Genomic DNA, 56152 nt, shown 5'->3' with positions numbered 1-56152 from the left:
CATGATCACCGGTGCTGCTCAGATGGATGGTGCAATCCTTGTTGTTGCCGCCACTGACGGTCCGATGGCTCAGACCCGCGAGCATGTTCTGCTCGCCCGCCAGGTTGGTGTTCCCTACCTGCTGGTCGCGCTGAACAAGTCCGACATGGTTGATGACGAGGAACTGCTTGACCTCGTCGAAATGGAAGTTCGTGAGCTGCTCAGCTCGCAGGGCTTCGACGGCGATGAAGCACCCGTTGTGCGCGTCTCGGGCCTGAAGGCTCTGGAAGGCGACGCCGAGTGGGTCAAGTCCGTTGAGGAACTGATGGAAGCTGTAGACAACAGCGTTCCGGATCCGGTTCGCGACAAGGACAAGCCGTTCCTCATGCCTGTCGAGGACGTCTTCACGATCACCGGTCGTGGAACCGTTGTCACCGGCCGTGCGGAGCGCGGTACCCTCGCCATCAACTCCGAGGTCGAGATCGTCGGCATCCGCCCGATCCAGAAGACCACGGTCACTGGTATCGAGATGTTCCACAAGCAGCTCGACGAGGCATGGGCCGGCGAGAACTGTGGTCTGCTGCTGCGCGGTATCAAGCGCGAAGATGTAGAGCGTGGCCAGGTCATCGTGAAGCCGGGTTCGATCACCCCTCACACGGACTTCGAGGCGAACGTCTACATTCTGGCCAAGGATGAGGGCGGTCGTCACAACCCGTTCTACTCCAACTACCGTCCGCAGTTCTACTTCCGTACCACGGACGTGACCGGCGTCATCACCCTTCCCGAGGGCACTGAAATGGTCATGCCTGGCGACAACACTGAGATGACCGTCGAGCTCATCCAGCCGATCGCTATGGAAGAGGGCCTCGGCTTCGCTATCCGCGAAGGCGGCCGCACCGTTGGATCAGGTCGCGTTACCAAGATCATCAAGTAGTAGCTTCACCAGTACTGCTTAACAGAAAGCCCCGCTGCGTCATCGCAGCGGGGCTTTCGCATTCTTTGCACGTGAGGTTCATAGAGTGGTCCAATGCAGATCTATTCGGACTACCAGGTTCAGCGCGCGCCAGATCCTTGCCGACGTGCTGGCGGTCATTATTCTCGTGTTCGTTGTTCTTCTTGCCAGGGCGGCCGTGGTAGCTGTGACCGCCTTCGCCGAGTTTGGACGCGGCATGGAGGAAGCGGGGGGTGGGCTTCCGGAATACGATGGACGACGCGGCGGTCCGGATCGGCGGAGTGCCGATTATCGGTGAGCAGGTCAGCGCCCCGTTCCGGGAAGCTGCTGAAGCCGGGGCCTTCCTGGTCAGCGCCGGTCAGGATCAGCAGGGCGCAGTAGCGTTGGCGGCCTCAGTGGTGGGTTGGGAAACTGGCGCAGGGGAGACTCGGCAACAGTCTTTGCGCTGTCGGAACTAGCTGCCCGCCGGGTAGGAGTTAAGGGCAGATAGGGTGTGCACGGCGTGTCGGAGAGAGGCCGTAAGGCCTGATTCGCAATGTGTTGCATAATCTGGCAGACTGGGTGAGTTGTTCAAGCGCCTGTGCGCGCGGTTTGAGACTTAGTCCCGGTCAGGATAATGCCTGGCGCAGGGTCGTGTACGCCGCGGAAGCTGGCCCAAATATAACCCACCCCAATCGTGAATGCCGGGATCGCTGCGGACTTTTTTTGCAGAGGATGCGCGACACGCCCGAGCGCGGGGGTCGGAGCCTCGACAGGGTGAGGAACCCGGAATCGTCCGGATTCAGCTTGTTGGAGGAGCGTCAAAACAACGGGCGCATACGTACGTACGCACTTGAGAGCGTCACCGGTTCGGTGGTGTTCTTCATGAAGAGAGAGAGTCGAGACGCCATGGCGGGACAAAAAATCCGCATCCGGCTGAAGTCGTATGACCACGAGGTCATTGACGTTTCAGCTCGGAAGATCGTTGAGACGGTGACGCGCGCAGGCGCGACGGTGGTTGGCCCAGTGCCGCTGCCTACGGAGAAGAACGTTTACTGCGTTATCCGGTCGCCGCACAAGTACAAGGACAGCCGCGAGCACTTTGAGATGCGCACGCACAAGCGTCTGATCGACATCATTGACCCCACGCCCAAGGCAGTCGATTCGCTTATGCGCCTCGACCTGCCCGCGGACGTGAACATCGAGATCAAGCTGTAGGGGAGGGGAGATAACTATGTCTACTTCGCTTACGCGCCAGGTCAAGGGTCTCCTTGCCATCAAGCTCGGCATGACCCAGGTCTGGGACGAGAACAACCGCCTCGTACCCGTTACCGTCCTGCAGGCCGACTCCAACGTCATCACCCAGCTGCGTTCGGCTGACGTTGACGGCTACAGCGCTGTGCAGATCGGCTTCGGCCAGATCGACCCGCGCAAGGTAACCAAGCCGCTCGCCGGCCACTTCGAGAAGGCCGGCGTTACGCCGCGCCGTCACGTCGTTGAACTGCGTACCTCTGATGCGGACGGCTACTCGCTGGGCCAGGAACTCTCCGTTGAGCTGTTCGAAGCCGGCCAGCAGGTCGACGTCGTCGGCAAGACCAAGGGTAAGGGCTTCGCAGGCGTCATGAAGCGCCACGGGTTCTCCGGTGTCGGTGCCTCGCATGGTGCGCACAAGAACCACCGCAAGCCGGGTTCGATCGGTGGAGCATCCACCCCTAGCCGCGTCTTCCGTGGAATGAAAATGGCTGGCCGCATGGGCGCCGTTCGCCAGACCACACTGAACCTCACCGTTCATGCCGTGGACGCCGAGAAGTCGCTGCTGCTGATCAAGGGCGCTGTTCCCGGCGCCCGCGGACAGGTCGTACTCGTACGCACCGCCGTGAAGGGAGCATAGCTAAATGGCTACCAAGACCGCTGCGAAGAATACTTCGAGCACCGTGAATGTTGATCTCCCCGCTGAGATCTTCGACGTTCAGACCAACGTGCCGCTGCTGCACCAGGTCGTCGTTGCGCAGCTCGCTGCTGCCCGTCAGGGTACGCACAAGACCAAGACCCGCGCCGAGGTCAGCGGAGCCGGCCGCAAGCCGTTCAAGCAGAAGGGTACTGGCCGCGCACGCCAGGGCTCGATCCGCGCCCCGCACATGACCGGTGGTGGCGTTGTTCACGGACCCACGCCGCGTGACTACAGCCAGCGCACCCCGAAGAAGATGAAGGCCGCCGCACTGCGGGGCGCACTGTCTGATCGGGCACGCAACGGCCGTATCCACGTGATCGACTCGCTGGTTTCCGGTGACAAGCCGTCCACCAAGGGCGCGCTGTCGACGCTTCGGGGGATCTCCGAGCGAGCAAGCCTGCTGGTCGTCATCGAGCGTTCCAACGATGTTGCCGCCCTCTCGGTGCGCAACCTCGCCGAGGTTCACACGATCTACGTGGACCAGCTCAACACCTACGACGTGCTCGTGTCTGACGACGTGATCTTCACGAAGGCTGCCTACGAGGTTTTCGTTGGATCGCAGGCTGGCGCCGCGTCTGACACCACAACTGAGGAGGACGCCAAGTGAGTGGCTCCATCGCAAAGGATCCTCGCGACGTCGTCATCGCACCCGTCGTGTCGGAGAAGAGCTACGGACTGATCGACGAAGGCAAATACACCTTCCTGGTCGACCCGCGCTCCAACAAGACAGAGATCAAGCTGGCCGTGGAGAAGATTTTCTCCGTCAAGGTCGACTCGATCAACACCATCAACCGTGCAGGGAAGCGCAAGCGCACCCGCTTTGGATGGGGACAGCGCAAGGACACCAAGCGCGCGATCGTCACCCTCAAAGAAGGCACGATCGACATCTTCGGCGGTCCGCTCGGCTAGAGCGGAGACCACTTTAACGAGGAACTGAAAAATGGCAATCCGTAAATACAAGCCGACAACCCCGGGCCGTCGCGGCTCGAGCGTTGCCGACTTTGCAGAAATCACACGGTCGACGCCGGAGAAATCCCTGGTGCGTCCGCTCCCCAAAAAGGGCGGCCGTAACAACACCGGCAAGATCACCACCCGCCATAAGGGTGGTGGACACAAGCGTCAGTACCGTCTTATCGACTTCCGTCGCCATGACAAGGACGGCGTCAACGCCCGCGTCGCAGAGATCGAATATGATCCCAACCGCACCGCGCGCATTGCACTCCTGCACTACGTGGATGGCACGAAGCGCTACATCATCGCGCCGAACAAGCTCAAGCAGGGCGACTTCGTTGAGGCCGGCCCCGCTGCCGACATCAAGCCCGGCAATAACCTGCCGATGCGCAACATCCCCGTTGGTACGGTCATCCACGCTGTGGAACTGCGGCCCGGTGGCGGTGCGAAGATGGCACGCTCCGCTGGTGCTTCGGTCCAGCTGGTCGCCAAGGAGGGCCGCTTCGCGCAGCTTCGCCTGCCGTCCGGTGAAATCCGCAACGTCGATGTGCGCTGCCGCGCCACCATCGGCGAAGTCGGCAATGCCGAGCAGTCGAACATCAACTGGGGCAAGGCAGGCCGCATGCGCTGGAAGGGCGTTCGCCCGACCGTCCGCGGTGTTGCGATGAACCCTGTTGATCACCCGCACGGTGGTGGTGAAGGGAAGACCTCCGGTGGTCGTCACCCGGTCAACCCGAACGGTAAGGCCGAGGGCCGTACCCGCCGCCCCAACAAAGAAAGCGACTCGCTCATTGTGCGTCGCCGTCGTTCCGGCAAGAACAAGCGATAGGAGCCTGGAAACATGCCACGCAGCCTGAAGAAAGGCCCCTTCGTCGATCAGCACTTGTTCGTGAAGGTGGACCGAGAGAACGAGAAGGGCACCAAGAACGTCATCAAGACCTGGTCCCGCCGTTCGATGATCATCCCCGACATGCTCGGCCACACGATCGCCGTGCACGACGGGCGCAAGCACATTCCGGTGTTTGTCACCGAGTCGATGGTCGGGCACAAGCTCGGCGAATTCGCTCCCACGCGGACATTCCGCGGCCATGTGAAGGACGACCGCAAGGGCAAGCGCCGCTAAGGCGCCTGTTCCTACGGCTAAGACGAGAGAAGGAAAGCAATGGAAGCCAAGGCTATTGCGCGTCATCTGCGCGTAACGCCTATGAAGGCCCGGCGCGTCGTCAACCTTGTTCGTGGTAAGCAAGCGAATGAGGCTCTGGCAATCCTGAAGTTTGCCCCCCAGGCAGCTTCGGAGCCGGTATTCAAGGTAGTTCAGTCGGCAGTTGCCAACGCACGCGTCCTGGCGGACCGTGACGGCGTTGCATTCGACGAAGGCGACCTCATCATCAGCGAAGCATACGTCGATGAAGGCCCCACGATGAAGCGGTTCCAGCCGCGAGCCCAGGGCCGCGCGTTCCGCATCAACAAGCGGACCAGCCACGTCACAGTTGTTGTCGCTACCCCTGAGAAAGTGGAGGACCGCTAAGTGGGACAGAAAGTAAACCCGCACGGGTTCCGACTCGGCATCACCACTGACCACAGGTCACACTGGTTTGCTGACAGCAACAAGCCTGGCCAGCGCTACAAGGACTTCGTTCGCGAGGACATCAAGATCCGTCAGCTGATGTCGACTGGCATGGACCGCGCCGGCATCGCCAAGGTTGAGATTGAGCGCACCCGTGACCGCGTTCGTGTGGATATCCACACGGCCCGTCCCGGGATCGTCATCGGCCGCCGCGGCGCCGAGGCGGACCGCATCCGTGGCGAGCTCGAGAAGTTGACCGGTAAGCAGGTGCAGCTGAACATCCTCGAGGTGAAGAACCCCGAGGTCGAGGCGCAGCTGGTAGCGCAGGGAATCGCTGAGCAGCTTTCTTCCCGCGTGGCATTCCGCCGTGCAATGAAGAAGGCCATGCAGTCGGCGCAGCGCGCAGGTGCCAAGGGCATCCGTGTACAGTGCTCCGGCCGCCTCGGCGGCGCGGAGATGAGCCGTTCGGAGTTCTACCGCGAAGGCCGTGTGCCCCTGCACACCCTGCGCGCGAACATCGACTACGGCTTCTTCGAGGCCAAGACCACCTTCGGCCGTATCGGCGTGAAGGTCTGGATCTACAAGGGCGATGTCACCGCCAAGGAACTCGCTGCCCAGGCAGCTGCTGCGCCGTCGCGTGGACGTGGCGGAGACCGCCCCGGCCGCGGCCCGGCCGGCGCCGACCGTGGTGACCGCCGTCGTCGTAGTGCCGATCGCGGCAACTCCGGCCAGGGTGAGGCTAACGCCGCTCCCGCCGAGTCCGCACCGGCTGAGTCCGCTGCTGCAGCGGAAGGAGGACAGGCTTAAATGCTTATCCCACGTCGAGTAAAGTTCCGTAAGCAGCACCACCCGGGTCGCTCGGGCGCTGCTACCGGCGGCACGCAGGTCAGTTTCGGCGAGTGGGGTATCCAGGCTCTGAGCCCGGCATACGTCACGAACCGCCAGATTGAATCAGCGCGTATCGCAATGACCCGCCACATCAAGCGTGGCGGCAAGGTCTGGATCAACATCTACCCGGACCGTCCGTTGACCAAGAAGCCTGCCGAAACCCGTATGGGTTCCGGTAAGGGTTCCCCTGAGTGGTGGGTGGCCAACGTCAAGCCCGGCCGTGTTCTTTTCGAACTTTCCGGTGTCAATGAAGAGGTAGCTCGCGAGGCACTGCGCCTGGCGATCCACAAGCTGCCGTTGAAGGCACGTATCGTGCGTCGTGAGGGTGGTGAATAGTCATGGCACTCGGTTCAAAGGAACTGGCAACCGACCAGCTGGATGGGTTCGATAGGGACCGTCTGGTGGAAGAACTTGCCAAGGCTAAGGAAGAGCTGTTCAACCTGCGCTTCCAGTCGGCCACCGGTCAGCTTGAGAATCACGGACGCCTGCGCGCTGTGAAGCGGGACATCGCCCGCATCTACACCGTGCTGCGTGAGCGCGAACTGGGAATTCGGCCTGACGTCGTTGTCCCGGTAGAAGAAGCAAAGACCGAAAAGGCCGGCAAGAAATCCAAGAAGGCCTCCACGAAGGACGAAAAGTCCGTGGAAACACAGGCTTCTGAGGAGGATGCCAAATGAGTGAAGAGAAGAACGGTACCGTCGCGGCTGCGACCCGCGGTTACCGCAAGACCCGGCGCGGCTACGTCGTCTCCGACAAGATGGAGAAGACCATCGTTGTCGAGGTTGAAGACCGCGTGAAGCACGCCCTGTATGGCAAGGTCCTCCGTCGTACCTCGAAGGTTAAGGTGCACGATGAGCAGAACACCGCCGGCATCGGCGACATGGTTCTGATCAGTGAAACCCGCCCCCTGTCCGCCACCAAGCGGTGGCGTCTGGTGGAGATTCTCGAGAAGGCCAAGTAAAGGCTCATCAGTTCAGCGTGGCGGCCCCCCGTTTCTTCGGAAGCGGGGGGCCGCTGCGTATCGTGCGAACGGTGCCCTCCGTCTGCTGGTGAAGATGGGCCCGCGAAACGTGTTAGGATATTGAGTTTGTATGGCGCCGTCTGTGCTCAGTTCATGTGCACGGCATGATGCGCCGTCATGAAAACCTCGTAAACAATCGTGCTCCGGCATAGTACTTCCCTGCGCTCTGTGTGTCCTGGGAAGTAAATGTTTTGGGCACGGGCGTTTAGGCCTTCACTGGCAAAATCCAGGTAGGCCCAGAGACACCCCGATCAATCGTTCCGCAAGGCTCATTCCGTACGCAGTATTTCGGCCTGAGAACCAGCGCGACGCAAGGAGTAGATAGTGATTCAGCAGGAGTCGCGACTGAAGGTCGCCGACAACACGGGTGCTAAGGAAATTCTTACCATTCGTGTTCTCGGCGGATCCGGCCGTCGCTACGCAGGTATTGGTGACGTCATCGTCGCCACCGTAAAGGACGCAATCCCTGGCGGGAACGTCAAGAAGGGCGATGTGGTCAAGGCCGTCATCGTCCGCACCAAGAAGGAACGCCGCCGCGCGGATGGTTCCTACATCAAGTTCGACGAGAACGCAGCCGTAATCCTCAAGGGCGACGGCGACCCTCGCGGAACCCGTATCTTCGGCCCAGTCGGTCGCGAACTTCGCGACAAGCGCTTCATGAAGATCATCTCACTGGCCCCGGAGGTGCTGTAGTCATGGCTCAGACCCGATCGAAGTTGAAGATCAAGAAGGGCGATCTGGTTCAGGTCATCACCGGTTCCAAGCAGGACCGCGGCGGAGACCGCGGCAAGCAGGGCAAGGTTCTCAAGGTGTTCCCCGAGAGTAACCGCGTGCTGGTTGAGGGAATCAATCGGATCACGAAGCACACCAAGGTCGGACAGTCGCAGCGCGGCACCAAGACCGGTGGCATCGAGACTGTTGAAGCCTCCATCCACATCAGCAATGTTGCAGTCGTAGACCCGGAGACCAAGAAGCCCACCCGCGTCGGCTACCGCACCGAAACAGTGGAGCGGGATGGTCGTGAGCGCACGGTCCGTATCCGCGTCGCCAAGGCATCAGGGAAGGATCTCTAATGACTACTGAAGCCGTAGAAACCAAGACCGCCCCGCGCCTGAAGACCCGCTACGCGTCCGAGATCAAGTCGACGCTGCTTGAAGAGTTCAGCTACAGCAACGTCAACCAGGTTCCCCGGCTCGTCAAGGTCGTCGTGAACATGGGCGTCGGAGATGCTGCAAAGGACTCCAAGCTCATCGACGGTGCGGTCCGCGACCTCACCCAGATCACCGGTCAGAAGCCGCAGGTCACCAAGGCCCGCAAGTCGATCGCTCAGTTCAAGCTTCGCGAGGGTATGCCGATCGGCGCCCACGCGACCCTGCGCGGAGACCGCATGTGGGAATTCGTTGATCGCCTGGTATCCCTGGCGCTGCCCCGTATCCGCGACTTCCGCGGACTCAACGGCCGCCAGTTCGACGGCAACGGCAACTACACCTTCGGCCTCACGGAGCAGTCCATGTTCCACGAGATCGACCAGGACAAGATCGACCGTGTCCGCGGTATGGACATCACTGTTGTCACCACCGCCAAGACCGACGACGAAGGCCGCGCCCTGCTCAAGGCGCTCGGTTTCCCGTTCAAATCCGAAGACTAATTCAACTACGTTCCAGGTCCGCTCCCGCGGGCGCGTCAGCTCAGCTTGCACGCCACCGGAAACCGGAAACCGTTACGAGGAAGGGCTAGAGCCCAATGACAATGACAGATCCAGTTGCAGACATGCTCACGCGTCTCCGCAACGCCAACTCGGCATACCACGACACCGTGTCCATGCCATACAGCAAGCTGAAGGCACGTGTAGCCGACATCCTGAAGGCCGAAGGCTACATCGCCGGCTGGAAGGAAGAGGAAGCCGAAGTGGGCAAGAAGCTCACTATCGACCTCAAGTTCGGACCAGACCGTCAGCGTTCGATTGCGGGCATCCGGCGCATTTCGAAGCCGGGCCTGCGTGTATACGCAAAGTCCACCAACCTGCCGCACGTACTGGGCGGGCTGGGCATTGCCATCCTGTCCACGTCCTCCGGTCTTCTTACCGACCGTCAGGCAGCCAAGAAGGGTGTAGGTGGGGAAGTCCTCGCCTACGTCTGGTAGCGGGAAAGGGAAAGAGAAAAATGTCACGTATTGGACGTCTCCCCATCACCGTGCCTGCGGGCGTCGAGGTAAAGGTTGACGGCAGCCTCGTCTCAGTCAAGGGATCCAAGGGCGAACTGAGCCACACTGTGGCCAGCCCCATCCAGGTATCGCTTGATGAGAGCACGATCACCGTCTCCCGCCCGAATGACGAGCGCGAATCGCGGTCGCTGCACGGCCTGACCCGCACCCTGATCTCCAACATGATCATGGGTGTGACTGAGGGTTACAAGAAGAACCTCGAGATTGTCGGCACCGGTTACCGCGTGCAGGCGAAGGGTTCAGACCTGGAGTTCGCACTGGGCTACAGCCACCCCGTGGCTGTCAAGGCACCCGAGGGCATCACGCTCACCGTGGAAGGCCCCACCAAGCTCTCCGTCTCCGGCATCAACAAGCAGCAGGTCGGCGAAGTCGCTGCTAATATCCGCAAGCTGCGGCGCCCGGATCCCTATAAGGGTAAGGGCATCCGTTACGCCGGCGAGGTTATCCGCCGCAAGGTCGGAAAGGCTGGTAAGTAACCATGGCACTGAGCATCAACAAGAAGCGCAGCTCAAAGAGCAAGTCCGCACAGCGCGGACGCCGGCACCTTCGGGTCCGCAAGCGCATCACCGGTACCGCTGTTCGTCCGCGTCTGGTCGTCAACCGTTCCGCACGGCACGTATTCGTGCAGGTTGTGGACGACACGAAGGGCGTCACCGTTGCATCGGCATCGACCCTCGAGGCCGACCTTCGGGCGTTCGAAGGGGACAAGACCGCCAAAGCCAAGCGCGTTGGCGAACTGGTCGCTGAGCGGGCGAAGGCAGCCGGTATCGAGGCAGTCGTTTTCGACCGTGGTGGCAACAAGTACCACGGCCGGATTGCCGCAATCGCAGACGGCGCACGCGAAGGTGGGCTGGCACTGTGACCGAGCAAAACAACGCAAAGGAAGCTTCATTGAATACAGCAAAGGCTGACCAGCCTGCGACTGTTGCTCCCGCAGCCGAGTCCACTGAGACTGCGTCCAACACCGACGACCGCCGCGGCGGCCGTCGGGGTGAGCGCGGTGGCCGTGACGGTGGCCGTGGAGGTCGTGACGGTGGCCGTGGAGGCCGCGACGGCGGCCGGGGCGACGACAAGGACAAGTTCGTAGAACGGGTCGTGTCGATCAACCGTGTGGCCAAGGTCGTCAAGGGCGGCCGACGTTTCAGCTTCACCGCTCTCGTTGTTGTCGGTGACGGCAACGGGATGGTCGGCGTGGGCTACGGGAAGGCCAAGGAAGTACCTTCGGCTATCTCCAAGGCAGTCGAGGAAGCCAAGAAGTCCTTCTTCAAGGTTCCGCGCATCGGCGGCACCGTGCCACACCTGGTACAGGGTGAGGCCGCTGCCGGCGTCGTCCTCCTTCGCCCCGCGTCTCCCGGTACCGGCGTTATTGCCGGTGGTCCGGTGCGCGCGGTGCTTGAGTGCGTGGGTATCCACGACGTCCTGTCGAAGTCGCTGGGATCCTCCAACGCCATCAACATTGTTCACGCAACCGTTGACGCGCTGAAGCGGCTCGAAGAGCCCCAGGCTGTGGCTGCACGCCGCGGACTCCCGCTGGACGAGGTTGCCTCCACATCGATGCTGCGCGCTATGCAGGATCAGAAGGCAGGTGCGTAATGGCAACTCCGAAGCGTCTGGTTGCCAGCTCCGCAAAGCTGGAAATCACACAGATCAAGTCCGTCATCGGCGGTAAGCAGAACCAGCGGGACACCCTTCGCTCACTCGGCCTGAAGCGGATCGGACACACCGTTGTCCGCGATGCTGACGCCGTGACGGTCGGCATGGTCAACACGGTTCCGCACCTCGTGAAGGTTGAGGAGGCCAAATAATGGCAGAGAAGAAGACGGTGGAGGAATCCACCGAAAAGAAGCCGGCGCGCAAGAAGCCGGCCGCCAAGGCGGCGGCGACGCAGGAGAGCACCGAAAGTGCACCCCGCGTGCACTCGCTGAAGGTTCACCACCTTCGTCCCGCCCCGGGAGCAAAGACTGCCAGGACCCGCGTTGGTCGTGGTGAAGGCTCGAAGGGTAAGACCGCGGGTCGCGGTACCAAGGGCACCAAGGCGCGGTATCAGGTCAAGGCAGGCTTTGCCGGTGGCCAGCTTCCGCTGCACATGCGCCTGCCGAAGCTGCGCGGCTTCAAGAACCCGTTCCGTGTTGAATACCAGGTAGTCAACCTGGAGCGTCTGAACGAGCTCTACCCTGAAGGCGGAGAGGTGTCCGTGGACAGCCTGATCGCCAAGGGCGCAGTTCGCAAGAACCAGCTCGTGAAGGTTCTCGGAACCGGCGATCTTTCGGTCAAGGTGGACGTCAAGGTACATGCCGTATCGTCCAGCGCTGCCGAGAAGATCACCGCCGCCGGCGGCACGGTCTCCGCGCTCTAGTTTTCAGCCGTTGCTCCTCTGCCGCAGCCGGCAACTGCGCTGCGGTGGGGGAAGCCGACTGTGATCTAGCTCATGAAGCAACTAGACTCTTGGTGGGCCGGGATCTCCGGTCCACCAAGAGTTTGTTTCGTTTAACCGGCTTATCAAGGCCCCAGGTTCTTTTGTGCCTGGTTCCAACCGTTAGACTCGGTTGGTGTGAATTGCCCGTGAAGGGCCACTATGACTCAATCAGGAGGACGCTTGCTTAGCGCTATTGGCCGGGCTTTCCGGACGCCAGACTTGCGGCGCAAGCTGTTGTTCACGCTGGGGATCATCACCATCTTCCGCCTGGGGGCCTTTATCCCAGCACCTGGTGTCGATTACGGCAATGTTCAACAGTGCTTGTCGCTCGGCAATACAGAGGGCGGCCTCTACCAGTTCGTCAACCTCTTCAGCGGCGGCGCCCTGCTGCAGGTTTCAGTTTTCGCCCTCGGGATCATGCCGTATATCACGGCCAGCATTATCACGCAGTTGCTGCGCGTGGTCATTCCCCGCTTCCAGGAACTTCACCAGGAGGGCGCGCAGGGCCAGGCGAAGCTGACCCAGTACACCCGGTACCTTACGATCGCCCTCGGCCTTCTGAACGCTACGACGCTGGTGTCGCTTGCGCGTTCGGGAGCGCTGCTTGGCAATTGCCCTGTGCCGATCATTCCGGATGACAGCCTCATGACGATCATCCTGTTGATCATCACGCTGACCGCAGGTACCGGCCTCATCATGTGGATGGGCGAGCTGATCACCGAGAGGGGGGTCGGTAACGGCATGTCCCTGCTCATCTTCACGGCTATCGCCGCGGGCTTCCCGACGTCCTTGGGTGAGATTCTTCGCACCCAGGGCTGGAACGTGTTCCTTGGAGTGCTGGCTATCGGCATCCTTGTGGTCATGCTTGTGATCTTCGTGGAGCAGTCGCAACGGCGTATCCCGGTCCAGTATGCAAAGCGCATGGTCGGCCGCAGGACACTGGGCGGCAGCAGCACCTACATTCCGATTAAGGTGAACATGGCTGGCGTCATTCCGGTGATCTTCGCTTCGTCGATGTTGTATCTGCCCTCGCTCATCGCCCAGTTCAACACACCGACGGACGGAGAAACTCCGCCTCCTGAGTGGGTCAATTGGATCACCACGTACCTGACAACCGGCGACCACCCGCTGTACATGGCTCTCTATTTCGGCATGATCGTGTTCTTCACGTACTTCTACGTGGCGATCACCTTCAACCCGGAGGAAGTCTCCGAGAACATGAAGAAGTACGGCGGTTTCATCCCGGGCATCCGCGCGGGCCGGCCAACCGCCGAGTATCTGCAGTATGTGCTCTCCCGCATCACTTTGCCGGGCGCGCTCTATCTTGGTTTTGTGGCGCTCATTCCGCTGATCGCTCTGGTCGCCATCAACGCGAACCAGAACTTCCCGTTCGGCGGTACCTCCATCCTCATCATGGTGGGCGTAGGTCTTGAGACGGTGAAGCAGATCGATGCGCAGCTTCAGCAGCGCCATTACGAAGGGCTATTGCGATGACACGGATGCTCATTATCGGACCCCCTGGCTCTGGCAAGGGCACGCAGGCCTCCCGTATCTCGGAACGCCTCGGCGTGGTTGCTATCTCCACTGGTGACATCTTCCGCGAGAACGTCAAGAACGAAACACCACTGGGCGTTGAAGCCAAGAAGTACATGGACGCCGGTGACTTCGTTCCGGACAGTGTCACCAACAGCATGGTCCGCGCCCGCCTCACCGAAGACGACGTTCAGGACGGCTTCCTGCTCGACGGCTACCCCCGAACGGCTGCCCAGGTAACCGAGCTGGATGACATCCTGCAGGAGAATGACTTGACTCTGGATGTCGTACTGCAGCTCACGGCGGATGACGAGGAACTGGTTCGCCGCCTCCTTGGCCGTGCACGCCTGGACGGACGCACGGATGATAACGAGGTTGTCATCCGGCACCGGCTGGACCTCTACCACGAGCAAACCGAGGTGGTCGTCTCCCAGTACGAGGCACGCGGCATCGTGACGCGCGTGGACGGCATCGGTGCTATCGATGAAGTGACCGAGCGCGTCATGTCCGCGCTGAAGGTGACGCAGTAGCCGATGTTCCGTCAGCAGCGGGTTGAGTACAAGACCACCGAACAGATTCGGACCATGCGGGAAGCAGGCCTGATTCTCTCCAGTACATTGGACCAAACAGTTGCAGCGGCACGGGTAGGTGTGTCTACCCGCGAACTGGATACAGTGTTCGCCGGGGTTCTGGCGGAAGCCGGAGCCACCTCGAACTTCCTCGGCTACCACGGATTCCCAAACAGTATCTGCGCTTCCGTGAATCATGAGGTTGTGCACGGGATTCCAGGAGACTATGTGCTCCAGGACGGTGACATCATCTCGATCGACGGTGGCGCTGTGGTCCGCGGCTGGCACTCGGACTCAGCCCGCACTGTCATTGTGGGTACGCCGCGTCCTGAAGACCAGCGGCTGTCCACTGTGACCGAGAATGCGATGTGGCGTGGAATTGCCGCATTGGCCACCGGTAAGTACGTCGGTGATATCGGGTGCGCCGTCGATGATTACGTCTCCGCGGTGGAGGGCCCGCCACTTGGGATCCTGCAGGACTACGTGGGACATGGCATCGGTACGCAGATGCACCAGTCGCCGGATGTCCTGAATTACCGCACCAGTCACCGTGGCCCCAGAATCAAAACCGGCCTTTGTCTCGCGATCGAGCCGATGCTTGTTCAAGGTCGCCTGGAAACCGCTGTGCTGGGCGATGATTGGACAGTTGTCACGGTAGACGGCAAGCGTGCCTCCCAGTGGGAGCACACAGTCGCTGTGCACGACGGCGGGATCTGGGTTCTGAGCGCAGCAGACGGCGGCGCTGCGCGGCTGGCTGAGCTGGGCGTCGACGTCGCGCCTCTCGATTGACCGTCTGATCACTCGACGCTCGTCTTATCCAGTTGGCGGACGGGGCCGCGAGCAGTCGGGGACCGGACGATTTAACTTTGCGCGTCAGGTAGCGTAAAGTTGTCTGTTGGTTGTCTCTGCTTCTGCGCCCTTTTGCGTGCCATCACTTCGGACTGAATGTTCCAGTTGAATCTGCTGCGTTCACCGAAGCGTCGCGAGTCAGGTGTCTGCGGTGTTCCAGTTGAATCTGCTGCGTTCACCGAAGCGTCGCGAGTCAGGTGTCTGCGGATCCGACAATCAAAACCCCAAAGCCGTCCACTGCGCGAGCCGTGGACACCGAAGTTAGCGGAGGATATGGCCAAGAAAGACGGTGTCATTGAGATTGAAGGCACTGTGAACGAGGCTCTGCCCAACGCGATGTTCCGCGTTGAGCTGGCCAACGGACACATTGTCCTCGCCCACATCTCGGGAAAGATGCGTCAGCACTACATCCGAATCCTCCCCGAGGACCGGGTGGTAGTGGAGCTTAGTCCTTACGACCTCACCAGGGGTCGTATCGTCTACCGCTACAAGTAGACGTTTGTTTCAGGTCTTGGTGTCAAACCGGCACTAAGACAAAGCACAAACTGCAAGAACGCAAAGGAAAACCATGAAGGTCCAGCCGAGCGTGAAGCGGATTTGCGACAAGTGCCAGGTGGTTCGCCGCAAGGGCAACGTACTCGTAATCTGCGAAAACCCGCGCCACAAGCAGCGCCAGGGCTGAATCCTCCTTTGAGGGTCACCCACGCGTAGCAACACTTAGATAAAGCAGGGCAAGGTTCAGCACGGGACATAGTCCAGTTTGAACCCACACCCCCGGCACGGAGGCCGGGGACCGGAGCTTTCCGGAACGCCCTGCATCAGACCTCCGGTAATCCAAAGGAGAACCGCCACTATGGCACGTCTCGCAGGCGTAGACATTCCCCGCGAAAAGCGGGTAGTCATTGCGCTTACCTATATCTACGGCGTGGGCAAGACCCGTGCAGACCAGACGCTTGCTGAAACGGGTATCAACCCGGAAACGCGCGTCAAGGATCTCAGCGACGCTGAGCTTGTTCAGCTCCGCGACTACATCGAAGGCAACTACAAGGTCGAGGGTGATCTCCGCCGTGAAGTGGCCGCAGATATCCGCCGCAAGGTGGAGATCGGCAGCTACGAAGGCATCCGGCACCGCCGCGGCCTTCCCGTGCGTGGACAGCGCACCAAGACCAATGCGCGCACCCGCAAGGGACCGAAGCGCACCGTCGCAGGCAAGAAGAAGGCCGGCCGCTGATCCAGCGGCAGTCTTAGCCCCCTCAACTAAACCTTCGTAGGAGAAGTAATGCCCCCCAAGACTCGTGGAGCGGTTCGTAAGCCGCGTCGCAAGGACAAGAAGAATATCGCCTTTGGACAGGCGCATATCAAGAGCACCTTCAACAACACCATCGTCTCCATCACGGACCCCAGCGGAGCAGTAATCTCCTGGGCATCCGCCGGAGAGGTCGGATTCAAGGGCTCACGCAAGTCAACCCCGTATGCCGCGCAGACTGCTGCGGAAGCCGCTGCGAAGCGGGCACAGGAGCACGGCGTGCGCAAGGTCGATGTATTTGTGAAGGGCCCGGGCTCCGGACGCGAGACTGCGATCCGTTCACTTCAGGCCGCAGGCCTCGAGGTCGGCTCCATTCAGGACGTGACTCCGAGCGCCCACAACGGTTGCCGCCCCCCGAAGCGTCGCCGCGTCTAATAGGCTTCGCGGCTCCAGGTTGTTCCCCTCACGGGTGGCAGCCTGGAGCCGACTGTCGTTAGCTACTGAGCGCAGCTCGCTAGCTGTCCCTTTCCACCATTTGTGTTGCGTCATATAGCGGATGCTCCCTGAAAGGAAATGTAAGTGCTCATTGCACAGCGCCCCACCCTGACTGAAGAAGTAGTCGCTGACAACCGCTCGCGGTTCGTCATCGAACCGCTGGAGCCCGGTTTCGGCTACACCCTCGGCAACTCGCTGCGTCGCACGCTGCTGTCATCCATTCCCGGCGCTGCTGTCACCAGCATCCGGATTGACGGCGTCCTGCATGAATTCACCACTGTTCCCGGTGTGAAGGAAGATGTCACCGAGATCATCCTGAACATCAAGAACCTCGCGGTTTCCTCCGAGCATGACGAGCCCGTGGTTGCCTACCTGCGCAAGCAGGGACCCGGCGTCGTCACGGCAGCTGACATTGCCCCGCCTGCCGGTGTGGAGTTCCACAACCCGGACCTGCACATCGCCACCCTGAACTCGAAGGGGAAGTTCGAACTCGAACTGACCATCGAGCGTGGCCGCGGGTACGTTTCTGCCTCCCAGAACAAGTCCGGTGACTCCGAGATCGGACGCATCCCCGTTGACTCGATCTACTCGCCGGTCCTGAAGGTCACGTTCCGCGTGGAAGCCACTCGTGTTGAGCAGCGCACCGACTTCGACCGCTTGATTGTCGACGTCGAGACCAAGGACGCGATCGCCCCCCGCGATGCCGTTGCTTCGGCGGGCACCACCCTGGTTGAGCTCTTCGGCCTGGCCCGCGAGCTGAACACGGCTGCTGAAGGCATCGAGATCGGTCCGTCGCCGAGCGACGCCGCCCTTGCTGCCGACATGGCGCTTCCGATCGAGGATCTAGAACTCACCGTTCGTTCCTACAACTGCCTCAAGCGTGAGGGCATCCACACCGTGGGTGAACTCGTAGCCCGCTCAGAGGCAGACCTGATGGACATCCGTAACTTCGGTGCGAAGTCCATCGATGAGGTCAAGGCGAAGCTCGTTGAGCTGGGTCTGTCCCTGAAGGATTCCCCTCCAGGATTCGACCTTGCTGCCCGCGCAGCCGCGATCGAAGAGGACGACGCCGCCTACGGCGACGACGAACTCTAAACGTCAGAAAACCTGGTGCCGCGTTGGATGCGGCCTCGGGCACACTCATGAGGAGATAACACATCATGCCCACACCCACAAAGGGCCCACGCCTCGGTGGCGGTCCGGCGCACGAGCGCCTGATGCTTGCCAACCTGGCCGCCTCGCTGTTCGAGCACAAGCGCATCACCACCACGGTGACCAAGGCCAAGCGGCTTCGTCCGTACGCCGAGCGCCTGATCACCTTCGCCAAGCGCGGTGACCTGGCCTCGCGCCGTCGTGTTCTTGCTGTCATCAGCAACAAGGGCGTCGTTCACGAGCTGTTCACGGACATCGCTCCCGCTGTAGCAACCCGCAATGGCGGCTACACCCGCATCACCAAGATCGGCAACCGCAAGGGCGACAATGCCCCGATGGCCGTCATTGAGCTGGTGCTGGAAACTGTTTCACCGAAGCAGGCTGTAGTCGGCGAAGCCGAGCGCGCTGCCGGTAACGCCGCCGCTCGTGACGCTGCCGCTGCTGCCCCGGTGGCTTCTGCAGAGTCTGCAGATTCACCGGACTCAGCAGATTCGCCGGATTCGCCGGACTCGGCTGACTCAGCGCCCTCCGCAGCATCCGCTGAAGAGGTTGCCGCTGAGGACACCACCGTGAACGCAGAGTCCGACAACGCCGAAGAGGTTGTCGTCGTCGAAGAGGGCTCCGTCCCGGAAGCTGACGAGAAGAAGTAGTCGCCAGACCCTTCTTCAGTACCGGTTGATGAACGTACAGATACCCGCCATCCCACCCGTGGATGGCGGGTATCTGCGTATCCGCGTTGATCTCGCCTACGACGGCGGGCCCTTCTCCGGGTGGGCAGTTCAGCCGGGGCTGCCCACAGTCCAGGGAACAGTCCAGGCCGGGCTTGAGATGTTGTTCCGTCGGCCCGTTCGTTCAACGGTAGCGGGCCGCACCGACGCCGGGGTCCACGCTCGCGGGCAGGTCACACACATCGACATCACCCGCCAGGAATGGTCAGGACTGAATCGCGGACGCACCATTGACCCTGCGCTTGCGCTCAAGCGTCGCCTGCAGGCAACCATCAACCGCCATCTTCCCGAGAGCGCCGCAGCTCGCACGGCGTATGCGGGGAACGCGGCTTCCGCCGTCGTCGTGCGGGATGTGAGCCTCGCACCGCCGGGTTTCGACGCGCGGTTCTCCGCGCTGTGGCGCCGCTACAGCTATCGGATCGCGGACCGCTCTGAGCTCCAGGACCCGCTAAACCGTGCGATGGTGCTGTGGCACTCCGAGGACCTCGACGAGCGGCTCCTGAATGAGGGTGCGACGGCGATGCTTGGCTTACAGGATTTTCGCGCCTTCTGTAAGCCGCGGGCTGGGGCTACTACCATCCGTGAGCTGCAGCGCTTCGATTTCGAGCGGGATGCGGACGGCATCCTGATTGCAACGGTGCAGGCTGATGCGTTCTGCCACAACATGGTTCGTGCGCTGATCGGCTCGGCGTTGCGGGTGGGCAGCGGGGAAGAAGCGCCCGAGTGGTTAGGGGAACGGCTGCATGCCCGCCGCAAGGATCCCAGGTCCGTGCTGGCCCCAGCCCATCCACTTGTCCTCGAAGAGGTGCGGTATCCGGATGATGCGGCTATGGCGGAACGTGCCGAACTGACCCGGGCCAGGCGCGAGAACGGCTAGGCCCGCTACGGTTCGATGCCATCCACTACGTTTCGGCAGCATAGCCTCAGGTTCGCCGGTCAGTTCTCCTGGGATCGATGCAAGGGCAGTGTCACGGTGAACGTGGTTCCAGAGCCCGGAACGCTTGTGCAGTGGATGGTCCCGCCGTGACTGTTAACGATCGCCTTGGTGATGGACAGGCCCAGGCCGACGCCGGGGATGGAGGATTCCCGGGCGGCCGCCGTGCGGAAAAACTTGCCGAATATCAGGGAAGTCTCACTGGGTGACATGCCGATCCCGGTGTCCTGTACCTCCAGCAGGGCCGCGTCAGACTGTCGACGCGCACGCACGGTTACGGTGCCGCCGTCGGGCGAGTACTTGATTGCATTGGAAATCAGGTTGTCCAGGACCTGGCGGATCCGCAGCGGGTCGGACGTGGTCCAGAGGATCTCCGGTACGTCGGCCGTGAGTGTGACGCCGGTGTGGGAGGCCTGCGGCCAGGCGGACTCGATGCTGTGCTCCACGATCCCGGTCAGGTCCGTGGGGCGTAGGTGGACGCTTGCTGCGCCGGAGGCTGCAGCGAGCAGGTCGGACACCAGCGCATAAAGCCGCTCAGCGTTCCGGCGGGCTACCGAGAGCTGGTCCGCCACGCCAGGCGGCAGGTCCTGCCCGTCATCCAGGACGAGGTCGAGGTGGCCGAGGATGGAGGTCAGCGGTGTCCACAACTCGTGTGAGACGTTGGAGACGAAGTCCTCCTTCGCGCTCAGTGCCTCGACCATATTGGTGACGTCGTTGGAGACAATCACCGATCCGGCGAAGCGCCCGCCGGAGTCCTTCATGGCGGTAGCCGCAGTGGTGACTGCGCGCTGAGAGTCCTTCGGACCAAGCCACACCAGGTAGTTGGAGAACGTTTCACCTGCAGCCGCGCGCTGGACCGGTTGGCGGTTAGCACTGAGCGGTGTGGACTTGTCCGCGCCGTAGAGGTGGCCGCCGTCGTCGTCGCCTGTCTCGACCAGCAGGTCATAGGACCGCTGCTGCCGGTTGGTCAGTGTGCGCCTGCCCCCTGAATCGAGGGCCACCAGGCCGACGTCGATCGTGTCGAGGATGGTTTCGAGGAGCCGCTCGCGTTCTGTGTTCACATCGCGAAGGTGGTCCACTTCCGCTTCCGTGGCCTTGAGCTTGCTGCGGCTATGGGCCGTGTTCAGGCTGGCAAACCGGATTGAAACGGAGATCGATACCATCATTGCGCCGAACAGGAACGCGGTGAACACCGGACGGCCCGATCCCAGTAACGCCGAAAATCCGAGTATGAGAACCGGGCCAGCAAAGCAAGCAATGAGCCCGAGGAACGGCAGTACCCCGGATGCCGAAATCCAGATAACCGGGAAGACGGCAAGCAGCGCTATCCCGGGTAGCCGTTCGTTTGCTCCGGCATTGGTCAGGCCGATTGCCACGAAGTCCAGCAGCGGGATGACGATGTAGGAGCCCTCGGGCAGTCTTTCCCACGGCGCGAGGAAGCTGACGGCAAGCAACACGACGTGCATCAGGACGCCCGCAATGAACGCAGGGTTGTCGGCCAGGGTTGGCCAGGCGACAAGCGCGGCGATCCCGGCCGCAACAACAAGAGTGGCGAGCGGCAACTCGCACAACCCCACGCGGGCCCGGAGGCTGAGCTTGGAGTAGGAGCGCTTGGCTGCGACGAACAGCACCCGTTCACTCATGGCGCCAACTTTGCACGGGCGCGTAGACCGCTAAGGTAATGCCTCCGAGACCACGACATACCGTTCATTATGTCCCTCCGCCTCTATTGGTGCACCGGGGAAACCAATGTCGATCAGAATGAAACTCTTTTGTGACCAGGAACGAATCCGTGTTGGTGTGGGTATGCTGTGGAAAGCACGCCGGGGTGGTCGCAGTTGATGGCCTCGGTGTTTCATCCTTTAGTGATGAGCTGCGGAACGCGCAGTTCGGTCGGGGCCAAGGAGGAAGAGTGCGAGACCCAGGTGTGGCAGTGGTGGTCGAGGACGATCTCGACGTGCGTAACCTTGTGAGCACTGTGCTCACGCAGTCCGGATTCGAGGTTCACTCGGCCGCCGAGGGCCGGAGCGGTGTGGAAGCGGTGAACGAACACAACCCCACCCTGGTGACCCTTGACGTGGGCCTTCCGGACATTGACGGCTATGAGGTCCTGCGCAGGATCCGCGGTATTAGCGATTGCTACGTGATCATGCTGACCGCGCACAACGAGGAACTCGACACGCTTACGGCCCTGCAGTCCGGAGCCGATGACTTCGTCACCAAACCCTTCCGCCCCCGTGAGCTTCGCGCACGCGTCGCGGCGATGTTGCGTCGCCCTCGAGGTGGACTGACAAGCGAAACGACGACGACGGCGCCAGCCGCCGTGGCGCCTGCGGAACCCGCACGTCCGGATTCCTTGCTGCGTCACAACGGATTAGCGCTTGACAAGGAAACACGCACGGTGACGGTTCGCGGCGAGGAATTGGTGCTGACCCGTAGCGAGTTCGACCTGCTGCATGAACTGTTGAGAAGTGCCGGTGCCGTCCGCACCAAGGGGGACCTGGTGCGGGTTGTGCGTGGGCAGTACTACCGGACGGATGCGTATATCAGCGAAGCCGATGAGCGGGCCATCGAAGTTCACATCGGGAACCTTCGGCGGAAGCTGGGGGAGGACCCGCGCAGCCCGCGATGGCTGATGACGGTCCGCGGCGTAGGTTACCGGCTTGTTCCGAAACGGCCGGACTAAGCCGGATTCTGCCCGAGGTGCAGGACGGTGAGTTCGCGCATGGTTCGCAGGCCGCAGCGGTGAACCCGCGGGAACGCAGCTTCTGCCTCGTCCAGTTTCCCGTCGCGGAGAAGGCTCTCGAGTCCGTTGGCCAGTTCGACCAACTGTGTGGCTCCCACCATGGTGGAGGTGATCTTCAGGCTGAGCACCGCATCGAGTGACGCCGCCTGGTTGCGACGGTTGATTGCCGTTGAAAGCCGGAGATCCCGCTCATCCCACACGCTGACATAATCCCGTACGAAGGCATGAGCCGCGGCGCGGCTGTCGAGCTGATCCTCCAGTTCGTGGAGGACATCGGGGTCCACCAAAGGCGCCCGGTCAACGCGGTGGCTCCCGCCCAGCACGCTTCGCGGCTCGGCTCCAACGGCGCGCAGGGACTCTGCGTCGTCGTCAGCACTGGGGCGGGAGAGAGCCATGGGCAAACGATACTTTCTCGAGGTTGGAGAAAAGCGGGAATTGACTGATACTTTGCAAACACTGCGGAATTCTTCGGCCTGTGTACGATTCAGGATCCACTGAACGTGGCGATCGCGTTGATGACGGCAGGCCCGAGGATGATGATGAAAAGCACCGGGAAGATGAAGAAGAGCAACGGGAAAAGCACCGTGACCGGCAGCTTCATCGCTTTCTCCTCCGCGCGCTGCCGCCGCTTTACGCGCATCACCTTCGCCTGCGTGCGAAGGACGCCGCTCAGCGCGATGCCGTAGGCATCAGCCTGCACAACGGCTTTTACGAAGCTGCGCAACTCCGGAATGCTGGTGCGCTCGCCGAGGGCCAGATAGGACTCCCGTCGGCTGCGGCCAACCTGCATGTCCTGAAGCGTGCGTACCAGTTCCTGCGCGAGGGGCCCCTTGCCGGTTTCGCCGGCGCGTTGCATGGCGCTTTCGAAACCCAGGCCGGCTTCAACCGAGATGAGCATCTGGTCAAGCGTGTTCGCGAGCTCAAGTTGCATGGCCTTCTGTCGTTCCTGGCCCTTGCTGTAGAGGAGGAGGTCCGGGATGAAGTATCCGAGAACGGTGAGGAACAACGCGAGCATAGTAATGACGGGCTTCTGCGCGGCGGTCGCCATCAGGACGCCGAGTGCCGCCGCGACCAAACAGAGGGCTGGTTTCGCGGCGAGGACCCGGCCCAGCGGCATGGACGCCGGCCGGCCGGCGAGGGCCAGGAGATGGTCGAGCTTCCGGACATAGCCCGACGGCGTGAGCGCCCGCCCGATGTTCGTCAGGACGTTAGAGGAAGTTCCTTTGGCCGGTTCGGTGCCGGTCACTCCCAGTTGCAGGTTTGCCTGCACCGTCTTGTTCGACTTGGTACCGGGGCTGAACAGCGTCCAGCCGAGGAAGGCCAGCGGCGCCGAAATGAGCAGTAGTGACATCACGAGCATCAGGTTCACGCCGCCCTCCTAGAACTTTAGGTCGATGATTTTGCGGAGCCAAAGGCCGCCGATGGTCATCATGATGGCCGACGCCCCGATCATGATCCAGCCCAGCGGCTCAGTGAACAGCGGAGTGACATAGCCGGGACTGACGATCATCAGCATCGCGCCGATTCCGAAGGGCAGGGCAACCAGGATGTAGGCGGAGAATTTGCCCTCCGCACTCAGGGCGCGGATCTGTCCTTTGATTTCACTGCGCTCGCGGATGGTTTCCGCAACATGATCCAGGACTTCCGCGAGGTCACCGCCCACCTCGCGGTTGATCTGGATCGCCTGCGCTATCCACGCGAAGTCATCACTTTCCATGCGCCGGGAGGCATCGAGCAGGGAAACCAGCAGATCCTTGCCGAGGCTGGTCTCGGTAACCACGCGGCGCATTTCCTCCGACGTCGGTACGTCCGCCTCGGTTGCAGCGGCGTCGATGGCCCGCAGGATGCTGTGGCCGGCGCGGAGGCCACCGGTGAGCAACTGCAGGGTGTCTCCGAGCTGGGTATCGAACTTCGCGCGCCGCCGTCCGGTCCGCATCACGAGGACAAGATGCGCAACGAACGGAGACAGGACAAGCAGAAGGATTCCCAGAAGGGGACCAGCAATAGCCCAGCCGAGGAGGAGGCCCGCGAGTCCGCCGCTGATGACCAGGAGGAAGGCATCGGCCTGGCTCAACCGCACGCCGGCAGTGTCCAGCACTTCCTGGCGATACAGCCGTTTCGGGTGGCGGCGCAGGTAGCGTTCCATCGCCCGCACGGCTGAGCCTGCGAAGCGGGTCAGCTGGGAGGTCGATTCCTCCTCAGGCGGGCGGCGGCGGTCCAGCGGGACAGCCGATTGCCGCGGCCGCAGGGCAACGATTAACAGCACGACGGCGGCGATGCAGAAGAGCGTTCCGCCCACGAACAGGAGGGTCATCGGGATCACCGCCGGCCGGTCAGCGCAGCGCCGAACACCCCGGGTGAGACGGTGATTCCCATGTCCTCGAAACGTTCGATGAAGCGGGGGCGGATGCCGGTCGGAATGGGCTTGCCGAGGAAGCGTCCGGAGGAATCGACGCCGGCCGAGTAGTCGAAGACAAACGCGTCCTGGAGTGTAACGACCTCGCCCTCCATACCCTGCACCTCGGTGACGTGGGTGATGCGTCGTGTGCCGTCGCGCAGACGGGCAATCTGGACGATCAGGTTGACCGCTGAGGCGAGCTGCTCCCGGATGGCGCGTAGCGGCAGGTCCATCCCGGCCATGAGTACAAGGGTTTCAAGGCGGGCTACGGCGTCGCGCGGAGAGTTGGCGTGGACGGTGGACAGCGAACCGTCGTGGCCCGTGTTCATCGCTTGCAGCATGTCCAATGACTCACCGCCGCGGACCTCGCCGATCACAATGCGGTCCGGGCGCATACGCAGGGAGTTTCGCACCAGGTCGCGGATGGTGACCTGACCTTTGCCTTCGGTGTTCGGCGGACGGCTTTCCAGCCTTACGACGTGCTGCTGCTGGATCTGGAGTTCAACGGCGTCCTCGATGGTCACGATGCGGTCCGAGTTCGGGAGGAACGAGGAGAGCACGTTCAGCAGGGTGGTCTTTCCGGTGCCGGTGCCGCCGGAGACGATGATGTTTAGCTTGGCCTTGACGCACGCGTCGAGGAGCTCGGCCATCTCCGGGGTCAGTGTGCCGTAGCTGATGAGCTTCTGCACCGTGAGTGGGGTCTTGCTGAACTTACGGATGGTCAGCGAGGAGCCATTCACGGCGAGTGGCGGAATGACGGCATTCACACGGGAACCGTCCTCAAGGCGCGCATCGACGAAGGGTGACGATTCATCGATACGGCGTCCCACCTTGGACACGATGCGTTCGATGACCCTGCGCAGATGCTCTTCCGAGCTGAACCGCGAGCCGGTAAGGACCAGCTTCCCGTCTTTCTCAACGTAAATCTGGTCCATCCGGTTGACCATGATTTCGGTGATCGCTTCGTCGTCGAGCATGCGCTGGAGCGGGCCGTAACCGAGGACGTCGTCAGCCACGTCCTGGATAAGCCGGCGGCGCTCATCCGGGCTGAGCGGAACCTGCTCGGCGTCGATCACCTGGCTCAGTTCCTCACGGGCGGTGGCCCGGAGGTCTTCCTCGCGCAGGGAGGAGTCGCTGAACCTGGTGCCCATGCGCTCATAAAGAGCTTCGGCGGCGCGCTGCTTCAGACCGGCGAAAGCGTCGATGCGCGCGCTGGTCGGCGCTTCGGGCGATGACGACGACGGCGCGACGCCGGCCACAGTGGCGCCGGTGAAAGCCGGTGTTTCGGTGGGAAGAGGCAGGGGTGGGGTGGGCAGGCGCTCGGCTGTCGCCGTCGTCGTCCCCGGTGTTTCGGCTGTAGCGCCGGCATTCTGGAGGCGTTCGGAGAGTTTCACCTAGATCACTACCCGGCGGTGGAGCTTGCGTTGGGTGCGTGCGCGCCATTGTGGGTCGAAGCGCTCGACCAGGCCGCGCAGATTCTTGGTTGCGGGGTCGCGGACTTCGTCCTGGAGGAGTGGAACGCCCCTGTTGGTTGCGAGTGAGAGGCCGCGGGAGCGGGGAATGGAGACGTCCACGGGCGCGCCGAGGGTCGCTTCGATGTCCTGGACCGAGAGCCCGGTTTTGGAATCGGCGAAGTTCAGGACCACGTGGCGCGATTCGGGGAAGAGGTTGAGGGAGCCGAGAACATCCAGGCCCGTACGGAGTCCACGGACGCTGGGTACGTCCATGCCGGTGACCCAGATGGCGTCCGTGCACTGTTCGAGTGCGGCGAGGCTGTGCTCGGTGAGGCCCGGGCCGGTATCCACGACTACGTACGGGAACTCTGCGGTGAGCTGCTTCAGGAGGACGGCGAGTTGGGCGGCGGAGATGTTGTCGGCTTCAGCGGGATTCTTGGGTGCACAGAGGGCGTAGATGCCGGACGGGTGCGGGGTGAGGAACGCCTTGAGCACCATGGTGTCCTGGGCAGCGGATCCGGAGACGGCGTCGAGGACCGAGTACTCCGGGTTCAGGTACAGGTTGGAAGCGACGTCACCAAACTGCAGGTCGAGATCAAGGAGGACAACGCCCATCGGCGCGAGTTTCCCGAGTCCGACGGCGACGTTCGTGGCAACGGTGGTCTTGCCCACGCCGCCCTTGGGTGAGAAGACACCGATTACCAGGCCATGTTCCTGCTTCGCTGCCTGCTGCGGATTCTCGGTGCGGTGGCGGCTGGCGAATGCGTGGCAGGCGCGTTCGAGCAGCATGCGCACGGCCGGGATGTCCGCTGCGGGCTGGAGGACGTCGCGTATGCCGGCTCGCATGGCCTGCAGCACGAACTCGGGATTCTCATCCGAGATGAGCACCATGCTGACGTTGGGGAATCGGACGTCGACGACGGTGGCGAGCCTCAGCGCGCCTTCCGGCGCCATGCCCGGTCCCAGGATGAGGACTTCGGGACGTTGGACGGCGAGCAGGTCCAGGAGGTCTTCGGGCTGTTGCAGGAGCTCCGGCTTGACGGAGAGAACGTCGCCGGGGAGTGCACCGGCCGCGGCGAGCCGGACTGTCTGCTCGAACGCGTTGTCCGCGGTGATGAGAAGGAAGCGACTCATCGGTACAGCTCCTTGTCGTGGACGATGAATGGGGGAGCGTCGGGGGTCTCGGCGCTCATCTTGCTTAGGTAGATCGCTTCGAACTCGTTCGCGAACACAAGACGTGTGGCCTGATCGGCATTGACTGCAACGGTCAGCATGAGGGAGCCGGAGGGAAGTGCTTCTGCTTCGGCAGCCGCCCGTTCTTCCTCGGTTGCGTTTGGGTCAAGTTGAGGAGCCGCCTCCGACGCACGTTGGACTCCGGTGACGAGTATGCGCTGGAGAACCAATTGAGTCGATTCGGCCTCGAGGTCCTCCTCGACACCGCCGGCTGTCATCGATACGAAGATGCCCACGTAGTCGCCTGCCTGTACCCGGCCGCCCGCAACTCTCTGTGGCTCAACCTGAAAGGAAACCTCCTGAAGACCTTCCGGCACCTCGACAGTTCCCGGGTTCGTTACCTCGCTGGGATCTACCAGGCGCTCGGTGACGAGCTGTTCACCAACCACTAGGTCGACGGCGGTTACCTTGCCTTCGGAGCTATTGAGGTCCTTTAGCGCGGTGTCGGCGACGGCGGTTGCCGGCAGCTCGGTCGCTGCGACTGCCGTGCCGAGCTCGGAGACGGGGGTCCCGGCCGGGACCGGCTGCTGAACCACGAGGACGCTGATCGGGTCAAGATCTTCGACGGCGCGGGCTTCAGCTCCGTTGGCGTAGGTGTAAACCATCATCGCGCCGACCAGTGCGAGCACTACGGCTGCGATTCCTGCAATGAGGCGGGACTTCATGGGGTCTCTTCTTCTTCGAGAGTGAGTTTGACGATGTCTGTTCCGTAGTCTGCTGATCCTGAACCGAGGGTGTAAGCATCCTCGAGCGAGACGTGCTCGACGAACTTTCCGATGATGCCGATGCAGTCCTTGGAACATTCGAATCCGTCGTAATGGTCTTCACGGAATGACTCGGGATACTTATTGCTGTTGCCTTGTCTGAGTTTCCAGCCGTAAATCTCGAACGCTGCGAAGCCGCTGAGACCGTAGGTTGCATTGTTGCCGCCGAACGAAACGGTCTTGTAGATGGGAAACAAACCGAGCGGATAGACGCCCGACTCAATCGAGGCAGCCCACTCCTTGAGGAGCGTTTGACATGGATCGCTGATCGTCCCGTTGCCGGGGTCACTACCGCTGGCCGCCTCGCTGATGTCTACGAAGGCTTCGCACTTTCCGGGCACAGTGTCGAGATGCCCGAAACCGCCAGGCGGACCGCCTGCGCATCCAGGCGGCGGCTGATCCTTTGAATTGTTGCCATAAAACTGCACCAGTTGCAGCGAGTCGATTTCTTGAACTTCGCACTTTGAGAAGACCACGGGAAACGGTGCTGGGCCTGAAACAGGGCTTCCCCACGCGGCGCTGGCCCGCGCCGTGACTTCAGCATCGGTGATACCTAGCACCCGCGCGAAGAACAGTGAAACGCGATTGTCTGTTCGTCCCGCTTCCGATGATCGGGTTTCGACCGTTACCGCTTGCTCCCCGAGGTCTAGGGCGATCGGAAGTTTGACCGCGCTTCGGTCGTCCAGTGCGTTCAGATCCGCAAACCCCTTGGCGAGTGAAGATTTATTGGAGCACGACGTAGCCAGTTCATCGTCAGCGCAAGCCTGTGCGATGCTCAACGCTGCGGCGTCCGCCCCGTTCTGAAGTTGCGCTTTCTCTGCGTAGAGAAGGCCGATGTCCACGGCCAAGGCAGCGAATGCGAGGAGAACAACCATCAGGAAGGCAGCGAGGACGCTGACCGCGCCCCGCTCTTCGTCCTTCGGTGTTAGCCGCCGCATCGCATGACTCCCTTGCCTGTCATCGTGAATGGTCCGGCGATGCCGGTAAGGGTGGTGAGTTCGTACGTAATCGTGACCGTGACCCGCGGACCCGACGGGCTGTCCGTACACGATCCGACATTGACATCGCCTGGCAGCAGTTCTGGGGCGAGGAGCGCCCCTGAGGTGACTGCGGCGGTCTTTGCCTTGGTTTTCACTTCAGCTGTGTCAGCAGCGGTCTGTGGATTTCCGATTGCCATAACCCGGACAGCATCGCGGGCAGCATTGGTCAGCGTGATCTGGGTATTGAACGCGCGGCCGAATTCCATAATGCCGAGCAGGAGGATAAGTAGAACAGGAAGAAGGAGTGCCATTTCGACTGCGACGGCGCCCCGCTCGACGTCACGACGGATCGTTCCCACGCACTCACCTCCAAGCCGATGTGCGTTGAGGGTGGAGGTACGAGACTCCACCCTCAACGTGAGAATATGATCTATGCGGCCGAGTCTCGTCCGCTCCGATTGGTGCTACTTAGAGCAGGCTCCGGGCGTGACAACGCCGGAGGTAGCGTCCGTGCTCGACGCACCCATGGTTCCGCCCTTGACACTGCACGCAACGTTATTGAATGTCGACGTGAGGTTTCCGCCGATGAGCGCTACAGCGGTGATGACCACAACGGCGATGAGCGCGACCATGATGCCGTACTCGACGGCCGTGGCGCCGGTCTCGTCGCGGTTGGTGCGGGACTTGATGATGTTTTTGGCGTCAGAGAAGAACGAGGTGAGCATTGGGTTTCTCCTGTACGAGGAAGAGGGTGGCTGGCCCTTCGCCAGCTCATGGCAAAGAAACTAGCAACGAAAAACCTCGAAAGCTCCAAGCTTGAACTAAAGCTGAGTGAACCCTGCAGCTGCCGCGTACTTAGGTGTCAATCCTGAGTATTCCCTGTGTATCCGCTAAGGGTTGCGTCGGTGCCGCCCGGAGTACGAGCGAGGCACTTCGATCATCTCTGACGAGGCTTCGTTGCGTGGCTCGACGGAGGAGGCACCAGCCGAAGCAGTGCCCTGGCCGCTTAGAATCCGCCCGTCGTGAAGTTCAAGAACGCGATCGGCACGCTGCATGAGCAGCGGATCGTGGGTGGAGACGATAGCCGCAACACCATGGCTGTGCACCAGATCGCTAATGAGGTCCATCATGGTGCCGGCCGTGACGCTGTCCAGTTGTCCCGTAGGCTCGTCGGCGATGAGCAGCTTAGGTCGGTTCGCCAACGCACGGGCAAGACCGACGCGCTGCTGCTGACCGCCCGAGAGCTCAGCCGGACGCTGGTGGTGATGGTCGGCCAGGCCCACCAGCTCCAGCAGCTCATCGACCCGTGCCTGGCGCTCCGCAGGTGGCATCCCGACCAGCCTCATCGGAACTTCCACGTTCTCCGCGGCCGAGAGAATCGGAATCAACCCGAAGGACTGGAACACGAATCCCAGCTGGGTCTGGCGCAGTTCCACCCGATCCGACTCGCGCATCGCAGTCAGCTCGCGATCCCCGATGAAGACACTGCCGCTATCCGGCTCGTCCAGCCCGCCAATACAGTTCAGCAGCGTTGTCTTTCCGGAACCAGACGGCCCCTTCACCACCAACAGCTCACCCGTCTGCACGGACAAGCTGGCGTCCTGGCACGCATGCACTGCGCTCTCGCCCAAGCCGAAAGTCCGGTATATACCGATGGCCCGCATTGCGGGAGCAGAATCGGCGCTCATTGTGTCTCCTCAGCATCGGACGAAGCTTTTGACGAAGCATCCGTCGAATTATCCGACGAACTACCAGGCGAAGCATCGGACGAAGCCGGGGTGACCCGCACGTGGTCGGGCTCCAACCCCAACCGAACCCGGTCCTTCATATCCAGGGTCTGCATGAAGTCCTGCGGAAGCTGCAAACGGCCCACGCGGTCTATCACGGCGAACTCCTCGGCAATCAGGTGCTCGTCGCCGTCGTTATTCAGGCCGGTCCGGCGAAGGGTCTCGGTGGAACACCGGCCGTCCCGAATCTGGACGGTGCGTTTCACATGCTCGGACACCGTCGGGTCATGCGTCACGATCAGTGTGGTGGTTCCGAGCTCCTCATTCACCGTGCGCATCGCTCCGAGCACATCGGCGGACGTGTGTTCGTCGAGCTCGCCAGTGGGCTCATCCGCCAGGATCACTGCCGGCGAGTTGGAAAGCGCGACGGCGAGTGCCACCCTCTGCTGTTCCCCACCGGACATCTCATGCGGCCTGCGATCCCTGCAATGCCCCACTCCGGCAAGTTCAAGGAGCTCATTGACGCGCGTCTCCTGCTCCTTGCGCCGGCTGATCGCCATGGGCAGAGCGACGTTCTCGGCGGCGGTGAGATAGGGGAGTAGGTTGCGCGGCGTCTGTTGCCAGACAAATCCCACCGTCTGGCGCTGGTACCGCGCCTGTTCCTTTCGGCTGAGCCCAAGCAGGTCCACCCCGGCCACCTGCGCACGTCCCGCCGTCGGTCTGTCCAAACCGGAAAGAATGGTCAGCAGTGTGGACTTCCCTGAACCGGAAGCGCCGACGACGGCGGTCATCTCGCCGGGCATCACGCGCAGGTTCAGCCCTTGAAGGGCCTGGACCTCGATCCCTTCACCCTTGAAAATCCGCACCACGTCCTCGCAGAGGATGTGCGGCTGCGTTTCTGTTGCCATGTGTGAACGCCCTAACTGTCTGTCATTCGAAGCACCGCCGCCAACCGTTGCCGTCGTCCCGCCGCCACAGCCGCGGCAAGCGAGGCAAGCACCACCACCATGAAACCAGTCACCAAGGCCACCACAAGCAGAGGATTGATGGCCAGCGCCGGCTCATCCTCGCCGCCGGTGAAGGCAGAAAGGTCAATACTGTCCAGAATGATGAGCGGCAGAACCAGGCCCAGTGCGGTTCCAGCGAGAATCGCGGCCGCCGCGATTGGCCCCAACTCCCACAACATCAATGCACCGTCGCGGCGCGGCGGGAAGCCAAGCGTACGCAGCAGCGAGATCAAGCGGTTCCGGGCCGGCGTGTTCACCACCGACGTCATCACAATCGTCAGGGAACAGAGCAGCACCATGGAAACGATGACCGCCCATAACCCCAATTGCAGACCGAGCCCAGAGGCTGATCCGAGTGTCCGCTCAATATTCTGGTCCGGCGTCTGCAGCAGAATTTGTGGACCCGTTATGTCCCGAACAGCTTCCATCACGGCCTGCGGATCAGCATTGTTGTCCAGGTCCGTGAGGACGATCGACGGCTGGAACGTCCGTTCCTCAACAGAGCCGATTGCATCCTGCCCCACCAGCATCCACTCCGCCGCCGGGCTGAACACCGTATTCAGCGGACCAACACCAACAACCTCAAGGTCAACGGTTGTTCCGCGATACCTAAGCTCGACGGCGGTGCCGGGCTCAAGCTCCAGGACCGGCGAGACTACAACCGGGAGCACGCCCTCCGAAGTCGGTTCCTCCAACGCCGCCAGCAGCGACGGCGGGAAGGCGCCCGCCAGCCCCTCCTGCACTCCACGCATTGCCGACAGGTCCGCCGTCACCAGGTTCACGTCCTTTGTTTCCCCGCGGACTTGGGCGCGGAGGCGGCTGAGGTCAGTCACCGGGGCAACGGAGGTTACGCCGTCGATCTCTCCGATGGCTGCAAGCTCCTCGGACGTGAACGGTGGCCCCTGGATGCGGAGGTCAGCGCCGACGTCGGCCTGCGCCGCATCACCTACCCCCGCCCGGAAGGTTGAGAGCAGGACTCCGGAGAACAGTACGACGGCCAGTCCCACGATCAGCGCCAGCACCGGCACCAGTCCGGCGCCCGGGGACCGCACTGCGCGGGTTGCGCCGAGGAAGCCGATCAGTCCCGGCTGGCGGCGTCGTGCCCTTGCGAACCAGGCCAACGGGACCGGGTACAGCCGGAGCACAAGAACGCACACGGCCAGCGCAATGAGCAGGGGAGTGGCAGAGAGCAGCGCATCAACCTCGCCATACTCAAGGGTTCCCTGCGCGATACCCCGCTGGAACAGCAGCGTGGTCGCGATCACGGCGAGCACGACGACGGCGCCCTCCGCACTCAGACGCCACCGGTTGCGTGTGAACGGGGCGAGGTCATCGCGTGCATCGTCTCCGCGCCGGTGTTGAAGAGCCATCAGGGCGGCGGGAACGAAAGCTGCCGCTACCGCCCAGCCCACATGGCCGACCGCGAAGGGCACGGGTACCAACAGGATCGCCGCGAGCGCGCCCAACACCGCGGCGGGTACCGCGAGGATCAGTCCGTCGAGTGCAAGGGAACCGCGCACCTGCCACTCGCTCGCGCCCCGGGCAGAGACCAGCGCAAGGGCTTGCCGCCGTCGTTCTATCAGGAGCCGGACAGCCAGCGCCGCTGTCGCGAGGCATACGCCAAGGGGGCCGGAAGCGAGCAACGCGAGGATCTGGTTCGTGGACGCAGCGCGCTGGGTAGCATCGGCAATCGCATCCGGCGTTTCGGATCCAAAGACCACCGTTGGTCCCGGCACGGAAATTGCCGGCACGGACACCGGTGTACCGAGGAATTCCCGCAACTGCGCTTCCACCTGCGGAGCCGTGCGGGCGGTCAGAGCTTCAGTGGCCATCGGGTACCAGTACGAGGCCTGCTCCTGTTCCGTCAACACGGGCACTATGAGAAAGGAGCCCGGCGAGATAAAGGCCGTGGCGTTGACTGCCGTTCCGGTATCGGGGTCGTATTCCTCGGCCGCCGAGAGGAGCGTATTGTTCAGGCTCCAGTAACCCGCGCCCGGATCGATTGCCTTGTAGATGCCGCTCAAAACCACCCGCTGCTCCGAGGGAATGTTCTCCGATTCGCGGATGGCGGAGGACAGCTGCACCGGAACGCTGCGTTCCTCACCCACCGGCCACTTGGCTGCCTCAGCTGAATCCTCCGACAGCAGGAGCCCGATCGGGTCGCCGCCGATTTGCTCGGGCGGCGGTCCGGGCAAAGTACCCTCGATGACTTCGATGTGCTCCAGTGCCTGCACATCCACGGCGTAGTTCAGCACCAACTCGCGGATGCGATCCGGTAGCGGACTGCTGACCGGTGATTCGATGCCCCTAGCCATCCAACGACCCTCGCCCAGCGCCGAGCCAAGAGGCTGCGCAAGATCCATGCGGATCCGTTCGAGCGCCCGCGCGGTCTGGCCGTCGTCGTCGGTCTGTTCCATCGGCTGGTCGAAGTCCGCGTACGGTGGTATCGCCGAGCCGAAAGCCCGTATCGCCTGCTGCGAACCAGCAAGGTTCGATACGGATTGCCGTAGGTCCGCGGTGTACATGGCGTCCACCGCGCGCGGCCATGCGCAAAGCAGCGCTGAAACTACCAGCACGATCGAGGCGAGAAGGATAGACGGCCAGCGCGAATGCCGGAACTGCCGGCGCAACAGGGCAAACAGTGTCATAGCGCGTCCACCGCCTGCGTGGGACTCAGGGCCTGCCTTCGGACGCGCTCGCCGTAGAACCAGCTCGACAGGAGCAGGATGAGCACCTGGGCAGCCAGCACCCCGAGCAAGGGCACGACGGCGATCGACAGGGGTGCGCGCAGCGACTCAGCAGCGTTGACCACCACTGCTTCGGCGAGAAGAGAGACGGTCAGCGCGGAAACGCCAAGGCCGGCCACCAGGCCAAGTACGACGGCGGCCGCCCCGACACTGAGCACTTCCCAACGGCGCCCGCGCACCTGGTCCCGGGCCTGCATTCCGAGAGCCCGGAGAACAGCGACTTCGGACCTCCGGGACTGAACCAGGGTCACAATGCTCGCGGTCAAAGCCGCACCGCCTATCAGCAGGGTTCCGATGGCACCGATCCAGAGTGCGGTTGTCGCCGGGCTGAGGAATCGTGCGATGAGGCTGTTGTCCGCGCTGGAGACGGTGCTGCCGGGACCGGCGATGGATGCCGCCGCAGCCGATGTGGAGGCGCGGTCCGCGGACGCAAGCCAGATCTCGCCCGGACGCGGCTGCGTGGATGAGCTGCCTAACCACGCCTGGCCGTAGGCCTGCAGATCCGTCAGGGCTGCAACGCTCTCGGTTGTCCCCGGAAGAACGGGGGACACGGCGCCCACAACACCTGCGATCTCAACTCCGCCCGGCCGCAGGGATACCGGATCGCCAACCGCGAGGTCCAGTTCGGATATGAGCTGGCTGGTGAGCGCAACGGACAACGGGGGTTGGTTCTGCGCGTCGGGCATCAAACGCACCTGCGCTGTGCCGAAAGTGGAGCCTTCCTCGGGGAAGCGCACGCCTATGCCTTCCTCCAATGGTTCGATGCCGTTCTGGGCAACCCCGAAGAGACTGTTGACCATCCCCATGGAGGAGTCATCGGTGAAGCGGGTTTCCCCGGTTCCCACGCCGCCGTCACTGGCGATGGTGGTGATCTCCAGTTCGAAGGAGGAGGAGACGGCGGCCCGTTCAAGGGCGATGTCGACCGCTGCGATGGCAACGGGATCCAGATTCTCCGGGAGCGGGAAGGAGAGGGAATGCGCCCGCTCGCCCGGTCCGGAAAGGGTCAGTGTTCCGGCCGGCAACGGAACCAGGAATCCCTGCTCGGTGCGGATCCAGGCGGTTATCGTGGCACGGCGGTTGGCGACGCCGTCGGTCACTCCCGACATGGCATTAGAGGTGAGCTGCATGCGTACCTGCGTTGCCGACGGCCGTAGGACCAGCGCGGGCTCCGGCACCGGCGCCTCGTACGCCAGGGAACTGGCGAGCTGCCCGGCGTCGACAGTGCTGCCACCCGCGGACAGCAGCCCTGGGAGTTTGGCTGCGTCCACTGCAAGGAGTGGCACCGTCACGGAGGCCAGGCGGGCTTCACCGCGGTAAGCCAGCGAGGCGGCGGAGACCGAGTCAATGGCGGCGTAGGGGGCCGGATCCGGGATGTCCTCGGGGGTGCGGACCACCAGCGGACCGGGCAGGGTTACCCGCACATCCGATCCGTTGCCGAGCTGGGCAGCGGCTTCCTGCGATTGGCTGGTTGTCTGTGCGTATGCGGCGGTGAAGGTGGCGCTTCCGACCGTGACGGTGACCAGCGCGATCGGGATGATGTACGAAGCGATACGGCGCGAAACCTGCCGCGCCGCCAACGGGAAACCGAGGGCCGTTCGCGCGGCGGCCCGGTGCTCCACGCGCCGCGCCGACCAGCCAGTGATGAGCAGCGCCAGAGCGGTGCATGCGAGCAACAGAAGCGCCGGTGCGGGCGCGGCCAGGGGATTCACGGCCAACGCTCCGCTGGCGGTTTCCGACAGGGGCGAGCGGTACAGCAGGAACTGCCATACGGAGATGGCGGTGGCCGCCGCGAGGAGCGCCAATATACCGAAGGATGCAACCTGGGCACCTCTTCGTGCCTCGGCACCGGAACCCGGCTCACGCACCGCGTCCAGCAGGGCAACCCCGATGAACACAGCGGAGGCCACGACCGCGCACAGCAACGGCACGGTCCAGCTGGCTGCCGCGAATTCCGCGACACCTTCCAGATATTCGGTCTCACCGCCGACCGCGAGCAGCGGTCCGAGCAGCACCGCAACGGCCCAGCCCAGAAGGGCACCGCCTGCCGCTCGCGGAACAATCTCGAATGCAGCTACCGCGGCGTGCTGCGCCGCCGTTGACCCGCGTGCGCTGATCAACCGGTCCTCGATCGTTCGGGTTCCCGCGAGCAGTCGAGCGAACTGGACAACGGTCACCGCACTCAAAGCAATCAACAGGATGAAGGCAATCGGGACGATCGCGCGAACGGCCTGCGTCGCATCAGCCGCGGCGCCCAGCAGGCCGGCGAGTTCTCCTGAAGGAATGACGCCGCCGTCGTTGATCGTGGGGTTGGCACCCATGAGCTCCGGAAGTTGGCGGAGCCCGTCCGCAAGGCTGGAAAGCGCCGCAGCGGAAACCGTTTCAGCGTTCACGGTGAAGACCCACTGGATTTTCGGCTGGCCGTTCAGCAGCGGGATCGCTTCAGGAGGTACGACGACGGCGGTCGGCTCGCTCTCGGCGCTCTGCACTGGAACGGGGTCAAGCAGGGCTGCGTCGGCGCCGCTTGGCTCGATGGTTGCTACCAGTTCCAGGCGTATGGTGCCGTCTGTTCCCTCAAGCGCGACTGTGTCACCAACTGCGAGCCCCAGGGACTCCGCCGTCGCTGCCTGCATTGCGGCCGGTATGGGCCCGGACACCGTCAACTGGTTCGCGCCACGGGCGAAGGCGTCGAGCGAGCCTTCTGCCGGCGTCGTCGTCGGGTTTGCACCGACGGGAAGGAAGGTCAGTTCCGCTGGCAGGTTGGTGGCAGTGCCACCGGACGGGACGAGGGCGCGCGGCGGAGAGTATGGGGCCGGGGTGATGCGCAGACCGTCATCGAGGCCCAGTTCGCTGAAGATAGCTGTGGCGGCGGTGCTCTGGGCCTCGCCGTTGTCAGCGATGGTGGTGTGGATCCGGAAGTAGCCCTGTGTGCCTGACGCGGAAGCGAGAGACCGCAGTGCCTCAGTGGCGGCGAGCTGTGTGTAACCACTGATGCCGCCGAGGACGGCGGTGATGAATGCAAGCGACAGGGCAATCAGCGTAAGCAGGCCACGGCGTGAACCAGCACGGCGGAACGCAAGGTGTGCCAGCACGTAGAACGCCCTCCCCCGGGATGCCGTGGCTGTTGGCCAGGTACTACAGGCGCCGGCCAGCGTATGACCCGCGCCACAATCAATGTTCTCCTGCAATCCTAAATGCTTCCCGGGAGTGACAGGAACAGAGTCGAATTGCTGTGGATAACGCAACAATCAGCAGGGCAAGCGCTTTCCCGATCACCTTTCGATAGACTCACGTCACCACGTAACGCTTCGCTGTGCTGAGGTGCAGGGAGTGTACTGACTGAGGGAGAGGCAAACTTGCAGGTAATACTGTGTGATTCTGCGGAGCACGTCGGAAAGCGCGCGGCGGACATCGTGGAGGACTACGTTCGGGCGGGTTCGGCGGTTCTGGGCCTTGCGACCGGCGGATCGCCGAGCAGTACGTACGGGGAGCTGATCCGCAGACACCGCGAAGAAGGTCTCAGCTTCAACGACGTCAGGGCGTTCACGCTCGATGAGTATGCGGGGCTCGCCCCTGATCACGAGCAGTCTTACCACACGACCATTCGTCGGGAATTCGTCGACCATGTGGACCTACCGCTGGAAAATTTGATGACTCCGCAGGGGGATGTATCGGATCTCGCTGCCGAAGCCGAGCGGTATGACGCCGCGATCGGCGCGGCTGGGGGCGTCGATGTGCAAATCCTTGGCATCGGAGCCAACGGACACATCGGCTTCAATGAACCGACCTCCTCACTGAACTCAAGGACCCGCGTGAAAACCCTGGCGGGCACCACGCGCCGTGACAATGCCCGCTTCTTTCCCGACGGCGAAGTGCCGCGGCTATGCCTGACCCAGGGTCTGGGCACCATCCGTGAGGCCAGCACTGCGGTACTGGTTGCGATGGGTGCCAACAAGGCGGAGGCCGTCCGGGCCATGGTTGAGGGGCCGGTCAGTGCACATTGTCCGGCTTCGGTGCTGCAGCTCCATCGTCGTGCCGTGGTCATCCTCGACCCTGACGCAGCGTCCCTTCTCTCGCTTGCGGATTATTATCGTGAGGCGCAGGAAATGAATGACGAGTTGGGTCTGTCCGCGCGCAGCGGCGGCTTCGACTGAGTTCCTGCCGAGGGCCGTTCCGACCAGTGTGGGACCGTTTAGATCGCCGCTCGCGGTGATGTTGCGGTCTGTTTTGACCGGTGGGGGCGGTCCACGCTAATCTTGGAAGTCGTTGTGCGTGTCCCACCTCGATACGTCCATGTCCGCGTGCGGCTCAGTTGCAGAGCTACCTGGTCCGCGGAAATGGCCGAGACCCAAGGGATCACCGGTGTCGTTTCAGTCCTCACCTGAAGTTCCGGTAACGCATGCATCAGCTGCGTTGGCATCTGGAGTTTCCCTCCGGCCGCCGGCGTCACCGTAGAACAAGAAACGAAGGCAAAATCGTGCGTACGTACACCCCGAAGCCCGGCGACATCAACCGCCAGTGGCACGTCATTGACGCCACCGACGTTGTCCTAGGCCGTCTTGCCAGCCAGACCGCAACACTGCTGCGCGGAAAGCACAAGCCGACCTTTGCACCCCATATGGATATGGGCGACTTCGTCATCATCATCAACGCTGAAAAGGTAGCCCTCACCGGCGCCAAGCTCGAGCAGAAGCGCGCTTACCGCCACTCCGGTTTCCCGGGCGGCCTCAAGTCCGTGACCTACGCTGAGCTGCTTGAGAAGAACCCTGTGCGCGCTGTGGAGAAGGCCATCAAGGGTATGCTCCCCAAGAACTCGCTCGCAGCACAGCAGATCGGCAAGCTGAAGGTTTACCGCGGTGCAGAGCACCCGCACGCGGCCCAGCAGCCCCAGACTTTCGAAATCACCCAGGTCGCTCAGTAGTCCTGGCCACCACAGACTAAGAATCACTCAAGGAGAACCGTGGCTCAGAACACTGAAGAGCTGAATGAACCAACCGAGGAGCTCACCAGCTACACCTCGGAATCCTCGGCCGTCTCAGACGCCCCCGTCAAGGAGCGCCCCGCGCTCACCGTCGGTGGCGCCGCTGTAGGCCGTCGCAAGGAAGCTGTTGCACGCGTCCGCGTTACACCGGGAAGCGGCAAGTGGATTGTCAACGGCCGCGAGCTGTCTGACTACTTCCCCAACAAGCTGCACCAGCAGGAAGTCAATGACCCGTTCAAGCTCCTCGAGCTCGACGGCGCCTACGACGTCATTGCCCGCATCCACGGCGGTGGCCCCTCCGGCCAGGCCGGTGCGCTGCGCCTCGGCGTAGCCCGTGCGCTCAACGAGATTGACCGCGAGAACAACCGCCCCGCCCTCAAGAAGGCAGGCTTCCTGACCCGTGACGCCCGCGTCATCGAGCGCAAGAAGGCCGGTCTCAAGAAGGCACGCAAGGCGCCTCAGTACTCCAAGCGTTAGAGAAAGTCTTCCCCGTGGAATACCGCTGGCGCGTTGTTCCACGGGTCCACTCGACTTTTTCCAGCGCTCGGCTCCACGCTCCTGCCTGCCACTTGGGTCTAAGGCGCTTGGGAGCCCGAGTTACATGCTTCACCCGTTACGCCCGTTCGGCAGCTGCCGGGCGGGCGTAACGCTTTAAGCACGGCTTCAAAGGCCCGGCACCCTTCTGACTTAGGATGGACCACGATGACTAGATTATTTGGGACCGACGGCGTCCGTGGGCAAGCAAATGGCCTCCTCACAGCAGAGCTCGCCCTGCAACTCGCGCAGGCAGCGGCCATGGTGCTAGGACACCGAAGTTCGGACGGCCGGCGTCCCACTGCGGTCATCGCCCGCGATCCGCGCATCAGCGGTGATTTTATCGCGGCGGCGGTCGAAGCAGGACTGGCCAGCGCAGGCGTTGACGTCTACGACGCGGGGGTGCTTCCCACACCCGCCGCAGCCTTCCTTGTCGCTGACCTTGACGCCGATTTCGGCGTCATGATCTCTGCCTCGCACAACCCGGCTCCGGACAACGGCATCAAGTTCCTTGCCCGCGGCGGCAAGAAGCTGGATGACGCAGTGGAAGACGCCATCGAAGCGGAACTCAATGCTCCTCCACACCGCCCGGTGGGGCCGGATGTCGGCCGGATCCAACGCTTCGCGGACGCTGAAGACCGCTATGTGGTTCACCTCCTGCAGTCCCTGCCGCACCGCCTGGACGGGCTCAAGGTTGTGCTGGACTGCGCCAACGGCGCGGCAAGCGGCTGCTCACCGCAGGTGTTCTCCGATGCCGGCGCGGACGTCGTCGTTATTGGTGCAGACCCGGATGGCAACAACATCAACGATGGTTGCGGCTCCACCCACCTTGAGATGCTTCAGGCTGCGGTGCTTGAGCACGGCGCCGACCTCGGCATAGCGCATGACGGCGACGCCGACCGCTGCCTTGCTGTGGACCACGAAGGCACAGTGGTGGACGGCGACCAGATCATGGCGATCATGGCTGTGGCGCTCAACGCGGTGGGGCGGTTGAAGGACAGCACCCTCGTAGCGACAGTGATGAGCAATCTGGGGCTGAAGCTGGCGCTGCGCGATGCGGGCATCAGTCTCCGCGAGACCGCCGTGGGCGACCGCTACGTGCTGGAAGGTATGCGCGACGGCGCGTACAGCCTCGGCGGCGAGCAGTCCGGCCACGTGATCTTCGCCGATCACGCGACAACCGGTGACGGTGTACTCACCGGACTTCAGCTCGCAGCCCAGGTAGCGATGACCGGGCGCAGCCTAAAGGAACTGTCCACGATCATGACCAAGCTCCCGCAGGTCCTCATCAACGTAAAGGGTGTGGACAAGTCGAGCGTCAACAGCGACGACGAAGTGCAGCGCGCAGTCCGCGAGGCGCAGACCTCCCTCGGCGAAACCGGGCGGGTGCTCCTGCGACCGTCGGGAACGGAGCCGGTAGTCCGCGTCATGGTCGAAGCGGCGGACATGGCAACCGCAGAATCAGTTGCGGACCGTCTGGCGGACACGGTGCAGAGGCAATTGGCTCTCGAGCCTGCCTAAGCCAGACCATCCTGGATCGAGCTGACAGGACACGCCGCTAAAGCCGGTGCAAAGAGGGCGCGTCCTGCCAAACCGATTGGTTTCAGGTTCGCTGGCGAAGGCTGTCCCGGATTTCGGTCAGTAGCGCGATCTGCGGATCGACCTCCTCCACCTCCTGCTTCAGCTCCAGCTTGCGGTCGCGGCGTTCAATGAACCTGTTCATCGGCAGCACGATCACAAAGTACACAGAGGCGGCCACAAGCAGGAAGTTCACCACAGCCGTGAGAAATACACCGAACTGAATCTCGTTCCCGTTCAACGTGATCCGCGCGAAGTCGTCAAACGTGGGCGATCCGGCGAGAGCAGAGATCAGCGGCATCAGCACGTTATTGACCAGCGAGGTTACTACCGCTCCGAAGGCCGTGCCCATGACCACCGCCACGGCCAGATCGATGACGTTGCCCTTCATGATGAAATTCTTGAATCCACTCAGCATTGCTTCAGGCTATCCAAGCGAACGGTCAGCCGGGCGGGGCACGCCGGTGGGGAAGGTGAACGTTAGTATCCGGGCGCCGGCGGCAGACCGAAGAACTCCTCGAGGGTCGCTACGCCGTTCTCGCGCATTGCCTGTGCGGTTTCCAGCCCGACGTACCGGTAATGCCAGGGCTCGCCCGAGAATCCCGTGACGCCCTGGGCACCGATCGGGTAGCGCAGGATGAAGCCGAAAGCGTGTGCGTTCTCTGCCATCCATTGCCCTGCCACAGTGTCCGCGAAACAGGAGGACAGCGTGCAGGCGCGATCAGCCTGCCCAACGTCGAACGCAAGTCCTGTCTGGTGCTCCGAATAACCCGCGCGGGCAGAAATACGGTCAGCTTCACCAGCGTCTCCTCCGTACTGGGCAACCCAGTGCTGGTAGGTGGCGACCTGATCCTGGTAGGAGCGGTAACCGCTCACCAGGGTGAGGCCCACGCCGTCGTCGGCGGCTGCAGCGAACAGCTGCTCCACCGCCGCGCTGGTGTCCGCCCGCAGGAGGGCATTGGGTTCGGCCACGGCCAGCGGAACTGCGGGGAGAACAAGCCCGGACGGGAAGAAGTCGAGCGGGCCGAGGGGCCGCTGCTTGTTGACGACCACGAGGATCGACGACGGATCGCTCAACTCCCCCGCTTCGGGTGGTGGCGCCGGTGCTGTGCTCGGCGCGGGGGCCGGAGGCTCTTCGGTGACCGCCGGGGCCGTGCTCGGGGCGGCCGCGGGCGCGGTGGACGGCGGCGCGCTGGGTTCCGCAGGTGACGGGGGCCGCTGCGCAGGAGCCGGGATCTCGCCCGGAGTCTGCGGCGCGGACGACGGCGGCTGGCTGGCCGGGGTGGTGCCGTCCGTTGTGGGCGCGGGCGTTCCGCAGGCCGAAAGTACGACGACGAGGGCCGACGTCGTCATCAACCAGACCGGCATCCCCCGGAGCCGCCGCAAGGGTCCCATCAGGTTTTCCGTAGCAGCATTCGGCGGATGGAGTGGTCGGCTTCCTTGGTGAGCACCAGGGTGGCCCGGCCGCGGGTGGGAAGGACGTTCTCGGACAGGTTCGGTTCGTTGATGCGCCGCCAGATGCCTAAAGCGGTCTCCTCGGCTTCCTTATCCGTGAGGGAGGCGTACCGGTGGAAATAGGATGCTGGATTCGCGAAGGCGCCGCTGCGCAGGGACTGGAAGCGCTGGACGTACCACTCCTCTATATAGGAGGTCTTGGCGTCCACATAGATGGAGAAGTCAAAGAAATCGCTGAGCGCAAGGCCGGAGCGCCCGTCCGCCCGGGTTCGTGCAGGCGCGAGGACGTTCAGCCCCTCGACAATCAGTACGTCAGGGCGGCGGACCACAATCTCCCGGCCAGGGACGATGTTGTAGGTCAGGTGCGAGTACCAGGGTGCGCGTACTTCCTCCGCACCGCTCTTGACCTCACTCACGAAGCGCAGGAGCCGACGCCGGTCGTATGACTCAGGGAAGCCCTTGCGCTGCATAAGGCCGCGCCGTTCCAGCTCCTCATTGGGGTAAAGGAAACCGTCAGTGGTTACCAGTTCCACGTTCGGAGTGCCCGGCCAGCGGCGGAGAAGCTCACGCAGCACACGCGCGGTGGTCGACTTCCCGACGGCAACGGAGCCCGCCACACCGATCACGAACGGCGTACGGGTTGTGCGCTCCCCGAGGAACGTGGTGGTGGCCGCGTGCAGTTCGCCGGCAGCGGCAACGTAGAGGGAGAGGAGCCGGGAAAGCGGAAGGTAGACCTCCCGCACCTCATCGAGGTTCAGCGCGTCTCCGAGACCGCGAAGCCGCTGCACATCCTCGACGTTCAGCGGAGACTCGATCTCATTCGACAGCCGCGCCCACATCTGGCGATCAAGCTCGACGAACGGGGTAACGCTCGCCTCCACCGTGGTGGTGGGGCCGGTACCTCGATTTTCGTCGCTCACCCTAGAATTCTGCCCCCTGGCCAGGACATTAACAAACAACCCACAGGAGCCGGGGGTGATGCGCACCACCCTGACAGGTCGCAGTACAGGGCTGTACCCGCGCTGCGGGTACGCTTAAGGCCATGTGTGGAATCGTAGGATACGTAGGCCGTAACGGCGGTAAATCCCTTGGCGGAGCGCTTGGAGAAGCAGAACTCAACGGGGCCGATTCCAACGGCAGCCACGGTGCCTTGGACGTTGTCATGGAGGGCTTGCGCCGCCTGGAGTACAGGGGTTATGACTCTGCGGGCGTGGCAGTGCTGACTGAGACAGGGATCCAGTCGCGCAAGAAGTCCGGCAAGCTGACCAACCTTGTGGCAGAACTCGACTCCTCACCGCTGCCCGCGTCCTTGACCGGCATCGGCCACACCCGGTGGGCTACGCACGGCGGACCCACGGACCAGAACGCACACCCGCATCTCGCCGATGACGGGCGCCTCGCCCTCATCCACAACGGAATCATTGAGAACTTTGCCGAGCTGAAGGCTGAGTTGCTGGAGCAGGGCGTTGTCTTCGCTTCGGACACGGACACGGAGGTTGCCGCGGCACTGCTCGGCAGCATCTACCGTCGTCGAACGGACGTCGGCACCGCAGATGCCCTGACCAGCGCCATGCAGGAAGCCTGCCGGCGCCTTGAGGGCGCATTCACCCTGCTTGCCATCCACCAGGACGCGCCCGACGTCGTCGTCGCCGCCCGCCGCAATTCACCGCTTGTTGTGGGCCTGGGTGACGGCGAGAACTTCCTTGGCTCGGATGTTTCCGGCTTCATTGACTTCACCCGCCGCGCGGTGGAACTGGGTCAGGATCAGGTCGTGACCATCACACCGGAAGACGTCACGATCACCGATTTCTACGGAGCGCCTGCTGACGGGAAGGAGTTCCACGTCAGCTGGGACGCTGCCGCGGCGGAGAAGGGCGGTTACCCGTCCTTTATGGCCAAGGAGATCAACGACCAGCCCGACGCCGTCGGACAGACCCTGCTGGGCCGCACCGATGCAAAGGGCAACCTGGTCCTCGACGAACTGCGCATCGACGAATCGATCCTGCGCTCGGTGGACAAGATTGTTGTCCTCGCTTGTGGAACGTCTGCATACGCCGGCCAGGTGGCGAAGTACGCAATCGAGCACTGGTGCCGGATTCCAACGGAGATCGAGCTTTCGCACGAGTTCCGTTACCGGGATCCGATCGTCAATGAGAAGACACTCGTGGTGGCCATCTCCCAGTCCGGTGAAACCATGGACACCCTGATGGCCGTGCGGTACGCCCGTGAGCAGGGCGCCAAGGTCGTGGCAATCTGTAACACCAACGGCTCAACCATTCCCCGCGAATCGGATGCGGTGCTGTACACGCACGCCGGTCCGGAGATTGCCGTCGCTTCCACCAAGGCGTTCCTCGCGCAGATCACCGCCACCTACCTCCTCGGGCTGTACCTGGCGCAACTGCGGGGCAACAAGTTCCGTGACGAGATCGCCGACGTACTGGCGGACCTCAGCGAGATGCCGGCGAAGATCCAGGAGGTCCTGGATAACTCGGAAGCCGTGAAGGAGCTCGGACGGAGCATGGCGGACGCCAAGTCCGTGCTGTTCCTCGGCCGCCACGTGGGATTCCCGGTGGCCATGGAGGGTGCGCTCAAGCTCAAGGAGCTCGCCTACATCCACGCGGAAGGTTTCGCTGCCGGCGAGCTCAAGCACGGGCCCATCGCGCTGATCGAGGAGGGTCAACCCGTCGTCGTCGTACTGCCTTCGCCCCGCGGGCGAGATTCCCTGCACGCCAAGGTGGTTTCGAACATCCAGGAGATCCGGGCCCGCGGCGCAGTCACGATCGTGATCGCCGAAGAGGGCGATGAGTCAGTGGCTGCGTTCTCCGAGCACGTCATCCACGTTCCGCAGACTGCAACACTGCTGGCGCCGCTGCTCACTACGGTCCCGCTGCAGATTTTCGCTTGCGAGCTGGCCGCAGCCAAGGGCTATGACGTGGATCAGCCCCGGAACCTGGCCAAGTCCGTCACGGTCGAGTAGGTATCAGCGTGATTGTCGGCATTGGCGTGGACGTTGTGGATGTGGCCCGGTTCGAGCGGCAGCTTCAGCGTACGCCCGGGCTGCGGGACCGCTTGTTCGTTGCTGCCGAGCGTGCGTTGAATACCCGTTCCCTTGCCGCACGCTTCGCAGCAAAAGAAGCCGTTGCCAAGGCGCTCGGCGCACCTGCGGGAATGAACTGGCAGGACTGCTGGATCGGTCTGGACAGCAACGGAAGTCCCACAGTCGAGGTGTCCGGGACCGTGGCTGCCGTCGCGTCTGCTCGTGGTGTTAGCCGGTGGCACCTCTCGCTCAGCCATGACGGCGGGGTAGCAACCGCCATGGTTGTCGCCGAAGGAGAACTTCCTCCGGCCACCCGCTAGGATTCTAAGCATGCTTAGTGCCTATACCGGGAGCCAGATCCGGGCAGCGGAAGCGCCGCTGCTTGAGGCCGGACACGGTGATGCCCTGATGCAGCGGGCAGCCCACGGCCTTGCACAGGTTGCCGGCGCCGAGCTCCGCGATACCGGCGGAATCTACGGACGCGCCGTCGTCGTGCTGGCGGGGAGCGGAAACAACGGCGGTGACGCCCTGTACGCCGGTGCCCGGCTGGCCGGACGTGGCGCGGGCACGACGGCGGTTCTCACCTCCGAGCGGGTCCATGCCGAGGCATTGGCCGCATTCCGTGCGGCCGGCGGGAGGGTTGAGCAGCTCACCGATGACCGCGTTGACGCCCTGGCGGGGCGGGTTGCGTCCGCCGCCCTGGTGATTGACGGGATTCTCGGTACGGGCGGTAGCGGCGGACTGCGCGGCGCAGCGGCGAAACTGGTCCAGCAGGTGAACGCACGGGGCGTGGTCCGCGTTGTCGCCTGCGACCTTCCCAGCGGAATCGATGCCGACACCGGTGAGGTGGCCGGAGAAATACTTCCAGCCGATGTCACAGCAACCTTCGGTGGCGTCAAGACCGGGCTGCTCACGGGCGCCGGAGCCCGCGCGGCGGGGCGGGTGCTCATGATAGACATCGGTCTCACCGAGGCGCTTCCGCCGGCCGCGGCGTACTCGCTGGAGCCTGCGGATCTCCGGCAGCTCTACGCACGGCCTGGGCCGGCGGACCACAAATACAGCAGGGGAGTGCTCGGCATCGCGGCGGGCTCGGCGATGTACCCGGGCGCTGCGGTGCTGGCTACCGGCGCGGCGCTGGGCACCGGCGTCGGGATGGTGCGCTTCCTGGGCCCGCCAACGGTTGCTTCGCTCATCAACACTGTCCACCCGGAGGTTGTCTGCTCGCAGGGCTCTGTTCCGGAATCACATGTGCAGGCCTGGCTTGTGGGTCCGGGCGCCACGGAGGATCCCGGCCAGCGGCAGCGGGCACGCGACGCCATTGCATCCGGCCTGCCCACGGTCGTCGACGCCGGTGCGCTGCCGCTGCTGCCGGAAAGAGTGGGCGAGCAGGTCATTCTTACGCCCCACGCCGGTGAACTGGCGGCGCTGTTCCAACGCCGCGGCCAGAACGTGGAACGGGGTGCCGTTGAAGCAGCGCCTGCCGACTTTGCCCGCCGTGCTGCCGCTACAACGGGCGCAACCGTCCTGCTGAAGGGGTACAGTACGGTGGTCGCGGCCCCGGGCGGTGAGCTTTTTGTCCAGTCGAATGCCACGCCCTGGCTGGCCACCGCGGGATCGGGAGATACGCTCGCGGGGATCCTGGGAGCGCTTGTCGCGACCAACGCCGGGAACGACGACGTCGCCACGCCACTCGGGCTGCCGCCGTCGTCGCGCTGGGCTGCTTTGGGAGCGGCGGCCGCGATGCTGCACGGACTGGCGGGCCGGCGCGCAGCACGGTGCGGACCGGTGGTCGTGGGAGAGCTGCCCAGGCACGTAGGCCGCGTACTCGCGGAACTGCTGTAACAGCCGCACCCCGACATAGTTCACCGAAATGTCGGAGTCCTGCGCTATGAAAGGATGCAGGACAAAGGTCACTGAGAACATTCGATCATCTTCACTGAGTACCAGACTGAGTATTGAAACGAGCAAGGAGAACACATGGAGCTTTGGCCAGGAGATGCCTATCCGCTGGGGGCAACCTATGACGGCACGGGAACCAACTTCGCGCTCTACAGCGAGATCGCCGAGAAGGTTGAGTTGTGCCTGATTGACGACGACGGCGCGGAGTCCCGCATCGAACTCAAGGAAGTGGACGGCTACGTGTGGCACGGCTACCTGCCGCACGTTTCACCCGGCCAGAAGTACGGCTACCGCGTCCACGGGCCCAACAACCCGGCCGAGGGCCACCGCTGCAACCCGAACAAGCTGCTGCTGGATCCCTACGCAAAAGCGGTGCACGGCCAGATCGACTGGGACCAGGCACTGTTCGGCTACAACTTCGGCGACGAGCACTCAGTCAACAATGAGGATTCGGCGCCGCACATGATGCTCGGCGTTGTCATCAATCCCTTCTTCAACTGGGACGGCGACCGCATGCCGCGCACCCCGTATCACCAGTCGGTGATCTATGAGGCGCACGTCAAGGGGCTCACGCAGTTGCACCCGGAAATCCCGGAGGAGCAGCGCGGCACGTACGCCGGCGTGGCCCATCCGGCGGTTATTGCGCACCTGCAAAAGCTCGGCGTCACGGCGATCGAGCTCATGCCCGTGCACCAGTTCGTCAATGACAGCACGCTGCAGGAAAAGGGCCTGTCCAACTACTGGGGCTACAACACCATCGGCTTTTTCGCACCGCACAACGCCTACGGCTCCACCGGCGACGAGGGCGAGCAGGTGCAGGAATTCAAGGCCATGGTCCGCGAGCTGCACCTGGCGGGCATCGAGGTGATTCTCGACGTCGTGTACAACCACACTGCGGAGGGCAACCATATGGGGCCAACGCTCTCCATGCGGGGCATCGACAATGCGTCCTACTACCGGCTGGTCGAGGATGACAAGCAGTACTACATGGACACCACCGGCACCGGTAACTCGCTGAACGTCGGAAACCCGCATTCACTGCAGTTGCTCATGGATTCGCTGCGTTACTGGGTCACGGAGATGCACGTCGACGGGTTCCGCTTTGACCTTGCCTCGGCACTGGCCCGCGAGTTCTACGAGGTGGACCGGCTGAGCGCGTTCTTCGAACTCGTGCAGCAGGATCCGGTCGTGTCCCAGGTGAAGCTGATCGCCGAGCCCTGGGACGTTGGCCCCGGCGGGTACCAGGTGGGCAACTTCCCTCCGCAGTGGACGGAATGGAACGGCAAATACCGCGATACCGTGCGCGATTTCTGGCGCGGTGAGCCGTCCAGCATCGGTGAGTTTGCCTCGCGGCTGACAGGTTCGGCGGACCTCTACGAGCACTCGGCGCGCCGGCCGGTGGCATCGATCAACTTCGTCACGGCCCACGACGGCTTCACGCTGCGGGATCTCGTTTCCTACAACGAGAAGCACAACGAAGCCAACGGCGAAGACAACAACGACGGCGAATCCCACAACCGCTCGTGGAACTGCGGCGCTGAAGGACCCACGGACGATCCCCAGGTGCAGACCCTGCGCGTACGGCAACAGCGGAACTTCATCGCAACGCTCCTGCTGTCCCAGGGCGTGCCCATGATCCTGCACGGTGATGAACTCGGCCGCACGCAGGACGGCAACAACAACACCTACTGTCAGGATTCGGAGCTGTCCTGGGTTCACTGGGACAACCTGGACCAGCCGCTGCTCGAGTTCACCGCAGCGGTGAGCCGGCTACGCTCCGAGCACCCGACCTTCCGCCGTCGTCGTTTCTTCGACGGCCGGCCGGTTCGGCGTGGAGAGGGCGAGGCGCTGCCGGACATCGTCTGGCTGGACACCGAGGGTGAGCTCATGGCTCCAGAGGACTGGAATGACGGCTTCGGCCGCTCGATCGGCGTTTTCCTCAACGGTCAGGGCATCCGCGGACGTGATCAGCGCGGCCAGCGCATCACCGACCAGAACTTCCTGCTCTACTTCAACGCCCACGATGAAGCGGTGAAGTTCACGGTGCCGTCCGAGGAATACGGGCCGATGTGGGACGAGGTCATCGACACGGCAGGCGTCTACGCGGACTCCGACCCCATTCCCGCCGGTGCGGCGGTGACGGTGGAAGCCAAGTCAATGGTGGTTCTGCGGGCGCATGCCGAGGCCGAAGACCTTGACCATTCAGTCGCAGCATCGCTTGCGATCCTCGCCAACGAGAACACCTCGAAGACCGGCTCGGCCTGAGCCCGGCGCATTCAGAGCACCTGGAGGAGAAGTACGTGAAGGCACCCAAGTCGACCTACCGGTTGCAGATTCGTTCCAGTTTCGACCTGTCCGCCGCCGTTGAGGTTGTGCCCTATCTGAAAGACCTCGGGGTGGACTGGGTGTACCTCTCACCCGTGCTGACTGCCGAGCAGGGATCGGACCACGGATACGACGTCACGGACCCCACCACGATCGACCCCGAGCGTGGTGGGCCGGAGGCGTTCGACGCCCTGTGCCGGACCGCGCACGAGGCCGGTCTCGGCGTGCTCGTGGACATCGTGCCGAACCATGTCGGTGTAGCAACCCCGGTGCAGAACGCATGGTGGTGGGATCTGCTCGCGAAGGGACGGCGCTCGCGGTATGCCGAAGCGTTCGACGTCGACTGGGACGCCGGTGGCGGACGCATCCGCATCCCCGTCCTGGGCGACGGAGACAACGAGGTGGACCAGCTCAAGGTAGTCGACGGCGAGCTGCACTACTACGAGAATCGTTTCCCCATCGCAGACGGTTCGGAGCACCCGGGTGACACCGGCGCGCAGGTGCACGCACGGCAACACTACGAGCTGGTGAACTGGAGGCGTGCGGACAGCGAACTGAACTACCGGCGCTTCTTCGGCGTGAACACGCTGGCCGGCCTTCGAGTTGAGGTTCCGTGGGTATTCGACGAGGCCCACTCCGAGGTTCGGCGCTGGTTCGGCGAATCGCTGGTGGACGGGCTGCGTATCGATCACCCGGATGGGCTCGCCGACCCGGCAGGCTACCTGGACCGGCTGCGTGAGGTCAGCGGTGGGGCCTACACGCTGGTGGAGAAGATCCTCGAGCCTGGTGAGGGGCTGCCGGATCGGTGGGCGTGCGAGGGAACCACCGGCTACGACGGGCTTGCGCTGGTGGATCGGCTGTTTGTCGATCCTGCCGGCCGGCCTGCGCTCGAGGCGGCCGTGCCAACTGAACCGTTCGTGCACATGATCCACGGCACCAAGCGCGGAATCGCGGACGGAATCCTCCGGTCCGAAGTGCTGCGCCTTGCGCGGCTGGTTCCGGAGCAGGCGGGCCTGGACTTCGAAGAGCGCGCAGATGCGCTGGCCGAGTTGCTGACCTGCTTCCCGGTCTACCGAAGCTACCTTCCGGACGGAGCGCACTACCTCGCCGAAGCAGTCCTCAGCGCGAAGGTCCGCAGGCCGGAGCTGGCGAAGGTACTGGACACGCTGCATCCGCTCCTGAATCCGTTCCATGAGGACGGGGGAGCTGAGAACAACGACGCTGAGCTGTCTGAATTGACTGTACGGTTTCAGCAGACCTCGGGCATGGTCATGGCCAAAGGCGTTGAGGACACTGCGTTCTACCGCTACAACCGGCTCACTTCCCTGAACGAGGTTGGCGCGGACCCGTCCATTTTTGCGCTCGACGGGTATGAGCTCCACCGTGCACTGCTGGAACGCCAGGAGTCCTCGCCGCTCACCATGAATTCGCTCAGCACGCACGACACAAAGCGCGGCGAGGACACGCGGGCCCGGATCTCGGTGCTGTCGGAGATCGCGGAGGAATGGGTGGCCTCACTGGAGCAGCTGGACCGCTTGGCCCCGATCGGGGACAGGGCGTTCGCGTCGCTGATGTGGCAGGCACTGATTGGTGCCTGGCCGCTGAGCAGGGAACGCGCACACGCCTACGTTGAGAAGGCCTCCCGCGAAGCAGATGCGAGTACGCACTGGACCGCGCCGAACGAGGCCTTCGAGGAGAAGATGCATGCCGCCGTCGACGCCGCCTTTGATGACACGGAGGTGAACCGGCTTCTGACTTCTCTGGTGGAGCACGTGGCTGCGCCGGGCTGGTCCAACTCCCTGTCGGCGAAACTGCTGCAACTCACCATGCCGGGCATCCCCGACGTGTACCAGGGTTCCGAGCTCTGGGAGACTTCGCTGGTGGACCCGGACAACCGCCGTCCCGTCGACTTCGGGCTGCGTAAGCAGGGCCTCGTGGACCTGGCATTCGGTGCCCTTCCGCAGATCGACGACGGCGGGATGGCCAAGCTCCTTATCGTCTCCCGGGCGCTGCGGTTACGCAGGGATTCGCCGGAACTGTTTTCGACCTACCGCTCGGTGACAGCCACGGGCCCGGCGGGGGAGCACGTTTTCGCCTTCGACCGCGGAGGCGTCGTCGCAGCGGTCACGAGACTCCCGCTGGGATTGGACAGGGCCGGCGGCTGGCGGGACACCGCCGTCGTAATGCCCGAGGGCGCCTATAGCTGCGCCATTACCGGCACCGGCTTTGAGGGCGGCTCTGTTCCGGTCAAACGGCTGTTCGAAACCTACCCCGTGGCACTGCTTGTGAAGGAGGACGCACGATGAGCTCCAAGTTCGATGTCTGGGCGCCGAAGGCCGAGTCCGTGACGCTGTTGGCGGACGGCCGGAAGCATCCGATGGTTGCCCGCGACGGCGACTGGTGGGAAGCCCCTGGATCACCCGCTACCGGTGACGTGGATTACGGCTACCTGCTCAACAACGCGGAAGACCCTGTGCCGGACCCGCGCTCGCGAAGGCAGCCGGAGGGCGTGCACAAGTTGTCCCGAACGTTCGACGCCGGCGCCTACTCCTGGGGCGATGACAGTTGGGTTTCCCCGGGCCTCGACGGCAGCGTCATCTACGAACTGCACATCGGCACCTTCACTTCCGAGGGAACGTTTGACGCCGCGATCGGAAAGTTGGATTACCTGGCGAACCTCGGCGTCCAGTACATCGAACTTCTGCCGGTCAACGCGTTCAACGGCACCCACAACTGGGGCTACGACGGCGTCCTCTGGTTCGCGATCCACGAGCTTTACGGCGGCCCGGAGGGATATCAGCGGTTTGTCGACGCAGCGCACCAGCGCGGGCTGGGCGTCATCCAGGACGTGGTCTATAACCACCTTGGACCGAGCGGGAACTACCTGACACAGTTCGCACCCTACCTCACCGAGGGCAAGGCCAACACCTGGGGCGATTCGCTGAACCTCGACGGTCCGCTCTCCGACGAGGTGCGGCGCTACGTCGTGGACAACCTGCTCATGTGGTTCCGCGACTATCACGTGGACGGCCTGCGGCTCGACGCCGTGCATGCACTGCATGATGAGCGGGCGATCCACATCCTTGAGGAGTTCGCGGTGGAAACCGGGCACTGCGCGGAAGAGCTCGGTAAGCCGCTGTTCCTGATCGCGGAATCGGACCTGAACAACCCACGCCTCATCGCAGCACGCTCCGCAGGCGGTTACGGACTCGCAGGTCAGTGGAGCGATGACTTCCACCACGCGGCGCACGTGAACCTGACCGGTGAAACAGCCGGTTACTACTCGGACTTCGATTCCGTCGGCGCGCTCGCCAAGGTTTACCGGGAGGGCTTCTTCCACAACGGAACCTGGTCCTCCTTCCGCGAACGGTCGCACGGACGGCCGATCGACCCGGCTAAGCACAGCCTGCATCAGCTGGTGGTATGCACGCAGAACCATGACCAGATCGGTAACCGCGCCGCAGGGGACCGCCTCAGCGGAACGCTGAACTCCGCTCAACTGGCCCAGGCCGCCGTCCTGAACATCGCCGGCCCGTTCACGCCGATGATGTTCATGGGTGAGGAGTACGGTGCCACCACGCCGTGGCCGTTCTTCACCTCGCATCCCGAACCGGAGCTCGGCAGGGCCACCGCAGAGGGCCGCCTTGCCGAATTCGAGAAGATGGGCTGGGACCCGGAGGCCGTGCCCAACCCACAGGACCCGGCTACGTTCGCATCCGCCAAGCTCGACTGGAGCGAACTGGAGCGGCCGGAGCAGGCGGGCTTGCTTGCCATCTACCGGGACCTGATCAGGCTCCGCCGGGAGAACAAGGACCTGCGTAACCCGGACTTCACCTCGGTGAGCGTCGAGTTCGACGAGGACCAGCGCTGGCTGTTGCTTCGCAGGGGTAGGCGCACCGCCGTCGTCGTCAATTTCGCCGGCGAGCAGCGGGAGGTGCCGTTGGCGGCAAAGGAGGTCCTGCTGAGTACCGAGCCGGGCGAGTCGATTGGAAGCGGCACGGTGACCCTGCCCGCTCACGGTGCGGCAATTCTGAAGGTGTAGCCTACCGACCATGCGCGAGCTTCGAACAGAAGTGCTGGTGGTTGGGGCCGGTCCCACCGGGCTGATGCTCGCGGCGTGGCTGGCGAAGCTCGGCGTCGATGTGCTGGTAATCGACGGCAAGGACAGCCCTACGCGCGAATCACGTGCGCTGGGCGTCCACTCGCGAAGCATGGAAATCTACGACCAGCTGGGTGTGATTGACCGCGTGCTGGCTGGAGGGTGGCCGGTCGCCAAGATCCGTCCCGGCTACGAGGCCTCGTCCTTCGGCGCGGTGCCCATCGGCACGATCGGTGCGGACCTCACGCCCTACCCCGGCATTCACGTCCTGGAGCAGAGTAGGAACGAACAAATCCTGCTCGACCGGCTGGAAGAACTCGGCGGAACAGTGCTCTGGGGGCAGCAACTCGTAAACCTCGAGCACGACGACGTCGGGGTCACGGCCGAGTGCGCGGGAACTGAAGCGCTCTCCATCAGCGCGCGCTTCTGTGTGGGTGCGGACGGCGGCTCGTCCGTTGTGCGGAAACTCTCCGGCATACCCTTCGAGGGCCTGACGAATGAGCACACCTTCTACGTGGCCGATGTAATGGGCGCCGAGGGTGTGGCCGAGGACGCCGTCAACCTGCGCTTCGGCGCGGACGAATTCCTGCTTGGCTTCCCCATGGGCCCGGAGGGGCACCACCGCCTGCTTGGCGTCCTTCGCACTACCGGCGACGAGGACGTTCCTGAGTTCCTTGCCCGGGAGCGCCTGCAGAGCACCTTCAACGTCGGGTATCGCGAATCGATATGGTTCTCCACCTACCGGATTCACCACCGGGTGGCGGCGCGGTTCCGGGAGGGGCCGGTATTCCTTGCGGGGGACGCCGGCCACGTCCATTCCCCGGTGGGTGCGCAGGGAATGAACACGGGTCTGCAGGACGCACATAACCTCGCTTTCAAGCTGGCAGACGTTCTTTCCGGGCGGTCCTCCGAGCAGTTGCTGAACCGGTACGAAGCCGAGCGTCGGCCCGTGGCGCTGCGGCTGGTGAACAGCACCGACCGCGTGTTTGCTTTGGTGACCTCCCGCCATCCGGTGGCTCGCACAGTGCGGCGGGCAGCACCGCGGTTCCTTGTCCCGGTGGCCATCAAGGTGGTGCCGCGGCTTCCGATTGCGCGCCGTCTGATCGGCTATCTTTCCCAGCTCCGGATCCATTACTGGATGGAGAGCAATCCAGTGAACGACGACGGCGCCAGGCTGGCTCCCGCTCGCGGCCGCCGGCGTGGGCGAGTGGTCGGCAGGCGGCTGCCCTGGACCGGCGAGAACTTCGAAGCGCTACGTTCCGCAAGCTGGCAGGTCCACGTCTATGGCGACGTGGACGCGGAGGTGACGGACGCCGTCGGGCGCGGTTTGAACCTTTCCGTGCATTCGTTCCGGGCGGCTCCCGGGAAGGGACTGCTGGATGGGAGTTGTTACCTGGTGCGCCCCGACGGTTTTGTGGCTGGATCCGCTCCCGTGCGCCGGGCGGTGTCGATGTTGCGTCCGCTGTTGCCGGATCAGTGGAACACCCAGTAGTCGCCTAGCGGCCCCCTGCGCGCGGCGCGGGTCCCTGCAGATAGCGCCTATCAGCCCCCCACTCCTCGCTGGCGCTCGGCGCGGGGCCCTGCAGATAGGCGCTATCAGCCCCCCACTCCTCGCTGGCGCTCGGCGCGGGGCCCTGCAGATAGCGCCTATCAGCCCCCCACTCCTCGCTGGCGCTCGGCGCGGGGCCCTGCAGATAGCGCCTATCAGCCCCCCACTCCTCGCTGGCGCTCGGCGCGGGGCCCTGCAGATAGCGCCTA

At 63.3% G+C, this 56152-nt stretch carries 61 protein-coding genes (1 of these 61 cut by a window edge); 44 read left to right on the top strand and 17 right to left on the bottom strand.

The genetic code is table 11. The features are described from left to right. The 32 genes from tuf to ACX80C_RS12665 form a co-directional block, all read left to right on the top strand. Positions 1-913: the 3' portion of an elongation factor Tu gene (tuf, locus tag ACX80C_RS12820; protein WP_167994189.1), read on the top strand. Its footprint begins 278 nt before the window's first position; only the last 913 of its 1191 coding nucleotides appear in the window; its start codon lies off the left edge, out of view; it ends in the stop codon at positions 911-913. A gap of 251 nt (positions 914-1164) precedes the next feature. Further along, positions 1165-1389 carry a hypothetical protein gene (locus ACX80C_RS12815; RefSeq protein ID WP_459326846.1) on the top strand — a complete coding sequence of 75 codons (225 nt, stop codon included), beginning with the start codon at positions 1165-1167 and terminating at the stop codon, positions 1387-1389. A gap of 430 nt (positions 1390-1819) precedes the next feature. Next, complete coding sequence (gene rpsJ / locus ACX80C_RS12810; RefSeq protein ID WP_003803825.1) at positions 1820-2128, top strand: 30S ribosomal protein S10; 309 nt, start codon at positions 1820-1822, stop codon at positions 2126-2128. A 16-nt stretch (positions 2129-2144) separates the two neighbouring features. Then, complete coding sequence (gene rplC / locus ACX80C_RS12805) at positions 2145-2801, top strand: 50S ribosomal protein L3 (protein WP_459326845.1); 657 nt, start codon at positions 2145-2147, stop codon at positions 2799-2801. A gap of 4 nt (positions 2802-2805) precedes the next feature. Continuing rightward, positions 2806-3468 carry a 50S ribosomal protein L4 gene (rplD, locus tag ACX80C_RS12800; RefSeq protein WP_459326844.1) on the top strand — a complete coding sequence of 221 codons (663 nt, stop codon included), beginning with the start codon at positions 2806-2808 and terminating at the stop codon, positions 3466-3468. Further along, positions 3465-3770 (top strand): 50S ribosomal protein L23, encoded by a 306-nt coding sequence (gene rplW / locus ACX80C_RS12795; protein WP_167994181.1) that lies wholly within the window; start codon positions 3465-3467, stop codon positions 3768-3770. The genes rplD and rplW overlap by 4 nt, the downstream gene beginning before the upstream one ends. Positions 3771-3801: 31 nt before the next feature. Then, positions 3802-4641: a 50S ribosomal protein L2 gene (gene rplB, locus ACX80C_RS12790; RefSeq protein ID WP_167994179.1), complete on the top strand. Its 840-nt coding sequence runs from the start codon at positions 3802-3804 to the stop codon at positions 4639-4641. A gap of 12 nt (positions 4642-4653) precedes the next feature. Then, the gene (rpsS, locus tag ACX80C_RS12785) at positions 4654-4935 is read left to right on the top strand and encodes a 30S ribosomal protein S19 (RefSeq protein WP_011692805.1); all 282 of its coding nucleotides are present in this window, start codon (positions 4654-4656) and stop codon (positions 4933-4935) included. Positions 4936-4974: 39 nt separating this feature from the next. Beyond that, on the top strand, positions 4975-5340 hold the full coding sequence (gene rplV, locus ACX80C_RS12780) for a 50S ribosomal protein L22 (protein WP_167994177.1): 366 nt from the start codon (positions 4975-4977) through the stop codon (positions 5338-5340). Beyond that, positions 5341-6186, top strand: a complete 846-nt coding sequence (rpsC, locus tag ACX80C_RS12775; RefSeq protein WP_167994175.1) for a 30S ribosomal protein S3 — start codon at positions 5341-5343, stop codon at positions 6184-6186. Next, positions 6187-6603, top strand: a complete 417-nt coding sequence (rplP, locus tag ACX80C_RS12770; protein ID WP_026545657.1) for a 50S ribosomal protein L16 — start codon at positions 6187-6189, stop codon at positions 6601-6603. A 2-nt stretch (positions 6604-6605) separates the two neighbouring features. Next, entirely contained in the window at positions 6606-6944 is a 339-nt protein-coding gene (gene rpmC, locus ACX80C_RS12765; protein WP_167994173.1) for a 50S ribosomal protein L29, read from the top strand. Then, positions 6941-7228, top strand: coding sequence for a 30S ribosomal protein S17 (gene rpsQ / locus ACX80C_RS12760; RefSeq protein ID WP_459326843.1), 288 nt, complete (start codon positions 6941-6943; stop codon positions 7226-7228). The genes rpmC and rpsQ overlap by 4 nt, the downstream gene beginning before the upstream one ends. A gap of 384 nt (positions 7229-7612) precedes the next feature. Further along, complete coding sequence (rplN, locus tag ACX80C_RS12755; RefSeq protein ID WP_026545654.1) at positions 7613-7981, top strand: 50S ribosomal protein L14; 369 nt, start codon at positions 7613-7615, stop codon at positions 7979-7981. 2 nt (positions 7982-7983) lie between these two features. Further along, entirely contained in the window at positions 7984-8361 is a 378-nt protein-coding gene (gene rplX / locus ACX80C_RS12750) for a 50S ribosomal protein L24 (protein WP_459326842.1), read from the top strand. Continuing rightward, positions 8361-8936 carry a 50S ribosomal protein L5 gene (rplE, locus tag ACX80C_RS12745; protein ID WP_459326841.1) on the top strand — a complete coding sequence of 192 codons (576 nt, stop codon included), beginning with the start codon at positions 8361-8363 and terminating at the stop codon, positions 8934-8936. The genes rplX and rplE overlap by 1 nt, the downstream gene beginning before the upstream one ends. Positions 8937-9031: 95 nt before the next feature. Next, entirely contained in the window at positions 9032-9430 is a 399-nt protein-coding gene (rpsH, locus tag ACX80C_RS12740) for a 30S ribosomal protein S8 (protein ID WP_167994165.1), read from the top strand. A gap of 20 nt (positions 9431-9450) precedes the next feature. Beyond that, positions 9451-9987: a 50S ribosomal protein L6 gene (gene rplF, locus ACX80C_RS12735; protein WP_459326840.1), complete on the top strand. Its 537-nt coding sequence runs from the start codon at positions 9451-9453 to the stop codon at positions 9985-9987. A 2-nt stretch (positions 9988-9989) separates the two neighbouring features. Further along, positions 9990-10373 (top strand): 50S ribosomal protein L18, encoded by a 384-nt coding sequence (gene rplR, locus ACX80C_RS12730; protein ID WP_459326839.1) that lies wholly within the window; start codon positions 9990-9992, stop codon positions 10371-10373. A gap of 29 nt (positions 10374-10402) precedes the next feature. Further along, a complete protein-coding gene (gene rpsE, locus ACX80C_RS12725; RefSeq protein ID WP_167994159.1) occupies positions 10403-11104 on the top strand; it encodes a 30S ribosomal protein S5 in 702 nt (233 codons plus the stop codon). Further along, the gene (gene rpmD, locus ACX80C_RS12720) at positions 11104-11316 is read left to right on the top strand and encodes a 50S ribosomal protein L30 (protein ID WP_167994157.1); all 213 of its coding nucleotides are present in this window, start codon (positions 11104-11106) and stop codon (positions 11314-11316) included. Before rpsE ends, rpmD begins: the two co-directional genes overlap by 1 nt. Then, a complete protein-coding gene (gene rplO / locus ACX80C_RS12715; protein ID WP_459326838.1) occupies positions 11316-11867 on the top strand; it encodes a 50S ribosomal protein L15 in 552 nt (183 codons plus the stop codon). Before rpmD ends, rplO begins: the two co-directional genes overlap by 1 nt. Before the next feature lie 240 nt (positions 11868-12107). Beyond that, positions 12108-13421, top strand: a complete 1314-nt coding sequence (gene secY / locus ACX80C_RS12710; RefSeq protein WP_459326837.1) for a preprotein translocase subunit SecY — start codon at positions 12108-12110, stop codon at positions 13419-13421. Beyond that, positions 13418-13990 (top strand): adenylate kinase, encoded by a 573-nt coding sequence (locus ACX80C_RS12705; protein WP_459326836.1) that lies wholly within the window; start codon positions 13418-13420, stop codon positions 13988-13990. Before secY ends, ACX80C_RS12705 begins: the two co-directional genes overlap by 4 nt. 3 nt (positions 13991-13993) lie before the next feature. Next, positions 13994-14818, top strand: a complete 825-nt coding sequence (map, locus tag ACX80C_RS12700) for a type I methionyl aminopeptidase (protein WP_459326835.1) — start codon at positions 13994-13996, stop codon at positions 14816-14818. 333 nt (positions 14819-15151) lie between these two features. Next, positions 15152-15373 carry a translation initiation factor IF-1 gene (infA, locus tag ACX80C_RS12695; protein ID WP_019481515.1) on the top strand — a complete coding sequence of 74 codons (222 nt, stop codon included), beginning with the start codon at positions 15152-15154 and terminating at the stop codon, positions 15371-15373. Between the two features lie 73 nt (positions 15374-15446). Next, positions 15447-15560, top strand: a complete 114-nt coding sequence (rpmJ, locus tag ACX80C_RS12690) for a 50S ribosomal protein L36 (RefSeq protein ID WP_024475611.1) — start codon at positions 15447-15449, stop codon at positions 15558-15560. Positions 15561-15731: 171 nt separating this feature from the next. Then, on the top strand, positions 15732-16109 hold the full coding sequence (rpsM, locus tag ACX80C_RS12685; RefSeq protein WP_056544063.1) for a 30S ribosomal protein S13: 378 nt from the start codon (positions 15732-15734) through the stop codon (positions 16107-16109). Positions 16110-16157: 48 nt separating this feature from the next. Next, on the top strand, positions 16158-16559 hold the full coding sequence (rpsK, locus tag ACX80C_RS12680) for a 30S ribosomal protein S11 (protein WP_026545640.1): 402 nt from the start codon (positions 16158-16160) through the stop codon (positions 16557-16559). A gap of 144 nt (positions 16560-16703) precedes the next feature. Then, positions 16704-17714 (top strand): DNA-directed RNA polymerase subunit alpha, encoded by a 1011-nt coding sequence (locus tag ACX80C_RS12675; RefSeq protein WP_026545639.1) that lies wholly within the window; start codon positions 16704-16706, stop codon positions 17712-17714. Between the two features lie 65 nt (positions 17715-17779). Continuing rightward, positions 17780-18421, top strand: a complete 642-nt coding sequence (gene rplQ, locus ACX80C_RS12670; protein WP_459326834.1) for a 50S ribosomal protein L17 — start codon at positions 17780-17782, stop codon at positions 18419-18421. A 28-nt stretch (positions 18422-18449) separates the two neighbouring features. Then, positions 18450-19376 (top strand): tRNA pseudouridine synthase A, encoded by a 927-nt coding sequence (locus ACX80C_RS12665; RefSeq protein WP_459326833.1) that lies wholly within the window; start codon positions 18450-18452, stop codon positions 19374-19376. Positions 19377-19435: 59 nt separating this feature from the next. On the opposite strand, the gene ACX80C_RS12660 is transcribed toward ACX80C_RS12665, so the two are convergent. Next, complete coding sequence (locus ACX80C_RS12660; RefSeq protein WP_459326832.1) at positions 19436-21076, bottom strand: sensor histidine kinase; 1641 nt, start codon at positions 21074-21076, stop codon at positions 19436-19438. A 269-nt stretch (positions 21077-21345) separates the two neighbouring features. On the opposite strand from ACX80C_RS12660, the gene ACX80C_RS12655 reads away from it, so the two are divergent. Next, entirely contained in the window at positions 21346-22119 is a 774-nt protein-coding gene (locus ACX80C_RS12655) for a response regulator transcription factor (RefSeq protein WP_459326831.1), read from the top strand. Here ACX80C_RS12655 and ACX80C_RS12650 read toward each other — a convergent pair. From ACX80C_RS12650 to ACX80C_RS12590, 13 genes are all read right to left on the bottom strand, one after another. Beyond that, complete coding sequence (locus ACX80C_RS12650; RefSeq protein ID WP_459326830.1) at positions 22116-22574, bottom strand: Hpt domain-containing protein; 459 nt, start codon at positions 22572-22574, stop codon at positions 22116-22118. The genes ACX80C_RS12655 and ACX80C_RS12650 overlap by 4 nt on opposite strands. An 89-nt stretch (positions 22575-22663) precedes the next feature. Next, complete coding sequence (locus ACX80C_RS12645) at positions 22664-23539, bottom strand: type II secretion system F family protein (protein WP_459326910.1); 876 nt, start codon at positions 23537-23539, stop codon at positions 22664-22666. A gap of 18 nt (positions 23540-23557) precedes the next feature. Beyond that, positions 23558-24493 carry a type II secretion system F family protein gene (locus tag ACX80C_RS12640; RefSeq protein ID WP_459326829.1) on the bottom strand — a complete coding sequence of 312 codons (936 nt, stop codon included), beginning with the start codon at positions 24491-24493 and terminating at the stop codon, positions 23558-23560. Positions 24494-24498: 5 nt separating this feature from the next. Continuing rightward, positions 24499-25971 (bottom strand): CpaF family protein, encoded by a 1473-nt coding sequence (locus ACX80C_RS12635; protein ID WP_459326828.1) that lies wholly within the window; start codon positions 25969-25971, stop codon positions 24499-24501. Further along, positions 25972-27165: an AAA family ATPase gene (locus ACX80C_RS12630; protein ID WP_459326827.1), complete on the bottom strand. Its 1194-nt coding sequence runs from the start codon at positions 27163-27165 to the stop codon at positions 25972-25974. Beyond that, on the bottom strand, positions 27162-27929 hold the full coding sequence (gene cpaB, locus ACX80C_RS12625; RefSeq protein ID WP_459326826.1) for a Flp pilus assembly protein CpaB: 768 nt from the start codon (positions 27927-27929) through the stop codon (positions 27162-27164). Before cpaB ends, ACX80C_RS12630 begins: the two co-directional genes overlap by 4 nt. Then, a complete protein-coding gene (locus tag ACX80C_RS12620) occupies positions 27926-28966 on the bottom strand; it encodes a pilus assembly protein TadG-related protein (protein ID WP_459326825.1) in 1041 nt (346 codons plus the stop codon). The genes cpaB and ACX80C_RS12620 overlap by 4 nt, the downstream gene beginning before the upstream one ends. Continuing rightward, positions 28954-29358, bottom strand: coding sequence for a TadE/TadG family type IV pilus assembly protein (locus ACX80C_RS12615; protein ID WP_459326909.1), 405 nt, complete (start codon positions 29356-29358; stop codon positions 28954-28956). Before ACX80C_RS12615 ends, ACX80C_RS12620 begins: the two co-directional genes overlap by 13 nt. A 114-nt stretch (positions 29359-29472) precedes the next feature. Next, complete coding sequence (locus ACX80C_RS12610; protein WP_459326824.1) at positions 29473-29733, bottom strand: Flp family type IVb pilin; 261 nt, start codon at positions 29731-29733, stop codon at positions 29473-29475. Positions 29734-29898: 165 nt separating this feature from the next. Beyond that, positions 29899-30696 (bottom strand): ABC transporter ATP-binding protein, encoded by a 798-nt coding sequence (locus tag ACX80C_RS12605; RefSeq protein ID WP_459326823.1) that lies wholly within the window; start codon positions 30694-30696, stop codon positions 29899-29901. Further along, entirely contained in the window at positions 30693-31643 is a 951-nt protein-coding gene (locus ACX80C_RS12600) for an ABC transporter ATP-binding protein (protein ID WP_459326822.1), read from the bottom strand. Before ACX80C_RS12600 ends, ACX80C_RS12605 begins: the two co-directional genes overlap by 4 nt. An 11-nt stretch (positions 31644-31654) precedes the next feature. Beyond that, positions 31655-34390 carry an ABC transporter permease gene (locus ACX80C_RS12595; RefSeq protein WP_459326821.1) on the bottom strand — a complete coding sequence of 912 codons (2736 nt, stop codon included), beginning with the start codon at positions 34388-34390 and terminating at the stop codon, positions 31655-31657. Beyond that, entirely contained in the window at positions 34387-37578 is a 3192-nt protein-coding gene (locus ACX80C_RS12590) for an FtsX-like permease family protein (RefSeq protein ID WP_459326820.1), read from the bottom strand. Before ACX80C_RS12590 ends, ACX80C_RS12595 begins: the two co-directional genes overlap by 4 nt. Positions 37579-37842: 264 nt before the next feature. Here ACX80C_RS12590 and nagB point away from each other — a divergent pair, with 264 nt between their 5' ends. The 4 genes from nagB (at position 37843) to glmM (ending at position 41522) form a co-directional block, all read left to right on the top strand. Further along, on the top strand, positions 37843-38640 hold the full coding sequence (nagB, locus tag ACX80C_RS12585) for a glucosamine-6-phosphate deaminase (protein WP_459326819.1): 798 nt from the start codon (positions 37843-37845) through the stop codon (positions 38638-38640). Between the two features lie 323 nt (positions 38641-38963). Further along, positions 38964-39407 carry a 50S ribosomal protein L13 gene (rplM, locus tag ACX80C_RS12580; protein WP_167994114.1) on the top strand — a complete coding sequence of 148 codons (444 nt, stop codon included), beginning with the start codon at positions 38964-38966 and terminating at the stop codon, positions 39405-39407. 39 nt (positions 39408-39446) lie between these two features. Next, positions 39447-39944 (top strand): 30S ribosomal protein S9, encoded by a 498-nt coding sequence (gene rpsI / locus ACX80C_RS12575; protein WP_056544114.1) that lies wholly within the window; start codon positions 39447-39449, stop codon positions 39942-39944. A gap of 225 nt (positions 39945-40169) precedes the next feature. Continuing rightward, the gene (gene glmM, locus ACX80C_RS12570) at positions 40170-41522 is read left to right on the top strand and encodes a phosphoglucosamine mutase (RefSeq protein ID WP_459326818.1); all 1353 of its coding nucleotides are present in this window, start codon (positions 40170-40172) and stop codon (positions 41520-41522) included. Positions 41523-41604: 82 nt separating this feature from the next. On the opposite strand, the gene mscL is transcribed toward glmM, so the two are convergent. The 3 genes from mscL to coaA all read right to left on the bottom strand — a co-directional run bounded on the left by mscL (position 41605) and on the right by coaA (position 43915). Continuing rightward, positions 41605-41997, bottom strand: coding sequence for a large conductance mechanosensitive channel protein MscL (mscL, locus tag ACX80C_RS12565; RefSeq protein ID WP_459326817.1), 393 nt, complete (start codon positions 41995-41997; stop codon positions 41605-41607). A gap of 62 nt (positions 41998-42059) precedes the next feature. Beyond that, positions 42060-42974 carry a M15 family metallopeptidase gene (locus ACX80C_RS12560; RefSeq protein WP_459326816.1) on the bottom strand — a complete coding sequence of 305 codons (915 nt, stop codon included), beginning with the start codon at positions 42972-42974 and terminating at the stop codon, positions 42060-42062. Further along, positions 42974-43915 (bottom strand): type I pantothenate kinase, encoded by a 942-nt coding sequence (gene coaA, locus ACX80C_RS12555; protein ID WP_459326908.1) that lies wholly within the window; start codon positions 43913-43915, stop codon positions 42974-42976. Before coaA ends, ACX80C_RS12560 begins: the two co-directional genes overlap by 1 nt. A 161-nt stretch (positions 43916-44076) precedes the next feature. On the opposite strand from coaA, the gene glmS reads away from it, so the two are divergent. The 7 genes from glmS (at position 44077) to ACX80C_RS12520 (ending at position 55886) form a co-directional block, all read left to right on the top strand. Continuing rightward, positions 44077-46011: a glutamine--fructose-6-phosphate transaminase (isomerizing) gene (gene glmS / locus ACX80C_RS12550; RefSeq protein WP_459326815.1), complete on the top strand. Its 1935-nt coding sequence runs from the start codon at positions 44077-44079 to the stop codon at positions 46009-46011. A gap of 8 nt (positions 46012-46019) precedes the next feature. Beyond that, the gene (locus ACX80C_RS12545) at positions 46020-46391 is read left to right on the top strand and encodes a holo-ACP synthase (protein WP_459326814.1); all 372 of its coding nucleotides are present in this window, start codon (positions 46020-46022) and stop codon (positions 46389-46391) included. Between the two features lie 10 nt (positions 46392-46401). Beyond that, on the top strand, positions 46402-47913 hold the full coding sequence (locus ACX80C_RS12540; protein WP_459326813.1) for an NAD(P)H-hydrate epimerase: 1512 nt from the start codon (positions 46402-46404) through the stop codon (positions 47911-47913). Between the two features lie 135 nt (positions 47914-48048). Continuing rightward, positions 48049-50235, top strand: coding sequence for a glycogen debranching protein GlgX (gene glgX, locus ACX80C_RS12535; protein WP_459326812.1), 2187 nt, complete (start codon positions 48049-48051; stop codon positions 50233-50235). 35 nt (positions 50236-50270) lie between these two features. Beyond that, positions 50271-52601 carry a malto-oligosyltrehalose synthase gene (gene treY, locus ACX80C_RS12530; protein WP_459326811.1) on the top strand — a complete coding sequence of 777 codons (2331 nt, stop codon included), beginning with the start codon at positions 50271-50273 and terminating at the stop codon, positions 52599-52601. After that, positions 52598-54337, top strand: a complete 1740-nt coding sequence (treZ, locus tag ACX80C_RS12525; RefSeq protein WP_459326810.1) for a malto-oligosyltrehalose trehalohydrolase — start codon at positions 52598-52600, stop codon at positions 54335-54337. The genes treY and treZ overlap by 4 nt, the downstream gene beginning before the upstream one ends. Before the next feature lie 10 nt (positions 54338-54347). Continuing rightward, positions 54348-55886, top strand: a complete 1539-nt coding sequence (locus ACX80C_RS12520; RefSeq protein ID WP_459326809.1) for an FAD-dependent monooxygenase — start codon at positions 54348-54350, stop codon at positions 55884-55886. The last annotated feature ends 266 nt before the right edge of the window (positions 55887-56152 follow it).

The sequence above is a fragment of the Arthrobacter tecti genome, from assembly GCF_054511355.1.
This window is presented reverse-complemented; position numbering and strand designations above follow the sequence as displayed.

Excerpts from the sequence above, each read along its gene's own strand:
- rplC (WP_459326845.1), top strand. The coding sequence starts at position 2,145 with ATGTCTACTTCGCTTACGCGCCAGGTCAAGGGTCTCCTTGCCATCAAG.
- glmS (WP_459326815.1), top strand. The coding sequence starts at position 44,077 with ATGTGTGGAATCGTAGGATACGTAGGCCGTAACGGCGGTAAATCCCTT.
- rpmD (WP_167994157.1), top strand. The coding sequence starts at position 11,104 with ATGGCAACTCCGAAGCGTCTGGTTGCCAGCTCCGCAAAGCTGGAAATC.
- ACX80C_RS12520 (WP_459326809.1), top strand. The coding sequence starts at position 54,348 with ATGCGCGAGCTTCGAACAGAAGTGCTGGTGGTTGGGGCCGGTCCCACC.
- glmM (WP_459326818.1), top strand. The coding sequence starts at position 40,170 with ATGACTAGATTATTTGGGACCGACGGCGTCCGTGGGCAAGCAAATGGC.
- rplV (WP_167994177.1), top strand. The coding sequence starts at position 4,975 with ATGGAAGCCAAGGCTATTGCGCGTCATCTGCGCGTAACGCCTATGAAG.
- ACX80C_RS12620 (WP_459326825.1), bottom strand. The coding sequence starts at position 28,966 with ATGCGGCGGCTAACACCGAAGGACGAAGAGCGGGGCGCGGTCAGCGTC.
- infA (WP_019481515.1), top strand. The coding sequence starts at position 15,152 with ATGGCCAAGAAAGACGGTGTCATTGAGATTGAAGGCACTGTGAACGAG.
- rpsJ (WP_003803825.1), top strand. The coding sequence starts at position 1,820 with ATGGCGGGACAAAAAATCCGCATCCGGCTGAAGTCGTATGACCACGAG.
- ACX80C_RS12540 (WP_459326813.1), top strand. The coding sequence starts at position 46,402 with ATGCTTAGTGCCTATACCGGGAGCCAGATCCGGGCAGCGGAAGCGCCG.
- rplR (WP_459326839.1), top strand. The coding sequence starts at position 9,990 with ATGGCACTGAGCATCAACAAGAAGCGCAGCTCAAAGAGCAAGTCCGCA.
- rpsQ (WP_459326843.1), top strand. The coding sequence starts at position 6,941 with ATGAGTGAAGAGAAGAACGGTACCGTCGCGGCTGCGACCCGCGGTTAC.
- rplB (WP_167994179.1), top strand. The coding sequence starts at position 3,802 with ATGGCAATCCGTAAATACAAGCCGACAACCCCGGGCCGTCGCGGCTCG.
- glgX (WP_459326812.1), top strand. The coding sequence starts at position 48,049 with ATGGAGCTTTGGCCAGGAGATGCCTATCCGCTGGGGGCAACCTATGAC.
- rplX (WP_459326842.1), top strand. The coding sequence starts at position 7,984 with ATGGCTCAGACCCGATCGAAGTTGAAGATCAAGAAGGGCGATCTGGTT.
- rpmC (WP_167994173.1), top strand. The coding sequence starts at position 6,606 with ATGGCACTCGGTTCAAAGGAACTGGCAACCGACCAGCTGGATGGGTTC.
- ACX80C_RS12605 (WP_459326823.1), bottom strand. The coding sequence starts at position 30,696 with ATGAGCGCCGATTCTGCTCCCGCAATGCGGGCCATCGGTATATACCGG.
- rpsK (WP_026545640.1), top strand. The coding sequence starts at position 16,158 with ATGCCCCCCAAGACTCGTGGAGCGGTTCGTAAGCCGCGTCGCAAGGAC.
- ACX80C_RS12560 (WP_459326816.1), bottom strand. The coding sequence starts at position 42,974 with ATGGGACCCTTGCGGCGGCTCCGGGGGATGCCGGTCTGGTTGATGACG.
- rpsS (WP_011692805.1), top strand. The coding sequence starts at position 4,654 with ATGCCACGCAGCCTGAAGAAAGGCCCCTTCGTCGATCAGCACTTGTTC.
- ACX80C_RS12630 (WP_459326827.1), bottom strand. The coding sequence starts at position 27,165 with ATGAGTCGCTTCCTTCTCATCACCGCGGACAACGCGTTCGAGCAGACA.
- ACX80C_RS12705 (WP_459326836.1), top strand. The coding sequence starts at position 13,418 with ATGACACGGATGCTCATTATCGGACCCCCTGGCTCTGGCAAGGGCACG.
- ACX80C_RS12645 (WP_459326910.1), bottom strand. The coding sequence starts at position 23,539 with ATGCTCGTGATGTCACTACTGCTCATTTCGGCGCCGCTGGCCTTCCTC.
- treZ (WP_459326810.1), top strand. The coding sequence starts at position 52,598 with ATGAGCTCCAAGTTCGATGTCTGGGCGCCGAAGGCCGAGTCCGTGACG.
- ACX80C_RS12665 (WP_459326833.1), top strand. The coding sequence starts at position 18,450 with ATGAACGTACAGATACCCGCCATCCCACCCGTGGATGGCGGGTATCTG.
- ACX80C_RS12595 (WP_459326821.1), bottom strand. The coding sequence starts at position 34,390 with ATGACACTGTTTGCCCTGTTGCGCCGGCAGTTCCGGCATTCGCGCTGG.
- map (WP_459326835.1), top strand. The coding sequence starts at position 13,994 with ATGTTCCGTCAGCAGCGGGTTGAGTACAAGACCACCGAACAGATTCGG.
- rpsM (WP_056544063.1), top strand. The coding sequence starts at position 15,732 with ATGGCACGTCTCGCAGGCGTAGACATTCCCCGCGAAAAGCGGGTAGTC.
- ACX80C_RS12610 (WP_459326824.1), bottom strand. The coding sequence starts at position 29,733 with ATGCTCACCTCGTTCTTCTCTGACGCCAAAAACATCATCAAGTCCCGC.
- ACX80C_RS12660 (WP_459326832.1), bottom strand. The coding sequence starts at position 21,076 with ATGAGTGAACGGGTGCTGTTCGTCGCAGCCAAGCGCTCCTACTCCAAG.
- rplD (WP_459326844.1), top strand. The coding sequence starts at position 2,806 with ATGGCTACCAAGACCGCTGCGAAGAATACTTCGAGCACCGTGAATGTT.
- mscL (WP_459326817.1), bottom strand. The coding sequence starts at position 41,997 with ATGCTGAGTGGATTCAAGAATTTCATCATGAAGGGCAACGTCATCGAT.
- rplO (WP_459326838.1), top strand. The coding sequence starts at position 11,316 with ATGGCAGAGAAGAAGACGGTGGAGGAATCCACCGAAAAGAAGCCGGCG.
- rplQ (WP_459326834.1), top strand. The coding sequence starts at position 17,780 with ATGCCCACACCCACAAAGGGCCCACGCCTCGGTGGCGGTCCGGCGCAC.
- rplF (WP_459326840.1), top strand. The coding sequence starts at position 9,451 with ATGTCACGTATTGGACGTCTCCCCATCACCGTGCCTGCGGGCGTCGAG.
- rpsH (WP_167994165.1), top strand. The coding sequence starts at position 9,032 with ATGACAATGACAGATCCAGTTGCAGACATGCTCACGCGTCTCCGCAAC.
- rplE (WP_459326841.1), top strand. The coding sequence starts at position 8,361 with ATGACTACTGAAGCCGTAGAAACCAAGACCGCCCCGCGCCTGAAGACC.
- ACX80C_RS12640 (WP_459326829.1), bottom strand. The coding sequence starts at position 24,493 with ATGACCCTCCTGTTCGTGGGCGGAACGCTCTTCTGCATCGCCGCCGTC.
- cpaB (WP_459326826.1), bottom strand. The coding sequence starts at position 27,929 with ATGAAGTCCCGCCTCATTGCAGGAATCGCAGCCGTAGTGCTCGCACTG.
- ACX80C_RS12650 (WP_459326830.1), bottom strand. The coding sequence starts at position 22,574 with ATGGCTCTCTCCCGCCCCAGTGCTGACGACGACGCAGAGTCCCTGCGC.
- ACX80C_RS12600 (WP_459326822.1), bottom strand. The coding sequence starts at position 31,643 with ATGGCAACAGAAACGCAGCCGCACATCCTCTGCGAGGACGTGGTGCGG.
- rpmJ (WP_024475611.1), top strand. The coding sequence starts at position 15,447 with ATGAAGGTCCAGCCGAGCGTGAAGCGGATTTGCGACAAGTGCCAGGTG.
- rplP (WP_026545657.1), top strand. The coding sequence starts at position 6,187 with ATGCTTATCCCACGTCGAGTAAAGTTCCGTAAGCAGCACCACCCGGGT.